The 55,134-nt window shown below is 59.0% G+C and carries 53 protein-coding genes, 1 other RNA gene, 1 pseudogene and 1 riboswitch; of the genes and pseudogenes, 16 read left to right on the top strand and 39 right to left on the bottom strand.

The window, feature by feature from the left end:
* Positions 1–144 precede the first annotated feature (144 nt).
* Entirely contained in the window at positions 145–1,854 is a 1,710-nt protein-coding gene (locus tag AB5Y85_RS18945) for a lysophospholipid acyltransferase family protein (protein WP_257687429.1), read from the top strand.
* A 114-nt stretch (positions 1,855–1,968) separates the two neighbouring features.
* Here AB5Y85_RS18945 and AB5Y85_RS18940 read toward each other — a convergent pair whose 3' ends face one another.
* The 4 genes from AB5Y85_RS18940 to AB5Y85_RS18925 form a co-directional block, all read right to left on the bottom strand.
* On the bottom strand, positions 1,969–2,277 hold the full coding sequence (locus AB5Y85_RS18940) for a SelT/SelW/SelH family protein (RefSeq protein WP_019445942.1): 309 nt from the start codon (positions 2,275–2,277) through the stop codon (positions 1,969–1,971).
* Between the two features lie 77 nt (positions 2,278–2,354).
* Positions 2,355–3,479: an adenosylhomocysteinase gene (locus AB5Y85_RS18935; RefSeq protein WP_257687428.1), complete on the bottom strand. Its 1,125-nt coding sequence runs from the start codon at positions 3,477–3,479 to the stop codon at positions 2,355–2,357.
* Positions 3,480–3,661: 182 nt separating this feature from the next.
* The gene (locus AB5Y85_RS18930; RefSeq protein ID WP_257687427.1) at positions 3,662–4,399 is read right to left on the bottom strand and encodes a hypothetical protein; all 738 of its coding nucleotides are present in this window, start codon (positions 4,397–4,399) and stop codon (positions 3,662–3,664) included.
* The gene (locus AB5Y85_RS18925) at positions 4,399–4,959 is read right to left on the bottom strand and encodes a YceI family protein (protein ID WP_005334411.1); all 561 of its coding nucleotides are present in this window, start codon (positions 4,957–4,959) and stop codon (positions 4,399–4,401) included. The genes AB5Y85_RS18930 and AB5Y85_RS18925 overlap by 1 nt, the downstream gene beginning before the upstream one ends.
* A 109-nt stretch (positions 4,960–5,068) precedes the next feature.
* Between AB5Y85_RS18925 and AB5Y85_RS18920 the strand changes: the two genes are divergently transcribed.
* Positions 5,069–5,968 (top strand): LysR family transcriptional regulator, encoded by a 900-nt coding sequence (locus tag AB5Y85_RS18920; RefSeq protein ID WP_101530455.1) that lies wholly within the window; start codon positions 5,069–5,071, stop codon positions 5,966–5,968.
* A gap of 58 nt (positions 5,969–6,026) precedes the next feature.
* Here the strand turns inward: AB5Y85_RS18920 and AB5Y85_RS18915 are convergent, their stop codons facing one another.
* Positions 6,027–6,455: a hypothetical protein gene (locus tag AB5Y85_RS18915; protein ID WP_101530456.1), complete on the bottom strand. Its 429-nt coding sequence runs from the start codon at positions 6,453–6,455 to the stop codon at positions 6,027–6,029.
* A gap of 67 nt (positions 6,456–6,522) precedes the next feature.
* Here AB5Y85_RS18915 and AB5Y85_RS18910 point away from each other — a divergent pair, with 67 nt between their 5' ends.
* Entirely contained in the window at positions 6,523–8,253 is a 1,731-nt protein-coding gene (locus tag AB5Y85_RS18910) for a formate--tetrahydrofolate ligase (RefSeq protein WP_101530457.1), read from the top strand.
* Between the two features lie 71 nt (positions 8,254–8,324).
* Here AB5Y85_RS18910 and AB5Y85_RS18905 read toward each other — a convergent pair whose 3' ends face one another.
* Together AB5Y85_RS18905 and folE are read right to left on the bottom strand one after the other, a co-directional pair.
* Positions 8,325–9,980 carry a methyl-accepting chemotaxis protein gene (locus AB5Y85_RS18905; RefSeq protein ID WP_064339754.1) on the bottom strand — a complete coding sequence of 552 codons (1,656 nt, stop codon included), beginning with the start codon at positions 9,978–9,980 and terminating at the stop codon, positions 8,325–8,327.
* Between the two features lie 410 nt (positions 9,981–10,390).
* Positions 10,391–11,047, bottom strand: coding sequence for a GTP cyclohydrolase I FolE (folE, locus tag AB5Y85_RS18900; RefSeq protein WP_058055823.1), 657 nt, complete (start codon positions 11,045–11,047; stop codon positions 10,391–10,393).
* Between the two features lie 308 nt (positions 11,048–11,355).
* Between folE and moeA the strand changes: the two genes are divergently transcribed.
* Together moeA and moeB are read left to right on the top strand one after the other, a co-directional pair.
* On the top strand, positions 11,356–12,582 hold the full coding sequence (gene moeA, locus AB5Y85_RS18895) for a molybdopterin molybdotransferase MoeA (RefSeq protein ID WP_101530459.1): 1,227 nt from the start codon (positions 11,356–11,358) through the stop codon (positions 12,580–12,582).
* On the top strand, positions 12,579–13,334 hold the full coding sequence (moeB, locus tag AB5Y85_RS18890) for a molybdopterin-synthase adenylyltransferase MoeB (protein WP_101530460.1): 756 nt from the start codon (positions 12,579–12,581) through the stop codon (positions 13,332–13,334). Before moeA ends, moeB begins: the two co-directional genes overlap by 4 nt.
* Positions 13,335–13,406: 72 nt before the next feature.
* Here moeB and AB5Y85_RS18885 read toward each other — a convergent pair whose 3' ends face one another.
* The 18 genes from AB5Y85_RS18885 to moaA form a co-directional block, all read right to left on the bottom strand.
* Positions 13,407–14,165 carry a hypothetical protein gene (locus AB5Y85_RS18885; RefSeq protein WP_227274000.1) on the bottom strand — a complete coding sequence of 253 codons (759 nt, stop codon included), beginning with the start codon at positions 14,163–14,165 and terminating at the stop codon, positions 13,407–13,409.
* The gene (locus AB5Y85_RS18880; RefSeq protein ID WP_257687426.1) at positions 14,158–15,201 is read right to left on the bottom strand and encodes a plasmid segregation protein ParM; all 1,044 of its coding nucleotides are present in this window, start codon (positions 15,199–15,201) and stop codon (positions 14,158–14,160) included. Before AB5Y85_RS18880 ends, AB5Y85_RS18885 begins: the two co-directional genes overlap by 8 nt.
* A gap of 105 nt (positions 15,202–15,306) precedes the next feature.
* Positions 15,307–16,083, bottom strand: a complete 777-nt coding sequence (locus AB5Y85_RS18875; RefSeq protein ID WP_257687425.1) for an alpha/beta fold hydrolase — start codon at positions 16,081–16,083, stop codon at positions 15,307–15,309.
* Between the two features lie 91 nt (positions 16,084–16,174).
* Entirely contained in the window at positions 16,175–17,275 is a 1,101-nt protein-coding gene (gene modC, locus AB5Y85_RS18870; protein WP_216951732.1) for a molybdenum ABC transporter ATP-binding protein, read from the bottom strand.
* Entirely contained in the window at positions 17,272–17,952 is a 681-nt protein-coding gene (gene modB, locus AB5Y85_RS18865) for a molybdate ABC transporter permease subunit (RefSeq protein WP_005334429.1), read from the bottom strand. Before modB ends, modC begins: the two co-directional genes overlap by 4 nt.
* A gap of 111 nt (positions 17,953–18,063) precedes the next feature.
* Positions 18,064–18,792 carry a molybdate ABC transporter substrate-binding protein gene (modA, locus tag AB5Y85_RS18860; protein ID WP_216951733.1) on the bottom strand — a complete coding sequence of 243 codons (729 nt, stop codon included), beginning with the start codon at positions 18,790–18,792 and terminating at the stop codon, positions 18,064–18,066.
* 87 nt (positions 18,793–18,879) lie between these two features.
* Complete coding sequence (gene moaE, locus AB5Y85_RS18855) at positions 18,880–19,353, bottom strand: molybdopterin synthase catalytic subunit MoaE (RefSeq protein ID WP_139407100.1); 474 nt, start codon at positions 19,351–19,353, stop codon at positions 18,880–18,882.
* Between the two features lie 100 nt (positions 19,354–19,453).
* A complete protein-coding gene (gene moaD, locus AB5Y85_RS18850; protein ID WP_005353453.1) occupies positions 19,454–19,699 on the bottom strand; it encodes a molybdopterin synthase sulfur carrier subunit in 246 nt (81 codons plus the stop codon).
* Complete coding sequence (moaC, locus tag AB5Y85_RS18845) at positions 19,696–20,220, bottom strand: cyclic pyranopterin monophosphate synthase MoaC (RefSeq protein ID WP_144715204.1); 525 nt, start codon at positions 20,218–20,220, stop codon at positions 19,696–19,698. Before moaC ends, moaD begins: the two co-directional genes overlap by 4 nt.
* Positions 20,221–20,229: 9 nt before the next feature.
* Positions 20,230–20,736, bottom strand: coding sequence for a molybdenum cofactor biosynthesis protein B (moaB, locus tag AB5Y85_RS18840; protein ID WP_005344126.1), 507 nt, complete (start codon positions 20,734–20,736; stop codon positions 20,230–20,232).
* Positions 20,737–20,978: 242 nt separating this feature from the next.
* Positions 20,979–21,569, bottom strand: a complete 591-nt coding sequence (locus tag AB5Y85_RS18835; RefSeq protein WP_005353459.1) for a cytochrome c3 family protein — start codon at positions 21,567–21,569, stop codon at positions 20,979–20,981.
* A gap of 11 nt (positions 21,570–21,580) precedes the next feature.
* Positions 21,581–22,036 carry a nitrate reductase cytochrome c-type subunit gene (locus AB5Y85_RS18830; protein ID WP_005334452.1) on the bottom strand — a complete coding sequence of 152 codons (456 nt, stop codon included), beginning with the start codon at positions 22,034–22,036 and terminating at the stop codon, positions 21,581–21,583.
* Positions 22,036–22,911, bottom strand: a complete 876-nt coding sequence (gene napH, locus AB5Y85_RS18825) for a quinol dehydrogenase ferredoxin subunit NapH (RefSeq protein ID WP_257687424.1) — start codon at positions 22,909–22,911, stop codon at positions 22,036–22,038. The genes AB5Y85_RS18830 and napH overlap by 1 nt, the downstream gene beginning before the upstream one ends.
* A complete protein-coding gene (gene napG, locus AB5Y85_RS18820; RefSeq protein ID WP_139410605.1) occupies positions 22,908–23,645 on the bottom strand; it encodes a ferredoxin-type protein NapG in 738 nt (245 codons plus the stop codon). The genes napH and napG overlap by 4 nt, the downstream gene beginning before the upstream one ends.
* A gap of 16 nt (positions 23,646–23,661) precedes the next feature.
* Positions 23,662–26,151: a nitrate reductase catalytic subunit NapA gene (gene napA, locus AB5Y85_RS18815; protein ID WP_064339741.1), complete on the bottom strand. Its 2,490-nt coding sequence runs from the start codon at positions 26,149–26,151 to the stop codon at positions 23,662–23,664.
* A gap of 101 nt (positions 26,152–26,252) precedes the next feature.
* Entirely contained in the window at positions 26,253–26,507 is a 255-nt protein-coding gene (locus AB5Y85_RS18810; protein ID WP_031227438.1) for a chaperone NapD, read from the bottom strand.
* A 29-nt stretch (positions 26,508–26,536) separates the two neighbouring features.
* Entirely contained in the window at positions 26,537–27,079 is a 543-nt protein-coding gene (napF, locus tag AB5Y85_RS18805) for a ferredoxin-type protein NapF (RefSeq protein ID WP_257687423.1), read from the bottom strand.
* A 239-nt stretch (positions 27,080–27,318) separates the two neighbouring features.
* The gene (gene moaA, locus AB5Y85_RS18800; RefSeq protein WP_257687422.1) at positions 27,319–28,314 is read right to left on the bottom strand and encodes a GTP 3',8-cyclase MoaA; all 996 of its coding nucleotides are present in this window, start codon (positions 28,312–28,314) and stop codon (positions 27,319–27,321) included.
* Positions 28,302–28,442: riboswitch (molybdenum cofactor riboswitch) on the bottom strand. Its footprint overlaps the gene before it by 13 nt.
* Before the next feature lie 78 nt (positions 28,443–28,520).
* On the opposite strand from moaA, the gene narQ reads away from it, so the two are divergent.
* From narQ to AB5Y85_RS18785, 3 genes are all read left to right on the top strand, one after another.
* A complete protein-coding gene (gene narQ, locus AB5Y85_RS18795) occupies positions 28,521–30,233 on the top strand; it encodes a nitrate/nitrite two-component system sensor histidine kinase NarQ (protein ID WP_005334468.1) in 1,713 nt (570 codons plus the stop codon).
* Positions 30,233–30,871 carry a two-component system response regulator NarL gene (narL, locus tag AB5Y85_RS18790; protein WP_005334471.1) on the top strand — a complete coding sequence of 213 codons (639 nt, stop codon included), beginning with the start codon at positions 30,233–30,235 and terminating at the stop codon, positions 30,869–30,871. The genes narQ and narL overlap by 1 nt, the downstream gene beginning before the upstream one ends.
* Before the next feature lie 103 nt (positions 30,872–30,974).
* Positions 30,975–31,550 carry an LON peptidase substrate-binding domain-containing protein gene (locus AB5Y85_RS18785; RefSeq protein ID WP_005334473.1) on the top strand — a complete coding sequence of 192 codons (576 nt, stop codon included), beginning with the start codon at positions 30,975–30,977 and terminating at the stop codon, positions 31,548–31,550.
* A 249-nt stretch (positions 31,551–31,799) separates the two neighbouring features.
* Here the strand turns inward: AB5Y85_RS18785 and AB5Y85_RS18780 are convergent, their stop codons facing one another.
* Positions 31,800–33,896, bottom strand: a complete 2,097-nt coding sequence (locus tag AB5Y85_RS18780) for an ATP-binding protein (RefSeq protein WP_257687421.1) — start codon at positions 33,894–33,896, stop codon at positions 31,800–31,802.
* 36 nt (positions 33,897–33,932) lie between these two features.
* Positions 33,933–35,117, bottom strand: coding sequence for an FIST signal transduction protein (locus AB5Y85_RS18775; protein WP_257687420.1), 1,185 nt, complete (start codon positions 35,115–35,117; stop codon positions 33,933–33,935).
* 113 nt (positions 35,118–35,230) lie between these two features.
* Between AB5Y85_RS18775 and yvcK the strand changes: the two genes are divergently transcribed.
* Positions 35,231–36,145, top strand: coding sequence for a uridine diphosphate-N-acetylglucosamine-binding protein YvcK (gene yvcK / locus AB5Y85_RS18770; RefSeq protein ID WP_257687419.1), 915 nt, complete (start codon positions 35,231–35,233; stop codon positions 36,143–36,145).
* Positions 36,146–36,184: 39 nt separating this feature from the next.
* Here yvcK and AB5Y85_RS18765 read toward each other — a convergent pair whose 3' ends face one another.
* The 3 genes from AB5Y85_RS18765 to lpcA form a co-directional block, all read right to left on the bottom strand.
* Entirely contained in the window at positions 36,185–36,520 is a 336-nt protein-coding gene (locus tag AB5Y85_RS18765; RefSeq protein WP_005353511.1) for an Hpt domain-containing protein, read from the bottom strand.
* A 291-nt stretch (positions 36,521–36,811) separates the two neighbouring features.
* Positions 36,812–37,621 carry a class II glutamine amidotransferase gene (locus tag AB5Y85_RS18760; RefSeq protein ID WP_257687418.1) on the bottom strand — a complete coding sequence of 270 codons (810 nt, stop codon included), beginning with the start codon at positions 37,619–37,621 and terminating at the stop codon, positions 36,812–36,814.
* 164 nt (positions 37,622–37,785) lie between these two features.
* Positions 37,786–38,364: a D-sedoheptulose 7-phosphate isomerase gene (lpcA, locus tag AB5Y85_RS18755; protein ID WP_005334485.1), complete on the bottom strand. Its 579-nt coding sequence runs from the start codon at positions 38,362–38,364 to the stop codon at positions 37,786–37,788.
* A gap of 254 nt (positions 38,365–38,618) precedes the next feature.
* Between lpcA and fadE the strand changes: the two genes are divergently transcribed.
* Positions 38,619–41,075 carry an acyl-CoA dehydrogenase FadE gene (fadE, locus tag AB5Y85_RS18750; RefSeq protein ID WP_257687417.1) on the top strand — a complete coding sequence of 819 codons (2,457 nt, stop codon included), beginning with the start codon at positions 38,619–38,621 and terminating at the stop codon, positions 41,073–41,075.
* 179 nt (positions 41,076–41,254) lie between these two features.
* On the top strand, positions 41,255–42,529 hold the full coding sequence (locus AB5Y85_RS18745) for an amidohydrolase (RefSeq protein ID WP_257687416.1): 1,275 nt from the start codon (positions 41,255–41,257) through the stop codon (positions 42,527–42,529).
* An 81-nt stretch (positions 42,530–42,610) separates the two neighbouring features.
* Here AB5Y85_RS18745 and AB5Y85_RS18740 read toward each other — a convergent pair whose 3' ends face one another.
* Together AB5Y85_RS18740 and AB5Y85_RS18735 are read right to left on the bottom strand one after the other, a co-directional pair.
* A complete protein-coding gene (locus AB5Y85_RS18740) occupies positions 42,611–42,958 on the bottom strand; it encodes an RnfH family protein (protein ID WP_257123361.1) in 348 nt (115 codons plus the stop codon).
* The gene (locus tag AB5Y85_RS18735) at positions 42,951–43,385 is read right to left on the bottom strand and encodes an SRPBCC family protein (RefSeq protein WP_005334496.1); all 435 of its coding nucleotides are present in this window, start codon (positions 43,383–43,385) and stop codon (positions 42,951–42,953) included. Before AB5Y85_RS18735 ends, AB5Y85_RS18740 begins: the two co-directional genes overlap by 8 nt.
* Before the next feature lie 169 nt (positions 43,386–43,554).
* On the opposite strand from AB5Y85_RS18735, the gene smpB reads away from it, so the two are divergent.
* From smpB to AB5Y85_RS18720, 3 genes and pseudogenes are all read left to right on the top strand, one after another.
* Positions 43,555–44,043, top strand: a complete 489-nt coding sequence (gene smpB, locus AB5Y85_RS18730) for an SsrA-binding protein SmpB (RefSeq protein ID WP_005334498.1) — start codon at positions 43,555–43,557, stop codon at positions 44,041–44,043.
* Positions 44,044–44,209: 166 nt separating this feature from the next.
* Positions 44,210–44,569: a transfer-messenger RNA gene (gene ssrA / locus AB5Y85_RS18725) on the top strand.
* A 171-nt stretch (positions 44,570–44,740) separates the two neighbouring features.
* Positions 44,741–46,039: pseudogene (locus tag AB5Y85_RS18720) on the top strand (integrase domain-containing protein).
* Between the two features lie 412 nt (positions 46,040–46,451).
* Here AB5Y85_RS18720 and kdgT read toward each other — a convergent pair.
* From kdgT to AB5Y85_RS18700, 4 genes are all read right to left on the bottom strand, one after another.
* The gene (gene kdgT / locus AB5Y85_RS18715; protein WP_047438492.1) at positions 46,452–47,447 is read right to left on the bottom strand and encodes a 2-keto-3-deoxygluconate transporter; all 996 of its coding nucleotides are present in this window, start codon (positions 47,445–47,447) and stop codon (positions 46,452–46,454) included.
* A gap of 63 nt (positions 47,448–47,510) precedes the next feature.
* Positions 47,511–47,984: a YhcH/YjgK/YiaL family protein gene (locus AB5Y85_RS18710; protein ID WP_047438490.1), complete on the bottom strand. Its 474-nt coding sequence runs from the start codon at positions 47,982–47,984 to the stop codon at positions 47,511–47,513.
* Positions 47,985–48,118: 134 nt separating this feature from the next.
* Positions 48,119–48,739 carry a bifunctional 4-hydroxy-2-oxoglutarate aldolase/2-dehydro-3-deoxy-phosphogluconate aldolase gene (locus AB5Y85_RS18705; RefSeq protein ID WP_047438488.1) on the bottom strand — a complete coding sequence of 207 codons (621 nt, stop codon included), beginning with the start codon at positions 48,737–48,739 and terminating at the stop codon, positions 48,119–48,121.
* Positions 48,723–49,682, bottom strand: coding sequence for a sugar kinase (locus tag AB5Y85_RS18700; protein ID WP_052200057.1), 960 nt, complete (start codon positions 49,680–49,682; stop codon positions 48,723–48,725). The genes AB5Y85_RS18705 and AB5Y85_RS18700 overlap by 17 nt, the downstream gene beginning before the upstream one ends.
* Before the next feature lie 249 nt (positions 49,683–49,931).
* Here AB5Y85_RS18700 and kdgR point away from each other — a divergent pair, with 249 nt between their 5' ends.
* On the top strand, positions 49,932–50,726 hold the full coding sequence (gene kdgR / locus AB5Y85_RS18695) for a DNA-binding transcriptional regulator KdgR (protein ID WP_257687415.1): 795 nt from the start codon (positions 49,932–49,934) through the stop codon (positions 50,724–50,726).
* A 70-nt stretch (positions 50,727–50,796) separates the two neighbouring features.
* Here the strand turns inward: kdgR and AB5Y85_RS18690 are convergent, their stop codons facing one another.
* From AB5Y85_RS18690 to kduI, 3 genes are all read right to left on the bottom strand, one after another.
* A complete protein-coding gene (locus tag AB5Y85_RS18690) occupies positions 50,797–51,378 on the bottom strand; it encodes a YgjV family protein (RefSeq protein ID WP_231560924.1) in 582 nt (193 codons plus the stop codon).
* Between the two features lie 9 nt (positions 51,379–51,387).
* Positions 51,388–52,149, bottom strand: a complete 762-nt coding sequence (gene kduD / locus AB5Y85_RS18685; RefSeq protein WP_047438483.1) for a 2-dehydro-3-deoxy-D-gluconate 5-dehydrogenase KduD — start codon at positions 52,147–52,149, stop codon at positions 51,388–51,390.
* A gap of 83 nt (positions 52,150–52,232) precedes the next feature.
* On the bottom strand, positions 52,233–53,069 hold the full coding sequence (kduI, locus tag AB5Y85_RS18680) for a 5-dehydro-4-deoxy-D-glucuronate isomerase (protein ID WP_042020308.1): 837 nt from the start codon (positions 53,067–53,069) through the stop codon (positions 52,233–52,235).
* Positions 53,070–53,673: 604 nt separating this feature from the next.
* On the opposite strand from kduI, the gene rimO reads away from it, so the two are divergent.
* Positions 53,674–55,101 (top strand): 30S ribosomal protein S12 methylthiotransferase RimO, encoded by a 1,428-nt coding sequence (gene rimO, locus AB5Y85_RS18675; protein WP_257687414.1) that lies wholly within the window; start codon positions 53,674–53,676, stop codon positions 55,099–55,101.
* Positions 55,102–55,134: the final 33 nt, after the last annotated feature.

Here is a 55,134-nt window from a genome sequence, read left to right as displayed (position 1 = left end):
GCCATCAACCATCAACAAAGGTAAACCGGGGAGGGTCACTCAGGAGCAACTGGCCGCCGCTGCCATCAAACTGTCATCCCGCTGACATGTCGCGGGAACAGTGTCACATCATGCTGGGAGCAACGGATCGCCGGAGCCCTCCAGATGTTCACTATCGATACCCTGCTGACCCAGCACTTCCCCCGCCTGCTTGGCTACCCCCTGCTCACCCCGCTGTTAAAGCGGCTGCTGGGCTGGCTGCTCAACGAGCAGGCCTTTGCCGACTTTGCCGCCCGCTACCCGCACCTGCGCGGCCTCGACTTTGTCGAGCAGGCGCTGACCCAGCTCGATTTCGACTATCGGGTCAGCGAGGCGCAGCTGGAGCATATTCCCGCCAGCGGCCGGGTCATTCTAGTCGCCAACCACCCCATCGGCTCGCTGGATGGACTGGCGCTGCTGCAACTGCTCGGCCGCATCCGCCCCGATGTGAAGATCGTCGCCAACCAGCTGCTGGCCCAGCTCGCGCCGCTGCGCCCTTTGCTATTGCCGGTGGACAATATGGAGGGCAAGACCGATCGACAGGCCATCCTCGCCATGAACGAACACCTCGCCCATGAAGGTGCGCTGGTGATCTTCCCCGCAGGCGAAGTCTCGCGGCTTGGCCTCAAGGGGGTGAAAGACGGCCCCTGGCAGGCAGGCTTTATCAAACTGGCCCAGCGCACCCGCACCCCGCTGGTACCCATCCATCTGGGGGGGCGCAACAGCCTCTGGTTCTATCTCGCCTCCTGGCTCAACAAGCCCGCCTCCGCCCTGTTGCTGGTGCGTCAGCTGTTTCGCCAGCAGGGGCAGACCCTGCCGGTGACCATAGGGGCGCGCATTCCGCTCGGCAGTTTTCAGGAGCTGCCCGCCAAGACGGCGGCGCGGCTGGTGCGCAACCACCTCTACCGGATTGGCCGTGGCAAGGCAGGGCGCCTGCAGACCGAGGCCCCCATCGCCCTGCCGGAGGATCGCCGCCAGCTCAAACAGGCCATCGAAAGCTGCGAGCAGCTCGGCACCACCCCGGATGGTCAGGGGATCTACCTCTACCGCCGCCACGAACTGAGCCACTCGGTGATCCTGCGCGAGCTGGGGCGACTGCGGGAGATCGCCTTTCGCGCAGTGGGGGAAGGGTCTGGCAAGCGGCGGGATCTCGATGGCTTTGACAACGACTATCACCACCTGATCCTCTGGGATCCGGCCCAGCTCGACATTATCGGCGCCTACCGGTTCGCCCCGGTGGCGGAGCTGCTGGCCAGCAAGGGGAAGGATGGTCTCTACAGCCACACCCTGTTCGGCTTTGAGGATAAGCTGCTGCCCCGGCTGGAGCAGGCCATCGAGCTTGGCCGCAGCTTTATCCAGCCCGCCTACTGGGGCAAGCGGGGGCTCGATTATCTCTGGTTCGGCATCGGTGCCTATCTGGCCCGCTATCCCCGCTACCGCTACCTGTTTGGCCCGGTGTCGCTCTCCGGCAGCCTGCCGCCGATGGCCAAGGATCTGCTGGTGAGCTTCTACCGCCAGCACTTTGCCCCCGAACTGGCGCTGGCCCCCTCCCGCCGTCCCTACCCCGAGACGCAACCTCTGTTCGAGGGGGTGGATTACGGCGCCGATCTCAAAGCACTCAAGGCCCGCCTCGACAATCTGGGCTGCGCCATCCCTACCCTCTACAAGCAGTATTCTGAGCTGTGCGAGCCGGGCGGGGTGCAGTTTATGGATTTTGGCATCGACCCCGACTTCAACCACTGCATCGACGGGCTGGTGTGGGTCGATGTGAGCCGCATCAAGTCCCACAAGCGGGCCCGCTATATCGGCAGTCATCTGGCCGAGCCGCGCTTATAACCCTGCTGGAGCCAGGCAAACAGCCAAAAGCAAAAAAGGAGATAGAGGCCATCGCCTCCCTCTCCTTTCGCTCTCATGCTCAGCACCTTTTCGAGACGCTCGGCCCATCTGGCGTTACTCGGCCGCCTTGCGATCCGAGTGGCCGAGATCCCGCTCAGGGGCGATGACGTCACGCACCCGCTGCTTGATCTCCTTGGCCTCGGGGAAGCCATCATCCACCACCCGATCCCACACCTGCACCCCACCCACCAGAATGCGGAACTCCCCCTTGCTGGCCGGCACCAGCGCCACCTCCCCCAGATCGCTGTCAAAGGTGGAGAGCAGCTCCTGCGCCAGCCAGGCGGCGCGCAGCATCCAGCGACAGAGGGTGCAGTAGCGGATTTCGATGCGGGGTTTGCTGATCAGGGTTTCAGATTCGGTCATGAGTGACTCCATAAAAAAGCGGCCAATGGCGGGAAATGGCGTACTGCCGCCCAATGGCCGATCCCGGTTTGGTCAAATCAGTGCTGATCAACCCCATGAAAATCGGCCAGCCAATGGCGGGCAATGGTACGCATCGCCGATTCTGGCAGCTCGAACAGGCCGGGAGCAAGAGGGCCTGCCGCCAGCATCCGGATCCCTTCCATGATCTCCGCCAGCACCAGATAGACATATTCGCCAATCACGGCGCCATGGACGAAGTTGACCGCCTCGCCCCGGTTGAGCAGGTAGATCTGGGTACCATCCGGCCGGTTGAGGGCCAGCACATGGGGGCACACCTCTTCGCTCGGCCACGGCAACTGGGCCAGCGAGAAGGCAAACTCGTCGTCGGCCGAGGTGACCGAGGCGACCATGGTGCCGGGACGCAGCGCCTGCAGATCCGCCAAATCCAGCGAGCCGTTGCCGGTAGAGCAGATCACCAGCTCGGCGCGGCTCAACGCCTCGGCCTTGGTGATCAAGCGAAAACCGTGAGAGAGCGCTTCGACCTGTCGCAGCACATCGGTCTCCACCAGCCCGAGATGGAGGTTGCGACAGCGCAGGTCGCGGGCGATGCTGCGCCCCACCTTGCCATAGCCAAACAGCACGGCTTCGCAGACGTTGAAAGTACGGTTGAGGTTGCGGGCCAGCGACTCCGCGGAGTAGACCACGCTCAAACCAATCTGGATATCCTCGGCCTGCTTGAGGGGACTTCGTGCCACCGACACCACCGGGGTCGCCAGCACCTCCTGCTCATAGCGCTGGTGGCCGTTCTCGGTCATCTCCACCACCCCGAGGAAACGGGGGCCGAAGTATTCACTCAAGATCACCTGGGTTTTGGCAAAGTAACCGCCAATATCGAGGATCAGCAACCGCTCGTGGGGGGCCACCAGCGGTGCAATCTGCTGGATGATACTGTCGGGATCATTGGTCCAGCGCCGGTTGAGGGGCAGCACCGGATAGTGCTGGGATACCCACTCCAGGGTCGGGCCATGTACCGATTTCGGTTTGGGTAAAATGGCGCCAATCCGCCCAATCCGGGAAAGCGCTTCGATAAAATGGGGGCGATCGGGAAGCAGGTGAGTGACCAGCAGAATGCAGAGACCGTCGATGCGTCCCTGTCCGGTGAAATGGCGAAAAAACAGATGCTCAGATCCTTGACTGCGCAACTGTGGCCTCCTTATGTGCCGCAAAGCAGGCAAACAGAACCCGGCGCGGCCGGGTTCTGTGTGTGTCCAAATAAAATGAAAAACCTTTTTATCTGAAACACATAGGTGGCTCAATCATTATCTGCCAAGAGTATGAGCGGGTATGCAAAAATGACTGTAATTGCCTGTTTTTCATGCAAAAATCAGTACAAAGAAGCAGCAGGCCACACCCACCACAGGCTGAGCCCGGTTCCCGCGGCAGCAAGCAATATCAGCCCACCCCAACGCACTGGCCACGGTTTGTCACACAACGCCCACTCCAACAGCGGCAGCAACCAGACCGGCAGCAACACCACCAGCGGCACCTCCACATATTGCCAGGCCAGCATCTGGACGAAGGCGAGGGCCAGCGCCAGACCGGCGGGTGCTACCTTGATGCCAACAAAGGTGGCGAGCAGGGCGCGAAAACCGGCGAAAGCAGCCAGAGCACCGGCCAGCTGGGCAATCAGCAAACTGCCATCGATGCCGATCACCAGCGCCAGCCAGATAAAGCCGAGGGCAAACCCGAGCCCCTCGCGGCTGTCACAGCGCAAGGTGCTCCAGCCAAACCAGAGGATGGCGGGCAGCAGCGCCAGCCAGATCCCGGGTTCGCTCGCCAATACCGAGGCCAATCCCTGCCACCACACCAGCGCACTGAACACCGCAAAGAGCAGCAGCGAGCCGCGTTGATCGCTCACCTGAGCCGCGATGGCGGGGACCAGCAGAGTTAGCGGCAGCCATTGCCACGCCTTTTCCGGCATGCCATAGAGGCCGCCGAGCCAGGATCCCACCAGCCAGAGCGCCAGCGCGCCCCACAGATACCCCAGTCGCGGCCAGCGCCACGATAGCAAAGCGGCTCCCAGAGGAGCCGCCAGGGTTTGCAGCAGAAGTTCCGCGCCCATTACTTGCGCACGCCTTCGACAAACAGGTTGATGTTCATCTCGTCGGGGATGCCGGGCAGCATGTAGCTCACGCCAAAGTCACTGCGCTTGATGGTGGTGGAGGCGTTGAAGCCACTGCGGTAACCGCCCCAGGGATCCTTGCCTTCGCCAATTTTGACCAGATCGAAGGCCACTTCCTTGGAGACGCCGTGCAGGGTCAGGGTCCCTTTCAGCACACCTTTATCCTTGGTGCCCTCGTAAGCGGAGCTGACGAAGGTCATCTTGGGATATTGTTTCACGTCGAGGAAGTCAGGGCTGCGCAGGTGCTTGTCGCGGGCTTCGTGATTGGAGTCGACGCTGGCGGCATCCACTTCAAAGCTCGCCTTGGCGGCCGCCGGGTTGGCGTCATCCATGCTGAAGGTACCGCTGAAGGTGTTGAAGCGACCCACCAGCTCGGAGAAGCCCAGGTGACCCACCTTGAACTGCACTGTGGTGTGCGCCGCATCCACATCGTAATCCGCCGCCATCAGGGGGGTAGCCATAAACAGGCAGGAGGCCAGCAGAGCCTTGGTCATTTTCATCCGTTCGTTCCTTCATCTTGGGGTTCACATCAGTGGTTAAAATGCTAACCTCGTTCTGAAGATGAATAATCAGTGATTTATTAAATTCATTATTTACTGAGGATGGAAAATGGATCAGATCGCCGCCATGCGCACCTTTATCAAGGTGGTGGAGTGCCAGAGCTTTACCAAGGCCGCCAACCAGCTCGGCATCTCGGTCGCCATGGCCTCCAAACTGATGCAGCAGCTGGAGGAGTCCCTCGCCACCCGGCTGCTGTCGCGCACCACTCGTCAGGTCAATCCCACCGAAGCAGGCCAGTTCTACTACCAGCGCTCCCTCGCCCTGCTGGCGGAGCTGGAAGAGACCCACAGCCAGCTGACCCACCACAACCAGCAGCCGAACGGCACCCTCAAGCTCTCGGTGCCGATGGACTTTGGCTATCTGCACCTCTCCCCCGCCCTGCCGCTGTTTCGCCAGCGCTTTCCCGATCTCAAGCTCGATATCGAGTACAGCGACCGGCGGGTCGCGCTGGTGGAAGAGGGGTTCGATCTAGCGCTGCGGATCGGCCACCTCAGCGACTCCTCGCTGGTGGCGCGCCAGCTGGCCACCATTCGGGTCGAGCTTTGCGCCAGCCCCGCCTATCTGACACGCAAGGGCAGACCGGAAAAACCCGAGGATCTCAAACAGCACGACTGTCTGATCTACACCCTGACCCAGCCGGAGTGGCACTTCAAACGGGGAAACGAGCAGCAGAGCATCCGGCCACAGGGACCGCTGCGGGCCAACAACGGGGTGGCGCTGACCCGCGCCGCTTGTGATGATCAGGGCATCATATTGCAGCCCACCTTTATCGTGGGGGAGGCCCTGCGGTCAGGACAGCTGGTCAGCCTGCTGCCAGAGTGGGACAAGGGAGATGTGGGACTTTATGCGGTCTATCCGCACCGCCGCTTCGTCTCGGCCAAGGTGCGCTGCTTTATCGAGTTCGTGCAGGAGCGCTATCTCGCCCCGCAACAGTGGGATAAGCCGTGATGATTGCCAGAGCAGAAGATACGGCCTGACTGTCCGGCCTGCTGGTCCGGCTTGAAACCTAACGCTGGTCGGGTGCGGTGGTGGATGCGGCAACAGGGGTGAGCTTGGCTAGCAGACGCTCCTGCTCGAGGCTTAACTGCCAGCGTGGCAAACGGGTGCGTATCACCGACAACTGCGGCTCACTGAGGGCATAGGGGAGCGCCACTTCAATCTCGGGGCAGTCAAACATGGCGGCCAGCTGCAGGATCAGAATGAGGTTTGCCTCGTCGGTCTTGTGCTTGTTGACCCGTTTGCGGATCTCGTGGCACAGCTGGGTTTCGGGGTCCTGGGTCATCGCCTGCCAGCCGAAACCGAACAACGGCACCAGCGCGCTGACAATCCCCAGCGCCGTCATCGGCTGCTTGGGGGGATGATAGAGTGCGTTGAGATCCAACCGAACAGGATTCTGACGAACCTCACCCCCACCAAATAAAATCGTTTTCGTCATTGGATTACCCGTTATATTCCACTAGACTGCGCCGCATATTTTACCCCGATATGCCAACGAGGTGCTGATGCTAAGCGATATCGAGATCTCCCGCCAGTCCCCCCGTCTCTCAATCCACGCGCTGGCCGAACGCCTCGCCATCCCCCAGCACCTGCTCAGCCCTCATGGCCACTACAAAGGCAAACTCAGCCTCGACCTGCTCACGTCTCAACACATACAGCGCGGCAAGCTGGTACTGGTGAGCGCCATCACCCCGACCCCGCTCGGTGAAGGGAAGACGGTGACCACCCTTGGCCTCTCCATGGGGCTCAACCATATCGGCCAGCCCAGCATCGCCACTATCCGCCAACCGAGCCTCGGGCCGGTATTCGGGGTCAAGGGGGGGGCCGCTGGTGGCGGCCACGCCCAGGTGGTGCCGATGGAGGAGATGAACCTCCACCTCACCGGCGATTTTCACGCCCTGACTGCAGCCCACAATCTGGCGGCGGCAGCCCTCGATGCCCGCCTGTTCCATGAGCGTAAACTCGGCGACCAGTTCAGCGCCAAAACCGGCCTGCCGCGGCTCGATATCGATGCTGACAACATTCTCTGGCCACGCACCCTCGACATGAATGACCGCGCCCTGCGCCACCTCACGATTGGACAGGGGGGTGCTGCCGATGGTGTGGAGCGCAGCGATCGCTTCGTCATCACCGCCGCCTCCGAGCTGATGGCCATTCTGGCGCTGGCGAGCGATCTGAAAGACCTGCGCCAGCGCATCGGCCGCATCCAGCTGGCCCGCGATATTCACGGCAAGCCCATTACCGCCGAACAGTTGGAAGTAGCGGGCGCCATGACGGTGCTACTCAAGGACGCGCTACAGCCGACCCTGATGCAGACCACCGAGCAGACGCCGGTGCTGGTGCACGCCGGCCCCTTTGCCAATATTGCCCACGGCAACTCCTCGGTGATCGCCGATCGCATCGCCCTTGGTCTGACCGACTATGTGGTGACCGAAGCGGGTTTTGGCTCCGACATGGGGCTTGAGAAGTTCTTCAACATCAAGAGCCGCCAATCCGGTATTACCCCCGCCTGCGTGGTGCTGGTGGCCACGGTGCGCGGCCTCAAGGCCAACAGCGGCCTGCTCGATATCCGCCCGGGCCAGCCGCTGCCAGCCAGCCTGCAAGGGGAAGATCTGCCGACCCTCAAGCAGGGCTGCGCCAACCTCGCCTGGCATATCCGGAACGCCCGCCGCTACGGGGTGCCGGTGGTGGTCGCCATCAACCGCTTCCCCACCGACAGCGAGGCCGAACTGGCGCTGCTGGCCCATGAAGCGCAGCAAGCCGGTGCCTGTGGCGCAGCCATCTCCAACGCCTTCACTCAGGGTGGTGTCGGTGCCAGCGAGCTGGCCCGCGCCGTGGTGGCCGCTTGCGAACAACCCGGCAAGGTGAAACTGCTCTACCCCGACGAGGCGAGCCTCGACGCCAAACTGACGACCCTGGTGGAGTGCGGTTACGGCGGCCGCGGAGTGCAGCTCTCCGACAAAGCCCGCCAGCAGCTGGCGCAACTCTCCGCCGAAGGGTGGGATCACTTGCCCATCTGCGTGGCCAAGACGCCGCTCTCCATCAGCCACGACCCAGCCCTCAAAGGGGTGCCGACCGATTTCGAGGTGCCCATCGACGAGGTGAAGCTCTGCGCCGGTGCCGGGTTCGTCTATGCGCTGGCGGGCCCCATCATGACCATGCCGGGGCTAGGCAGTCTGCCTGCCTATCGCCATATCGATATCGATGAGAACGGCGAGATAGTCGGCCTGAGCTGAGCCCTTCCACAACGCCAGAAACAACAAGGCCCCGCCAATTGCGGGGCCTTCTGTTATCCATGCATCAACTCTTAGAGGGTGAAGCGCTGGGTCATATGGTGCAGGGTGTTGGCCAGCTTGCTCAGCTCGACGCAAGCCTGGGCGATCTGATGAGCGCCCTGGGCATTCTCGTCAGCGGCATTGTGAATGTTGACAATGCTGCGGTTGAGCTCTTCGGTCACCGCATTCTGCTCTTCGGTGGCGGTGGCGATCAGGGTATTCATGTCGGTGATGCGCACCACGGCACCATTGATGGTCTCGATACTGGTACCGGCATCCCGCGCCAGACCGACGCTCTCCTGCATCTGGTGACGACTCAGCTGCATGGCGTTGCCCGCCTCGGCGGCGCGGCTCTGCAACAGCTCGATCATCTTGCTGATCTCGGCGGTGGAGTCCTGGGTACGCTGGGCCAATGAACGCACTTCATCCGCAACGACCGCAAAACCACGACCCTGCTCACCAGCACGGGCCGCTTCGATGGCGGCGTTAAGGGCCAGCAGGTTGGTCTGACCGGCGATATCGCGGATCACATCCAGCACCACGCTGATGTTGGCGCTGTCGGCCTCCAGCTGCTGCACCACTGTGCCTGCCTGTTCAATCTTGACCGACACCTCTTCGATGCTGGCAATGGAGCTGCGTACCACTTCGCTGCCGGCAGCGGAGGTGCGGGAGGCATCCTTGGCGGCGCTCATGGCATCCGTGGTGTTGCGGGCCACTTCGTTAACGGTGGATTGCATCTCGTTCATGGCGGTCGCCACCTGGGAGACTTCGTTCTGCTGGATGGCCATGCCGCTGGCGGACTGGCTGGAGATGGCGCTCACCTCCTCCACCGCACTGCTGAGCTGACTCACGGAGCCGGCGATCTCGCTCACCAGATCGGAGAGGGAGCCCTGCATCCGGTTGATGGCGGAGCCCAGCTGACCCAGTTCATCGCGGTTGAAGCGGCTGTCACGGATCCACTGCTGCAGTTCGCCCTGACCCAGATCGCCATTGGCAATACGCTGGGCCTGACGGGCCAGCATGATCAGCGGGTCGCGAATTTGGCGGGTCAATACCACGGAGAGCACCACCACAAGGATCAAACCGATCACCAGCGCGATGGTGACACTCAGATTGGCGGATTGATAAGAGTCGACAATGTCGCTGCGGGATTCAGACGCATAACCATGGTTAATCTGGATAAGGGAGGCCACTGACTTGCTCAGCGCGGTATAAAGGGGAACCCCCTCCTCAAGAAAGATGCGTTGGGCTTCGGCAAGCTGATCGCTGTCTTGCAGCTGTTTGACTCGCTGGTGCAGGGCGACGTAACGATCCCAGTCAGATTTCACCGTATCGAAGGTACGGCGCTCCGCCACATCCTCAGGCCAGATCGTCTTGTCATGGGCAATCAGCTGCTGCGCGATCGAGTTAAGCTGTTGACTGGCAATATTCCGATATTCAGCCCTTTTCAGCGGCTCGGCGGCCACCACGAAATAACCCAGCTCATAACGACGCAACTCACCGAGAGAATCCCCGATCGCGCTGGTGCGATTGACCGCTGGCAAGATGCTGTCGGTAAACCGGATGGCAACATCATTCATGTTGCCAAACTGGACAAGGGCAAAACCGCCGATAAAGGCGACCATCAAACCGAGCACGGCAAAGCCGGCGGTGAGTTTTTTGCCTATGGTCATGGTACTGGTATTCATGGGATATCCTGGTGGTCGTTAAATTCGTAGCACTCGTCCGGTTCACGCCCTCCTGGCATGAACTATCTGGCCACCTGTTCAGTGGCGCACCATCCAACCTTGATGAATATCTCTGAATTCCATGAGCGGCAGCGAGAGCCGAGAGGGGCGCTAGAGTAACCGGATTGTGATGGTTCGGAAAGAGTCTGTCCGGTTACTTTTTGTAAGGTGAAAACGAGGGATTTATCGTGCTCGATTAAATATACCGCTCAGATGAATAAATCGAAAAAATACATAACGTTTGCATAGTGCAAGCCGCACGGACCAAGCCGTTGCAGGCCGCCACTCTCATCCGGAACCAATGAAAAACGCCAGCAATGGCTGCTGGCGTCTCGTTTATTCAGCGTGGCGGTTACAAAACAACCGCCATCTTATCCGCGCAGGCCGCCCAGAAATTCGGCCCGGGTATCGGGCTGGGTCTTGAACACCCCACCGAGGGAGGTGGTGGTGGTATAGGAAGTCGAATCCATTACCCCGCGTGCCTTGACGCAGTAGTGGGTCGCCTTGATGCTGATGGCCACATCCTTGGTACCGAGCAGGGTCTGCAGCGCCAGCAGGATCTGCTGGGTCAGCCGCTCCTGCACCTGGGGACGGCGGGCAAAGAACTGCACGATGCGGTTGATCTTCGACAGGCCAATCACCTTGCCACGAGGGATATAGGCCACATGGGCCATGCCGTCGATGGTGACGAAGTGGTGTTCGCAGGTGCTGGTGAGGCTGATGTCCCGCACCATGATCATCTCGTCCACCTGCATCTTGTTCTCGATCACCGTCACCTTGGGGAAGGTGGAATAGTCGAGGCCTGAGAAGATCTCGTTGACGTACATCTTGGCGATGCGATGCGGCGTCTCGGCCAGACTGTCATCGGTCAGATCCAGCCCCAGCGTCTCCATGATGGAGCGCATATGGCCTTCGATCTTCTCCCGCTTCTGCTGGCTGTTCAGCTCGTTGATGACCAGGGGGGTTTCCAGTCCCTGGGCTTCGAGGGCAGCCCTGACCAGCAAGGCTTCCGGACTTAAGGTTGTCATTATCTTCTCTCCCACGCTCAGGGACTGTGAGGGCCGCTCAAGGAGCAACCCCTTATGTTATGGCGGCGTACAGGGCCGACGGTATCGCTGTAATGGTCGCCACTCGGGATGTAACGGCCATCTGTTATGGCGGCATAGTAAACGGCCATTGCCGCCAAGATTCAAGTCAACTTGTGCGTCACCTCATACTTTATGGCCATCTACCCCCGTTTCTGCGCCGATTACCCCGAGAATCCTTGAGATAACCTGCCCATCCCCGGGGATTTTTGTGATAATCCCGCCTTCAATCATAGAAAGAGGTCATGACGATGGGATTTGATACCAGCGGACTACTCCCCTTAAGCGATGCCCTGCAAGGGATGCTGGAACAACTCGCCTGCTGCTGCGACTGCGAGCAGCAGCCCCTGCCAGAGGCCCTTGGCCGGGTTCTTGCCAGCGACATCGCCTCTCCCCTCGCCGTGCCCCCCTTCGACAACTCCGCCATGGACGGTTACGCCGTGCGCCTTTCGGATCTCACTGCTGGCACCCCGCTCATCATGGCGGGCAAAGCGTTTGCCGGTCAGCCCTATCAGGGCGAGTGGCCCGCCGGCCACTGCGTGCGGATCATGACCGGCGCCCCGGTTCCCGCAAGCACCGATGCGGTGGTGATGCAGGAAGAAACGCAGGCCGACGGCGATCGGATCACTTTTCTTACGCAACCCGAACCGGGCCAGAATATCCGCCGCACCGGCAGCGATATCGGCAAGGGCGCCTGCGTGCTACCAGCCGGTACTCGCCTCACCCCAAGAGAGATGCCACTGCTGGCCTCCCTCGGCGTGGCAACCGTCGCGGTGCGCCGCCCGCTGAAAGTGGCCATCTTCAGCACTGGCGATGAGCTCAAGCCGGTCGGCACCCCGCTGGCCCACGGCGATATCTATGACTCCAACCGCTACGGCGTGCGGGCCATGCTGGCGCGCATGGGCTGCGACTGCCTCGACCTTGGCATCATCCCCGACGACCCGGCCCAGCTACGCGCTGCCTTTATCCGCGCCGACGAAGAGGCCGATGTACTCATCACCACCGGCGGCGTTTCGGTAGGGGAAGCGGACTTCACCAAACAGCTGCTGGACGAGCTCGGCGAGATTGGCTTCTGGAAGCTGGCCATCAAGCCGGGCAAGCCGTTTGCTTTTGGCCGTCTGCCCCGCGCCTGGTTCTTCGGCCTGCCGGGCAACCCCGTCTCCGCCATGGTCACCTTCGATCAGCTGGTGCAACCGGCGCTGGCCAAGCTGGCGGGCCAGCACTTCGAGCGGCCACTCCAGCTGCAAGCCATTGCGGCCGAGCCACTCAAAAAGAGCCCGGGCCGACTCGACTTCCAGCGCGGCATTCTGAGTCAGGGACCAAACGGCCTCGAGGTGCGCAGCACCGGCTCGCAGGACTCCGCCGTGTTCAGCTCCCTGTCGCAAGCCAACTGCTACATCGTTCTTGAACGGGAACGGGGCCGCGTCGCCGTGGGCGAGACGGTGACCGTGGAGCCATTCGGGGGATTGCTGCTGTGAGCGAGATCCTGAGCGACGCCGAACTACTGCGCTACAACCGCCAGATCATCCTCAAGTCCTTCGATTTCGAGGGGCAGGAGGCGCTCAAGCAGGCCAGGGTGCTGGTGATCGGCGCCGGTGGCCTTGGCTGTGCTGCCGGCCAGTACCTGGCGGTGGCCGGGGTTGGCCAGCTCACCCTGGTCGATTTCGACAAGGTGGAGCTCTCCAACCTGCAGCGTCAGGTGCTGCACAACGATGAGCGCATCGGTCACTACAAGGTGGACTCAGCAGCGCAGTCGCTTCGTGCCCTCAATCCCTGGCTCAACGTCGAGACCCACGCTACCGTGGCCGATGAGGCGCTGCTCGATGCCTTGCTGCCCCGGCATCAGCTGGTATTGGATTGCACTGACAACCTGGCCATTCGCAACCTGCTGAATCACAAGGCACGCCAACACAGGGTTCCGTTAGTCAGTGGCGCCGCCATTCGGCTGGAGGGGCAGCTCTGCAGCTTCACCTGGCAGGAAGGTGAACCCTGCTACGCCTGCCTCAGCGCCCTGTTTGGCGAGCAGGCACTCACCTGCGTCGAGGCGGGCGTGCTCGCCCCCGTGGTGGGATTGGTGGGCAGCCTGCAAGCGCTGGAAGCTATCAAGCTCTTGGCAGGTATGGGCAAAAGCTACAGCGGCCGCCTGCTGATGATTGACGGCCTGAGCGGCACCTTCCGCGAGATGAAGCTACCCAAGCGCCCCGACTGCCCGGTCTGCTCCCACCCTTGACCCAAACGGGATCAAAAAAGCCGAACCCTGTGGTTCGGCTTTTGTATTCCGATTTAGCAACGGTATCGGGGATCAGAAGATCCCCTTGGCTTTGACCTTTTTCATATTGGCCACCTGACTCGAGAGATCCTCGATCAAAGGTTCTGCCTCTGTGCCGACAACACTCTGTCGAGCGGGGGCACTGGCCAGTCGCTGGATCAATCTGTGCTGCTCGCGGATCAGCCGGGATTGCTCTTCCAGTTGGCGAGAAAGCAGCTGGATACTGCTGGCAAGGGGAGCCAGATCCTGCTCGGCCCCTGCTGATGGCAGCTTGCCAGCGATAGCTTCGGCCAGCTGGTCATGATCCAGTGCGGCAGGCAATCCTTGCCTGAGTTCATCCCACATCTCGGCGGGTTGTTGCTCGCCGAGCCGGCTGACAATCTCGTCCACCAGGGATGTGGTATCACTCTGTCCCAGCTGTGGGGCCAGTCTGGCCACTATCTCGTCGATCATCACATCTGCGGCAGGCTGCGCCTCGCCAGCGACCTCACCCAAATTGAAACCACAGCTGGCAAAGGCATGGCGCAACGTCGTCATGCTCACCTGCTCCGGCCCCAGCGCATTGGCAATCGCTTTGCAGAGGTTGGGCGCCAGCACGTACATGAACATGCCGGAGAGGTAGATATCCTTGTGAAAACGGCTCTTGGAGAAGTCAAACTCCTCGGTGCCCTCCTGGATCTTTCGCGCCCGTTGATACCAGTTCTGCAATACCCCGACCGCATAGCGATCAGACTCCAGCGCACCCGGATCCATGTAGATGGAGAAGGTCATGCGCTTGAGTTGACTACTCATCGTCAACCTCGGCCATCACAGGCGCTTCGCGATAGACTTCATCCTCTTCCGTGGTGTAGAGGCAGATTTCACGAGCCAGCGCGGACTGGGCATCGTCCAGCAGCTCGACACGGTCACCCAGGGTGGGATAGGCCGCCTTGATCGCGTCATAAATCAGGGATGCGCCGCCACCGACCAGATAGACACGGTTCGGGTTCTTGGCGAACTTCTTCGCTTCATGTGCAACCTGAGTGCCCAGCTCGTCGATCTTGTTTTGCATCTTCTCGAGGATCTTGGGGATCTGGCTCTCGTCGTTGACCACATCGCACACAAAGCTCATGTCGTGGCGACGCTTGATAAACTCGTTGGCCACCAGATAGCTGGAGTCGCTGTCTGCTGCCGCCAGCGCCTTGCGGGTCGCATCGGTCACCATGGAAACGCCGATCTCGTTGTTGCCGTAGACATCGGAGACATCGTCAAACTCGCCAACGATGATCCCCATGTCCAGGGTGGTGCCACCGCAGTCGATCACCAGGGTCTTGGTGAACTCGTTGCAGCCTGAGCCAATCAGACGGGAGAGTGCCGCTGGCAGGCTCTCCGGCATCACTTCCACACTGACGATGTTGAACAGCTCGCCCTTGTTAAGGGTGATGGCACGCATCAGGTTGCGGCGTTTCTTCTCGATCTTCTCTTCGTTACGCTGGCAATCGTCCGGGTTGTAAAACTCGGTGATGGGCAGGGTTACGGTGATGGCGACATCGCACGGCGTCACACCGGTCTGCAACAGGGCATGATGTACGGAGAGCAGGTTGAGATCGTCATACTGGTACTCCACATGAGTGGTGGCCAGAGACTTGTCGGAAGTCGCGTCGTAGGTGTACTTGGTGTTGCCTATCTCGTAGTTGTAGATCTTTTTGTCTTTACGCAATGCGGCGCTCTTCCAATCCTTGCGAAAGGAGTTGGGAGAGATGATGGTCTTGAGCACCTTGTTCTCAATCCAGCTCACCTTGACGTTGGTCGAGCCATCATCGATGGCCATTTTCATTACTTCAGACATGAGGAAACACCTGTTAATAGATCAGAAATGGGTCCGATTGCCTTGCCTTATGCCTTTGGCAAGGCGATCGAACCAATACATACACGGGGTAAAAGGGCGACAAGTTTAATGGGTTTCTAAAATCCGGTGAAGCAAATGATTAAATCCTGAAGGATCTTCCGCGGGCCAGGCGTGGTGGCCGTTGGGGGTGTGGATGGTGGCGTTGGGCAAGGCAGCAAACTGCTCTACCCGTTTGGCCAGCGGCAGGTAGTCATGACTGGTGGAGATGATGGCCACCGGCTGCCAGATGGAGCCAAGCCGGGCGCGTACCGACCAGCCGGGTAGTGCCTCCAGCAGCGCCTTGTAGGTTTTCTTTTTATTGCGCACGAAACGCAGCCGGAAGGTGTGGCGCACCTGCGCCAGATCCGGGCCCGGGAAGAGCTCGCGTCCCAGCCACCAGGCGAGCGGACGCATGCCAAACCAGCGCAGCCACTTGAGGCGCTGGGCATAACGCTCCTGCTCTTTGGGGCTCTCCAGCAGAAACTCGCTAAAACCGTTGACCAGCACCAGCCCCTGCACCTTGTGGGGCAGTTGCAGCGCCAGCTCCAGCGCTACCATGGCCCCCAGCGACAATCCCACGACCCAGGCGGGTTCAGGCTGTGCATCGAGCCAGTTCACCACATCGGCTGCCAGGGTCGCCACATCGAACGGCCCCTCCTGCATGCTCTGGCCGTGGCCGCGCAAGTCCAGCGCTACCACCCGGTACTGTTCGGAAAACCGTTCGATCTGCGCCTGCCAGTCGAGGCTGGAGGAGCCCAGCCCGTGCAGCAGCAACAGCAAGGGGCCCTCCCCCGCACTGCGCAGGGCAAGACCGTTGAATTTCATCACCTGATTGCGGCGCATCAGTGTATTGCCTCTCGACTCATCACCTGAACCATCTCTTGTTGTTATGTTGCCCGTGGCTATCCTGCCACGTTATCAGCACGGCGCCCAATCAGCCTTCGCTGACCAGACTCACCGCCTTGATATAAGCGTAGATCTGCTGCTCCGGCGCCAGCGCCAGCCGTCTGGCGGAGCGGCTGGTGATCCGGGCCAGCAGTATCTGCTCACCCAGCACCAACTGCAACAGGGTCTGGCCGGGGCGCACCTCGCGCACCGCCAGCAGACGGGTGACGAGACAGTTGGAGAGACTGGAGTGCTCGATGGGGGCGGTGGCAATCACCACATCCCGCCCCGCCACCTTGATTTGCAAGGGGCCGATCTCATCCGGCACATGGGTCATGGTGACCCGCAACTGCTGCTCACCAAGCTGCAGGGTCGCCATCTGCTCCTCTTCATCGTAGTGAGAGAGGGTCGCATCCAGCATCACCCCTGCATCGTCACGGCTGGCCAGCGAGAGATCGGTTCGGGCGAAGATCTCGCTCGGCCTGCCTTGCGCCTCGACCCTGCCACTTTCCAGCAACACCAGCTGATCGCAGAGCAGGCTCACCTCCTCCATGGCGTGACTGACGAAGATCATCGGGATGCCGCTCTCCTGCTGCAAGCCCTTGAGCACATGGGCCTGATGGATGCGGCTGCGCCGATCGAGCGCCGAGAAAGGTTCATCGAGCAGCAGCAGATCAGGCTCGGCCAGCAGCGCCCGCCCCAGCGCTACCCGCTGGCGTTGACCGCCAGAGAGGGCATGGGCAGGCAGCCCCAGCAGATCGGCAAAACCGAGCCGAGCCGCCAGCGCTTCGGGCTGCCAGCGTCCTCGCCCCTTGCGGGCCGCCAGTTGCAGATTGCCGAGCACCGTCAGATGGGGAAAGAGGCGCGCGTCCTGAAACACCAGCCCGATCCGGCGCGCTTCGGGCAGCAGTTGAGCATACTCCCGATCGCGCCACAGCAAGCGATCCCCGTTTTGGCGATCGAGCCCGGCGATGATGCGCAGCAGGGTGCTCTTGCCACAGCCTGAGGGGCCAAACAGGCCGAGGATCCCCCCCAGCTCGAGGGTCAGTGCACAATCGAGGGTAAAGGGGCCAAACTCGCGCCGGGCATGGAGGTTCAAGGCATGGCGGTGCGGCACGTTCACAGGCGGCATAGTAGCGGGCTGGTTCATCCAAACACTCTCCGCTGTCGGCGCTGCAACACCCCGTAGACCAGCACCAGCATCACCAGCGAGAAGGCCATCAGGCCGCCCGCCAGATAGTGGGCTTGTCGGTAATCCATCGCCTCCACATGATCAAACAGGGCGATGGAGAGCACCTGGGTTTCGCCAGGGATATTGCCGCCAATCATCAGCACCACGCCAAACTCCCCCAAGGTGTGGGCAAAGCCCAGCGCCGCCGCCATCACAAAGCTGGGTAGGGTCATCGGCAAGATGATGTGGAAGAAGCGCTCCAGCGGGCCAAGCCCCAGGGTAGCGGCAGCCTCCAGCTCCTTGTTGCCCATGTTGACGAAAGCGGAGGTGAGCGGCTGCACCACGAACGGCAGCGAATAGAGGATGGAGGCAAACAGCAGGCCGAGAAAGCTGAAGGCAAGAGGGGCACCAAAGGTGTCGCGCCACCAGGCGCCGAAGCCATATTCGGGGGAGAAGGCGAGCAGCAGATAAAAACCCAGTACCGTGGGAGGCAGCACCAACGGCAGTGCCACCAGCGCCTCCACCAGCGGCCGCAGGCGGTTCTGACTGCGCGACAGCCACCAGGCCAGCGGCGGTGCCAGCAACAGCAAAATCGCTGTGGTGCAGGCCGCAAGCTTCAGGGTGAGCCAGACCGCCAGCAGATCCCCTTCACTCATTGCCGACCTCCCGATTGATAAATGCCCCCAACAGCATGGTATCTATCCTTATTGCAAAGAGTGGCCGACCCGAAGGCCGACCACTCAGGGTATCACATCAGGCCCATCCCCTTATTGGGGCAGGGCATAACCAGCTGCCTTGATCTGCGCCTGACCCGGCCCCTTGAGCCAGGCGACCAGTGCCTCGACCGCACTCCCTTTCTTCAATACCAGCCCCTGCTGTTCGATGGGGGGATAGAAGTCAGCCGGTACGGCCCAGGCTTCACCGGTCTTGTCCGCTTCCACCAGATTGGCCCAGGCGACAAAGCCCAGTTCGGCATTGCCGGTGTCGACAAATTGCCAGGTCTGGCCGATGTTGGCGCCGGTCAGCAGCCGGTACTGCTTGGGATCGATTTTGAGATGGGTGAGGGTCGCCATGGCGGCAGCACCATAGGGAGCTGTGCGGGCATTGGCGATGGCGAGGTTGCCCTTCCAATTGCGCAGGGTCGCCTCGTCAGGGGCTGGCCCCCCCTTCTTCCACACCCCCAGCTGGCCGATGGCGTAGGTGAAGCGATCGCTCCCCTTGCCCTCTTTTTCCAGCTTCTCGGGGGTCGCCGCATCGGCGGAGAGGAAGAGATCGAACGGTGCGCCGTGACTGATCTGGGTGTAGAGCACCCCGGTGGCGGCAGACGAGATGGCCAGGGTGTGGCCGGTCTTGGCGGTGAACGCCTTACCGATACGCTCGATGGTTCCCTTGAAGTTGGCGGCCACGGCCACTTTCACTTCATCGGCCTGCACGACACCGGTATGCAAGGTGGCGGCGCAGACACCGGCGATGACAACAGATAACAACGGTTTCATTCCCTTTCTCCTGATGGGGCCCGCACATCCGCGCCCCTTGGCGGGGCCGTGGTTCCCGTTGAACCTGCGCCCCTCGTGATGAACAGGTCAGGCTTGCCAGCGGGCAGCGGCGGCGTTGTCGCTCTCCTTGGCCTCGACCCAGCGTTGCACACCCTCGGCGGTCAGCTCTTTTTTCCAGAACGGCGCCCGGGTTTTCAAGAAATCCATGATGAAGTGACAGGCGTCAAAGGCGGCGTCGCGGTGGGCACTGCTCACCGCCACCAGCACGATCTGATCGCCAAGCCACAACTCGCCGATACGATGAATGAGGGTACACTCCTGCAGCGGCCAGCGGCGACGGGCCTCCTGCACGATATCGGCCAGCGCCTTCTCGGTCATGCCGGGGTAGTGCTCGAGGGCCAACCCCTTCACCTCCTCCCCCTGATTGAAGTCGCGAACCTTGCCAACGAAGGTGACGATGGCGCCACTGTCGGGGCGGGTGGCGAGACGGGCATATTCGTCCGCCAGCGAGAAATCCTCCCGCTGGACCATAATGCGATCGGTCATGGTTGCCTCGCTCATCCTTAACCTCCGGTCGTTACTGGAGGGGCAGGGAAGAAGGCCACCTCATCGCCACCACACAGCTCAGTGGTGCGATCCACGGTCATTATTTCACTCATCATCAACCTCCGGTAACCGGCGGGAAGAAGGCAACCTCATCGCCATCGTTGATAGGCGTGTCGAGGGGCACCAAGGTCTGATTGACCGCGACCAAGAGCTTGCCTGCTTCCAGCGCCAGCGCCCACTTGTCGCCACGCTCACAGAGCGCCGCGCGCAGTTGTTCGGCGGTGGCGTAGTCGCACGGCAGGCTCAGCTCATCGCAGGCCACCAGCTCTCTTACTTGCGCAAAAAACAGTACCTTGATCATGCTTGCTCCCCGCTATTTGACCCCAGCTGAAAATGGCCGGACTTGCCGCCCTTTTTCTCTACCAGCCGCACCTGTTCGATCACCATGTCCTTTTGTACCGCCTTGCACATGTCGTAGATGGTCAGCGCCGCTACCGACGCTGCGGTCAGTGCCTCCATCTCGACACCAGTCTTGCCGGAGAGTTTGCAGAGGGTGCGGATATGCACCTTTTGCTGCTCGGGCAGCGGCACTATCTCCACCTCAACTCGGGTCAGGGCCAGCGGATGGCAGAGGGGGATGAGATCGGAGGTCTTCTTGGCGGCCATGATACCGGCGATGCGGGCGGTGGCGAACACGTCCCCCTTGTGGTGCTGGCCGCTCAGGATCAGCGCCAGGGTCTCGGGGGCCATGGCAACAAACGCTTCGGCACGGGCTTCACGCTCGGTCACCTGCTTGTCGGTCACATCCACCATATGGGCTTCGCCGCTCTGGTTCAGATGCGTCAGGTTGGGCTGGGTCTGCTTGGGATCGGTCTGGTTCATCGTTTGCTCTCAGAGGTGGGAGACAAAGTTGCACGGCTTGGTGCGGGCATCGAGCTGATCGCGGATCAGTTGCTCCCAACCCAGCTGGCAAGCGCCGGTGGAGCCGGGCAGACAGCAGATCAGGGTGCGATTGGCGAGTCCCGCCAGCGCACGGCTCTGCATGGCGGAGCCTTTAATCTCGGCAAAAGAGAGTTGACGGAACATCTCGCCAAAACCCTGTACGGTGCGCTCGAACAGCACACCGACCGCTTCCGGTACCCGGTTCTGTTCATTGAAGCCGGTACCGCCGTTAATCAGTACCACCTGCACCCCCTCATCGGCGATCCACTCGCTCACCCGCGCGCGGATGCGAAACAGGTTGTCCGGGCAGAGCGCCCGATCGGCCAGCTGATGGCCCGCGTCGGTAAGGGCCGAGACCAGATAATCGCCCGAGCTGTCATCGGCGGCGGTGCGGCTGTCGGAGACCGTCAGCACGGCGATCTTGAGGGGAATAAATGCGTTGTGTTTCTGTCCCATCGGGCAGCTCCTTGTGGCTATGGGCCGTCAACGAGGCAGGAAGAGAAGGGGTATGAGAGGCCAGCTGTCAGAGCACAAAAACGGACGCAGACAGGGGTGACCAACTTGCTCAAGCGTGTGACGGCGGGCTGATTCTATCAAAGGTTTCACGAGATATGGGATTTAAAAGACACACAAATCTGATGCTTGTCCCATATATGAACAAAACGCAGGCCGGGTAAACCCGGCCTGTCGTCGCAGGATCAGAACCCTTTCACCCCGGTCATGTCGGGCAGCTGGTGAGCGATCCCCTTGTGACAGTCGATGCAGGTACTTTCACCACTTGCCAGATTGGTAGAGTGCATCTTGGCGGCACGCTGCCCCTGCAGGGAGAAGTCCATGTACTCGAAGTTGTGGCAGTTGCGGCACTCGCGCGAATCGGTCTCTTTCATTCGTTGCCACTCCCGCTCCGCCATCTCGCGTCGGTGCGACTCGAACTTCTCGCGGGTATCCACCTTGCCGGTGATCATGCCCCACAGCTCCTTGGAAGCCTGCACTTTGCGGATGATCTTGTAGGTCCACTCGTGGGGTACGTGGCAATCCGGGCAGCTGGCCCGCACGCCGGAGCGGTTGGCGTAGTGGATGGTGTCGCGGTACTCCTCGAACACGTTGTCCTTCATCTCGTGACAGCTGGTGCAGAAGGCCTCGGTGTTGGATGCTTCCATGGCAGTGTTGAAGCCACCCCAGAAAATCACGCCACCGAAGAAGCCCATCAGCAGGATGACCCAGAGAGCCGCCTTCGACGGTGACTTGAAGGTGGTCCACAGACGCTGGATAAAGCCGGGTAATTTCATCTATGGATTCCTCAGTTTAGCGCTTCAACCGGTTTAAAGGTATTTTCCACCAGCGGCTTGGCATCCGCTTGCGGCACATGGCACTGCAGGCAGAAGTAGCGACGCGGCGACACTTCACCCAGGGTCAGGCCGTCGCGGGTCTCGAAGTGAGTCGGACTGATCTTGGGGGCCTTCATGGCGCTGGCATTCTTGAAGCTGTGGCAAGCCAGGCACTTGTTGACCTTGGTGTCCACCTCATAGTTGCGAATGTCGTGGGGGATCAGCGGCGGCTGATGCATGTACTGGCGATCGTAGGGCGCGCCATCCTTGCGGAAGTTTTTCAGGGGCGCGGCGGTGGCATCGGTCACCAGATCGGTGGCGCCACGCTCGGACTTGAGGCCACCGGTACTGTTGGTGATCTCGGGGGCCGCTGCCATCAAGGATCCCGCCATCAGGCAGGCCAGCATTGCTCCAATCAGCTTTTTCATTATTTGTTCTCCGACGTTTTTTCTGCCTTGACGGCAAAACCTACAGTGATTTCAAAAACTTGTTCCGCGCAGACATCGATGCAGCGGCCACAGTTGGTACACTCCTGAGCCGCAATCAAGGGCCCGTGACCGCGCTTGGCACCATGAACAGGTCCGCGCAGGATGGGACGTTCCGGGCAGACCGCATAACAATCCATGCAGTTGTTGCACCGCTCGCGCCCCTTGGCAGAAATCTTGATAAATCCGACCCGGTTGACCAGGGCATAGAAGGCCCCCACCGGACAGAGATGACCGCACCAGCCCCGCTCAACCACGAAAAGATCGAACAGGAACAGCGCCGCCAGCAGGGCCCAGCCAGCCCCCATGCCAAACAGCAGACCGCGCATGGCGAGCGACACCGGATTGACCAACTCCCACGCCATCACCCCGACCACCGCTGGCACCACCAGCACCATGGCCAGCAGCCAGTAGCGGGTCGCACGGCTGAACTGGCCATTGCCCTTGAGGCCAAGGCGCCCCCTGAGCCAGGCTGCTGCATCCGTGATAAGGTTGACCGGACAGACCCAGGAGCAGAACACCCGCCCCCCCACCAGCCAGTAACCGGCCAGCACAATGGCAGCCCCCAGCCAGAGGGTGGTGATGGGCCAGTGGCCCGCCGCCAGCGACTGCAACAGCGTAAGGGGATCGGTCAGCGGCATTGTTTCCAGCAACAGCGAGCTGGAGAGGTTGCCCTTGAGGATCCAGATGCCCGCCAGCGGCCCCAGCAAAAACAGCCCGAGCACGCTGAACTGACTCAGCCGACGAAGCATCAGGAAGCGGTGGGAACGCCACCACCCCAGCTTGATGCGAGCCTCTTCCCCCGGATAACGACTCATAACCCCTCCGGTTTGCGGGTGGGCAGGGTGAGCCTGTCGCCGATGAGCGACTTGTTCCCCGCCTTGGCCTTCTCTTCCCAGCCGAGCCGGTAGTGATGACCCAGCTCACCTTTGGCAAGCTGGCGTGGCACCACCTTGATGGCCGCTTCCTCCAGCACGCAGGCATGCTCACACTTGCCACAGCCGGTACAGATATCGCTGTGTACCGTGGGCAGGAACATGGCGTGCTTGCCGGTACGCTGGTTATGCTGCAGCTCAAGAGTGATCGCCTTGTCAATCAGCGGGCAGACCCGATAACAGACATCGCAACGCAAACCCAGATAGTTGAGGCAGGTCTCGTGATCGATGAGCACTGCTACCCCCATCCGGGCCTGATCGATGTCGGTCATCTGCTGATCCAGCGCCCCGCTCGGACAGGCCACCACGCAAGGGATGTCATCACACATCTCGCAGGGCACGGCACGCGCCTTGAAATAGGGGGTGCCAGTGGTCACAGGGTCAAACAGCCGGGCGAGCTTGAGAGTGTCGTAGGGGCACGCCTCGACGCAGAGCCCGCAACGCACGCAGGCGCCGAGAAACTCTGCTTCATCGAGGGCGGCGGGCGGACGCAGCGCCTGGGCAGGCACAGCTTGTGCCTGCTGGCGGGCCACGCCACCGAGCCCCACGCCAAGCAGGCCCACACCGCAGGCCCCCTTGGCCATGTCGGCCAGAAACTGGCGACGACTACGACTCATCTCGCACTCCCCCGCCTTAAGCCTTCATCACCTTGACGGCGCACTTCTTGTAATCGGTCTCTTTCGAGAGCGGATCGGTGGCGTCCAGGGTCAGCTTGTTGACCAGCTGGCTCGCATCAAAGAAGGGCATGAAGACCAGTCCTTTCGGCGGACGGTTGCGACCACGGGTCTCGACCCGGGTCTTCACCTCGCCACGGCGGGAGGAGACGATCACCTCTTCACCACGACGCACGCCGCGAGCCTTGGCATCGTCCGGGTGCATGAAGAGCACCGCATCCGGGAAGGCGCGATAGAGCTCGGGCACCCGACGGGTCATGGTGCCGGTGTGCCAGTGCTCCAGCACGCGGCCGGTGGAGAGCCACAGATCGTACTCTTTATCGGGCGACTCGGCGGCGGGCTCGAACGGCAGGGCGAAGATGACCGCCTTACCATCGGGCTTGCCATAGAAGCGCACTCCCTCGCCCGCTTTCACATATGGGTCGAACCCTTCGCGATAGCGCCACAGGGTCTCTTTGCCATCTACCACAGGCCAGCGCAGACCACGGGCTTCGTGGTACTGATCGAACGGCGCCAGATCGTGACCGTGGCCACGACCGAAGGTGGCGTACTCCTCGAACAACCCCTTCTGGACGTAGAACCCGAAGTGCTCGGCTTCGTCGTTCAGCAGACCTTTGCTCTGCTCTTTCGGGAACTGGTTGACCTGACCGTTGGCATAGAGCACATCGAACAGGGTTTTGCCCTTCACTTCCGGCATCTTGGCAATCAGCTCAGCCGGCCACACTTCCTCGACTTTGAAGCGCTTGGAGAACTCCATCAGCTGCCACAAGTCGGACTTGGCCCCTTCCGGCGCTTTCACCTGCTGGTGCCAGAACTGGGTGCGGCGCTCGGCGTTGCCGTAGGCCCCCTCTTTCTCCACCCACATGGCGGTGGGCAGAATGAGGTCAGCGGCCTGGGCAGTGACGGTCGGGTACGGGTCGGAGACCACGATGAAGTTGCGCGGATCGCGATAGCCAGGCAGGCGATCGGTATTCATATTGGGGCCGGCCTGCATGTTGTTGTTGCACATCACCCAGTAAGCGTTGAGCTTGCCATCTTTGAGCATGCGGTCTTGCAGCACGGCGTGGAAACCCACCTTGTCGGGAATGGTCCCCTCCGGCAGTTTCCAGATCTGCTCGGCAATGGCGCGGTGCTTGGGCTCGGTCACCACCATGTCGGCAGGCAGACGGTGGGCAAAGGTACCCACTTCACGCGCGGTGCCACAGGCAGAGGGCTGGCCGGTCAGTGAGAAAGGACCATTACCCGGCTCGGAGATCTTGCCGGTCAGCAGGTGGATGTTGTAGCAGAGGTTGTTGGCCCAGACGCCACGGGTATGCTGGTTGAAACCCATGGTCCAGTAGGAGACCACCTTCTTGCTCGGGTCGGCATAGAGCTTGGCCAGCTTTTCCAGCTTCTCTTTGGAGACGCCGGAGAGCTTGGAGACAGACTCCACATCGTAATCCGCCACGAACTTGGCAAACTCCTCGAAGGTCATCGGAGTGGCATCGCCGCTGTCCGGGTTCTTCGCTTTCTGCTGCAGCGGATCGGTCGGGCGCAGGCCGTAACCGATGTCGGTGACCCCCTTCTTGAACACTGTGTGCTTGTTGACGAAGTCCCAGTTCACCTTGTCATTCTGGATGATGTAGTTGGCGACATAGTTGAGGATCGCCAGATCGGTCTGCGGGGTGAACACCATGCCATTGTCCGCCAGCTCGAAGCTGCGGTGCTCGAAGGTCGAGAGCACGTGCACCTGCACATCCGGGTTGGAGAGACGGCGATCGGACATCCGCGACCAGAGGATGGGGTGCATCTCGGCCATGTTGGAGCCCCACAGCACGAACGCATCGGCCTGCTCGATATCGTCGTAACAGCCCATCGGCTCATCCATACCGAAAGTACGCATGAAGCCAACGACCGCAGAGGCCATGCAATGGCGGGCATTGGGGTCAATGTTGTTGGAGCGGAAACCGGCCTTCATCAGCTTGGCGGCAGCATAGCCTTCCCAGACGGTCCACTGGCCGGAGCCGAACATGCCGACGGCGGTCGGCCCCTTCTCTTTCAGGGTCGCCTTGAACTTCTCGGCCATGATGTCGAACGCCTGATCCCAGCTGATGGGGGCGAAGTCGCCATCCTTGTCGAACTGGCCGTTCTTCATCCGCAGCATCGGCTGGGTCAGGCGATCCTGGCCGTACATGATCTTGGAGAGGAAGTAGCCCTTGATGCAGTTGAGGCCACGGTTGACCGGCGCATCGGGGTCGCCCTGAGTCGCCACGACCCGACCATCCTGAGAGCCCACCAGCACGGAGCAGCCGGTACCGCAGAAGCGGCAGGGAGCCTTATCCCAATGGATGGCTGTCTTGTCGGTACTGGTGATGAGATTGGCTGCCAGCGTGGGGGCACTGACACCGGCCACGGCTGCGGCAGCTGCCACCGCGTTGGCCTTCATAAAGTCGCGTCGACTCAGCTTCATGGCATATCCTCACATTGCTTATCGCGTAATAGTTGTCGAATCTGTCGAACGGGAGCCAGCCATCAGCGGCAGAGGGCACGCCCGGCATCCCATCACTCTTTTCAGTGACCGCCCAGTTCATCGAACTGGTGGTAAATCAGGGCGGCTGAGAGCACACCCGGCATCGCCTGTATCGCATCAATGGCCGCCATGATCGGCCGCTGGCTCGGACCTTCCAGGGTCACGACCAGCTTGCCCTCGTCACTGACGGCGTGGATCTCGGCCCCTTCCAGGGCGCCAATCTGCTCGGCGAGCTGATGGCGCAAAGGGGGCTGGGTCAGCACCACCAGACTCGATACATGGAACTCCTGATCCATTGTGGCTTCTGTGTCACACGGCTTCTGACTCATTCTGACTCCTGCTTGAGGGTGTGCTGGCTCGCACCACCGGATGGGGCGGCTCGCCCGTCGACCTTGATGCTGCCAACCGGACAATCCTGCACACAGGCGCCGCAGCCATTACAGCGATCCGGCTCGACCGTCGGGGTGGGCACACGCCCTAGCACCGGAATAAAACGAATGGCATTGGGCTCACAGCTGTCCTGACAGCGCTGGCAGAACACCTGACCATTGGCCAGACAGTTGGCCTCGATATGGGCCTTGTAGTGCCAGGGGGACTCGCTGGTCGGGCGAAACACAGGCGCCTTGCAGACCGTGACGCACTCGGCGCAGAAGGTGCATTCGCCACGCTGGAAATCGACCACCGGAAAACCACCCTCGCCATTCACCAGGATCTGCTCCGGACAGGCGGCCAGACAATCCCCGCAGCGGGTGCAGTCGGCGACAAATGCCGACCAGTTGACTGACCAGGGCAACTGCACCGGCGGTTCGGCAGTTCTCAGCCGCCCCCGGAACAGGCCGCGGCGGGCAAGATCGATCTCATCCGGCATGTTGACTCCTGTTCTGGTGAAAAAGGGGACAGTGCGAGTCCATGATTGGCATTCTTGATACCAATTATAAGAGTGGGTGTATATTGCGGCCCTGACAAGGTAAGGGATATACCACCAGGGAGATAAACAGGGGGGATTCTTGCGCCAGATCAAAGCCTTGCAGCGCAATAAAAAAGGAGGTATCGGTTAAAATACCTCCATGTGAGGATTGCTATTTAATCGTTGGCGATTTTTTGCGGTTATCCGCCGATCGAGGCGAGATGAGGAGTGATGCCGGCATTGCCCTCATGGAGACGATGGGTGGCACTCTTGCCCGCCAGTGCCGCGCGAATGCGCTGTTGCAGCTCATCAGATTGCCCATCTGCGCCGAGCAGATCCCGCAAGTCGATGCCGTTGTCGCCAAACAGGCACAGATGCAGCTTACCCAGCGAGGAGACCCGCAGCCGGTTGCAACCGGCACAGAAATCCTTGCTGTAGGGCATGATGAGCCCCACTCCGCCCTGCGAATCGGGGTGCATAAAGACCTGCGCCGGACCGTCATCCGTGCCCCGCAACTGCTGCACCCAGCCGCTCTCCAGCAAGCGCTGTTTGATCTGGTCGCCGCTGACATGGTGGTCACGAAACAGGGTATCCATCTCGCCGGTCTGCATCAGCTCGATAAAGCGCAGCTCGATGGGCTTGTGTCTGATCCAGCCCAGAAAGGCATCGAGCTGGTAGTCGTTGAGCCCCTTGAGCAGCACAGCATTGATCTTCACCGATTTGAAACCTGCGGCCAGTGCCGCTTCGATCCCCTCCATCACCTCGGCCAGCTTGTTCTCACCGGTGATCTGATGAAACTGGCGCGGGTCGAGACTGTCGACACTGACATTCAGCGCATTGAGTCCGGCATCAAACCACTCCTGAGCCCGCTCCTTGAGGCGATAGCCGTTGGTGGTCATGGCGACCTTCTCGATACCCGGGGTGGAGGCAATCACCTTGACGATCTCGGTGAAATCGCGGCGCAGGGAGGGCTCGCCCCCCGTGATGCGCACCTTGCGGGTGCCCATGGCGGCAAAACCGCTGACCACGCGGCGGATCTCGTCAATCGAGAGAAAGGATTGACGCCCCGTTTTGTGACCTTCGGGGGGACGATAACCGTCAGGCAGGCAATAGGTGCAACGGAAATTGCACACATCGGTCACTGACAGACGCAAATAGTAAAAACGACGGGAAAAACCATCTTCAAGTGGCAACATAAACACCTTTCCAAATACGGGAGGCCAGGGCATTTCTTTCCTGACCCTTACAGCTCGAACGTCGGCTGACGGCTGGTTTCCCCCTATCGCTAGGACTTAGGCAAAACCGCTCGGAGTTCATCTAGTTTTTCGATGCTAACACAAGTTGGAGTACACTCCCACGCATCTTGCGGGGTCCTTATCACTATTCAGAGGTGCGCATCAGTATGGGAAAACGGTTCAGGGTCCATTCGGTCAGCAGTGCCATTGGCCGCGCCATGGTGTTGATCCTCTTTATGGCCAGCCTGATCGCGCTGGTCGCCATGGTCACCCTCTTCTACTCGGTACCCGATGCCAAGGCGATCAACCTCTCCGGTTCGCTGCGGATGCAAGCCTACCGGATGGCCTACGAAATCGAGCGGGGCGACAGCGTGCTGGGGCGCCTCTCCCAGTTTGAAGAGACCCTGCACGCCGAAGAGCTGCAGGAGACCCAGCGCTGGATCACTCCTGCCTCCCTGCGTCGCACCTATGGCGAGGTGCTCGGCCAGTGGCAGGTGATGCGCCAGCACATCGAGGATCGCACCCCCAGACGGTACACCGATAACACCGAGCAGTTTGTGGCGGCCATCGACAATTTCGTCAATCAGATGCAGTACCACGTGGAATTCAAGGTACGGATGCTGGCACTGGCAGAGGGGCTCGGCCTGCTGGCCATCATCACCATCGCCTGGTTCACGGTGCGCTTCACCCGCCAGCAGGTGGTCGCCCCCCTCAACCAGCTAGTCTACTGCGCCCGCCAGATCCAGCGGCAGGATTTCGATCTTAAGCTGCCCGCCCACGGCGAAAACGAGCTGGGGGAGCTGTCGCGCGCCTTCGTCACCATGGCCGACGAGCTGGGCAAGCTCTATCGGGAGCTGGAAAACAAGGTGGAAGAGAAAACCGCCAAGCTGCAACAGGCCAACGACACCCTCTCGTTTCTCTACTCGACCGCCCAGAAGCTGCACGCCGCCCCGCTCAGCACCCGTACCCTCATCAAACTGCTGGACCGCGCCGCCGCCCACCAGCATATCGACCATATCCGGCTGACCCGCTTCGAGCACAATGCCATGCCGGTCTATATCTCGGGGCGTACCGGCTGGCCCGGCGATCTCGATGCGGTCGCCAGCTTCTATCTGCAGATGGATGAGCAGGAGTTCGGCCGCCTCGACATCATCAGCCAACACCCCATCGATGAGCGGTTGATTAAAAACTTCACCATGCTGCTGGCTCAAGTGCTGCACAAAGACCAGACCCTGCTGCAGCAGCAGCGACTGCTGCTGATGGAGGAGCGGGCGGTGATCGCCCGCGAGCTGCACGACTCGCTGGCGCAGGCCCTCTCCTATCTCAAGATCCAGTCCACCCTGCTCAAGCGCTCTTACGCCAAGGGGCAACATGACAAGGCGCAGGAGGCGATGCAGCAGATCGACGAGGGGCTTAGCAATGCCTATACCCAGTTGCGCGAACTGCTCGGTACCTTCCGTCTCACCATTGGCGATGCCAATCTGGGGGAAGCGATCCGCGTCATGCTTGATCAACTGCAACCTCAGACCCAAGCCGAAATCCGGTTCCATTACGGACTGGCCGACAACGACCTGGAGGCGGGCCAGCATATCCACATTTTGCAGTTGATCCGTGAGGCAGTGCTCAATGCCATCAAACATGCCAACGCGCAAGTGATTGATGTTAGCTGTGAGACCCTCGCCAGTGGTAACATTGAGGTTCAGATTTCAGATGACGGTGTCGGGATCGGACTCGCCAGCTCGGCGATCAACCATTACGGGTTGAGCATCATGAACGAGCGCGCCAGCAAACTGCACGGTCTGCTGACCATCAACGAGCAGCAACCACAAGGCACCTGCGTGCATCTGACCTTTCCCACCAGTCTAGCGAGAGACGCCTGATGGACGAGATGAAATACACAGTTCTGGTCGTAGATGACCATCCCCTCATGCGCAAAGGGATTGTGCAGTTGCTGGCTCTGGAAGAGAACATGGAGGTGACCGGTGAAGCCTCCAACGGCACAGATGCCGTGGCGCTGGCCAAAGAGTCCGAGCCTGACCTGATCCTGCTCGACCTCAATATGAAGGGGCTCTCCGGCCTCGATACCCTCAAGGCGCTGCGGGCCGAAGAGATCACCTCCCGGGTGGTGATCCTCACCGTCTCCGATGCCCGTCAGGATGTGGTGGCTTTGCTCAAGGCCGGTGCCGACGGCTACCTGCTCAAGGATACCGAGCCTGATCTGCTGCTTGCCCAGCTGGCCGACGTGATGACTGGCAAGCAGATCCTGAGCGAACCGCTGCGCCCCTATCTCGAAAACATCTACGAGCTGGATCACCTGCAGCAGAAGCTGGAAAGCTTAACGCGTCGCGAAATGCAAATCCTGCGCGAAATTGCAAAAGGCCTCTCCAACAAACAGGTCGCCTCGGTGCTCCATATCTCCGAGGGAACGGTCAAGGTTCACGTGAAGAGCCTGCTGAAGAAACTCGAGGCGCAAAGCCGCGTGGAAGCGGCTGTCATGTATCTGGAGCAGCGCAACTAAGCGCCCTCAACCGCCCGAAAAGCCACCCTCCGGTGGCTTTTTTCATTCTCTGGCACAGTCGCTGCATTGTCATATTCAGCAACTACTCAATGGAGGATGGAACATGAAACTACAACCTTTGGCACTGTTCCCCTTGCCTTCCCACATACTGCCGGGCGGCAAGCTTCCTCTGCGTCTGTTCGAGCCACGCCACCTGCAGATGCTCAAGGAGTCATTCATCAACGATCAGGGCTTTGGCATCGTGATGGAAGAGTCGACCACCTCGGGACAATCCGGCCGCATTCTGCCGGTGGGCACCCGGGTCAAGGTGACCGACTTCTACACCCTCAATGATGGCCTGCTGGGGGTGACGGTGCTGGGACTGGAGCGCTTCTGTATCCACGAGATGGAAACAGACGAGATGGGCCTGCGCCGGGCCAAGGTGGAGATGCTGCCCAACTGGCCGAGCACCCACTCAGATTTCAACGACAAGCTGCTGGTCAATCGCCTGCGGGAAGTGTTCGAGCAGTATCCGGAGCTTGATGAGCTCTATCCGGACAAGCGCTTTGAAGATGCCGCCTGGCTCTGCCAGCGCTGGCTCGAGATATTGCCGATGCCGATTTATGAAAAGCAGATGCTGATTGCCAAACAAAACAGCGAAGCGGCCCGTAAATTCCTGCATCGCCTGATTTCACAATGACAAAAACAGCGTTGCAAAATGCAATTATTCCAACAATGAAAATGTGAAATTCGCATTTTGCGAGTAAGTAGGAACGCAAAACACCATAACAAGAGAGAGCCGCTGCGCTAAACGGCCAAAATTGAACACAAAAGAGTCCCAAAAAAGTTGGCACAGATTTTTCATATAGATTGATACAACCCGATTTATCCCGTGCTCTCTTCAGTATTTGCTGAAGAACTGGTCAACCCACAAAGTTGACCATTTTTTTTATCCGCGCGTCGGCAACCGCTGACCAAAGTGACGCTGCAAACACTCTCTCAACCGTGACAAGGTGATAGGCTTGGCGAGAAAGTCATCCATCCCCTGCGCCAGACAGCACGCCTTGTCCTCCGCCATCGCATTGGCCGTCAGGGCAACGATTGGCATAGTGCATCCCAACTCACGCAAGCGTCGGGTCGCTTCCAGCCCGTCCATCAGGGGCATCCGCATATCCATCAGGATCAGATCCGGGAGCTGCTCATCTACCTGCGCCAACGCCTCCAGACCATTGGCAGCCAGCCGTACCTTGCCCACCAGTTTTTGCAGCATCAGCGACACCACCAACTGGTTCACCGGGCTGTCCTCCACCACCAGCACATCCAGTGGCAGCAGTGCCGAAGCCCCCTCCTCCCGCTGCGGCTGGCTATGGCAAGGCAATGCCATGCCAGGCAGTTCGAACCAGAAACAGCTTCCCTTGCCCGGCTCGCTCTTCAGGTGGATCTCTCCCCCCATAAGCGTCACCAGACGCTTGCTGATGGCAAGACCGAGGCCGGTACCGGAAAAACGCCGGGTGGCCGAGTTGTCGACCTGGGAGAAGGGTTCAAACAGCAGCGCCTGATCCGCATCAGCGATACCGATCCCGGTGTCGGAGACCGAGATCAGCAGCTTCTCATCCTGCCAACCCAGGTGCAGTGTCACCTGCCCCTGCTCGGTAAACTTGAGGGCGTTGTCCAGCAGATTGCCCATCACCTGTGACAAACGCATCGGATCCCCCTGCAACTCCCGGGGGACCGACTCATCGACCCGATAAACCAGCGCGATCCCCTTGGCGGTCGCGCGAGCTTGCAGCGGCTCGACCAGAGATTGGCAAAGCTGGACGGGTTGCAGGGTCTCGCAGTGAAACACCAGGGTTTGCGACTCGATTTTCGAAAAATCGAGCACGTCGTCGATGATGGTTTGCAGCAATCTGGCCGAGTGGGTGGCATGGCGCAGCAGGCTCTGTTGCTCCGGCGCCAGCTCGGCATGCTGCACCAGATCGAGCATCCCCAACACCGCATTCATGGGTGAACGGATCTCGTGGGTCATCATGGCGAGAAACTGGGACTTGGCACGGTTGGCCGCTTCGGCCTCATCCCGTGCCCGCGCCAGCTCCTCCTCACGGCGGATCTGGTTGCTGATATCCCGGGCAGTGCCACGATAACCGATAAACAGACCATCATGGTCAAAACAGGGCTCGGCGCTCACTTCCATCCAGCAGGGGCCGTGTTGCAGCGCGACCTGCATCCGCACCCCTCGCACCGGCCGGCGCAGCGCCAAAAGCTGCAGGTATTTCTGGGCATCGCAGCTCTGCTTGTTGCAGACGTAGTCATAGAGGGTCGGCCGGGTCGCCTGCGGGGTCATCTCATCCAGATAACCCGGCTCTGAGGCGTAACTAAGGCGATGCTCGGCATCTGTCTCCCAGAACCAATCTGAAGCCATGGCGGCGAAGCTGCGAAAACGGCGTTCGCTGGCCTGCAGCGCTTCGGTTTTTACCGCGACCTGCTCCTGCAAGCGGGCCCGATAGGTGATGTTGACCAGCGCCTGGGCGATAAGCGGACGGCAACGCTCCATGGCGGCCTTGCTGGTGAGATCGAAGGTGCCCGCCCGGGCGTGGCGGCAGATGAGGGTAGCGGTAAAACCGGGGGCCTGTAGCCCGGTCAGCATCACGCTGGCCCAGCCCGGCTCGCTTGCCAGCGGCGCCAGCTCAGGCAGCTGGGCGGGATCGTAAATCACCAGAGTTTCACCCGAGATGGCGCGGGCAAATGCCGGGGTCATACGCCAGCTGTGGGCTGATAGCATCGGCTCGGTACTAAGGTGGGTACTCCCCTGCTCCCCTTCCCAGGCCACTACATCCGCGTGTTCAAAGCCAATAAAGGGTTTGAGCACCTGAATAAGGCTCTCCAGCACCTGCTCCAGCGTCTTGGCATCGGCGAGGGTGGCAACCCCGCCCAGCAGGGTCTGGGACTCGTGACGATATTTGGCCTCGCGCTCGCGGCAACGCATAAGATCGACCAGCGTGGTCTGCAATTTGTCGCCGAGGGCTTCCAGTTCACTGTTGCCAATCATCTTGTTGCCTGCTCTGCTCTGTTATGTTCTGCCGACTCAACGGGTCAGGAAAATCACGCTCGATACCATCAGGTTGCCGTGAGCCAGCTCGCCATTGGGCAGCCGCCCCTGCTCGCCGAAGGTAAAGGGGGTGATAAAGGGGATCTTGCCGAGGCGAGCCTGGCTCTGCTCGACAAATTGGCACAACATATCACCTAGCGCCAAACGACAACCAGCACAAAAGATGATGAGAGCGCCGATAGGCTGCAATTCCACGTCGACCCCATACCCTAGCTCAACGCGCATGGCATTGAGGCTGCGCTGCAACAACCCTTCCTGACTGCTGTACATCAACAGCAGACGCTCCCCTTGCTCCACATCGGTAAAGAGCCGCAGCCCGCCCTGTTCGGTCACAGCTTCAGGATGGGAAAGTTTGTAGTAAGGAATGCCATCCAGCGCTCCCACCTGACGGGCCAGCGGGGTGAGCGTGGTCTCCCGCAAAATCGCCCCCACCGGCCAGGGCTGCTCGCGCCCGCACCAGCGGGCATAGACCTCGGCGGCAGGCCGATGATCGATAGTGAGGACCTCCCGCCCGTTGCAGGTGGTGATCTCGCCGCTGAATTCGGCAGGCACATAGCCCGAATGAAACTGAAAGGCCAGCTGGCAATCGGGATAGAGCACCGCCAGACCGACGCCATCCTGACTCACCGCCTCATCCCAGCAGAGCTGCCAGTCACCGCTGACACTGCTATCAGCCGCGGATCCACCGACCACCGGCACCGAGGCACCGAGTTCGGCCTCGATACCGGCCAGCAGCCCCTCTTCCTTGCCGGGACTGGCGTGAAACAGGATCAGCTGGGGCAGCTCACCTGGCCGACCACAGTCGCTCATGGCTCGGCGCAGCAACTGCCGCACATCCACCCCGTCACCGCTGGCACCGGCTACCCCGAATGCCCCTTTCTCATCGTACAGAGCAGCAACGGCCAGCCCATATCCGTCTCGGGCGTGGTGTCCCATCTCGGTCATGACGCCACCGCAAGAGCTGCAACCCAACAGACGGGTCGTCGGGAACTGGCGTTTGAGCGCGTCGCGCAGTATCGCCCCCTCATGGGCTTGGGTAAAATAGAGTAACAGCAGGGAGGGGGCCTGATCGGCATGGTGGCGCAGCTGCGCGCAGATATCTTGGGCCGCCAGCGATGAATTCTGGGCGAGGGAGTGAACGGTCAGAAATTTCAACACCATCTCCTTGTTTTATCGAATGGCAGCCTCAAGCAAAAATCATACCTTTATCAAACAATTATCTCGCTTCGCTTGCTAACATAGCGGTCAACTGAGACCAATGACAGGACGCCCATATGTGGCAAAAAAACATCAATGACTTCGATCGGGTCGTTGCCATCGGTGGTGGCCACGGCATGGGACGAGTGCTTTCGTCCCTCTCGTTTCTCGGTCAACGGCTCACCGGCATCGTCACCACCACAGATGATGGCGGCTCGACCGGACGCCTGCGCAAGAGTCAGGAGTGCATCGCCTGGGGCGATCTGCGCAACTGCTTGAACCAGCTGGTGACCGATCCCAGCATCGGCAGCCTGTTGTTCGAGTACCGCTTTACCGGCAAAGGCGAGCTGGCGGGCCACAACCTTGGCAACCTGATGCTGCTGGCGCTCGATAATCTCTGTGTCCGTCCTCTTGATGCTATCAAGCTGATCAGTGACATGCTCAAAATCGAGTCACAATTGCTACCCATGTCTGAATTTCCCACCGATCTCTGCGCCCATATGGAGTGTGGCACCCAGATCCTGGGAGAGGTATCCATCGATCAACTGGCAACCCCTCCCCTCTCCCTCGGCCTGATGCCGGAAGTGCAAGCGACCCGGGAAGCGGTGCTGGCACTTCAGCAGGCGGACATGATCATTCTGGGGCCGGGCAGTTTTCTCACCTCCATCATGCCGCCACTGCTGCTGGCCGAGATCGCCCAGGCCATCAACGAGAGCAGCGCCATGCTGGTTTTCGTCTGCAATCTGGTGGCAGAAAACGGCCCTGCCAGCCAGCTGGATCTGATGAGTCAGTGTCGCTGGCTGGAGTCCCGGGTCGGTCAGGGTCGGCTGGATGCCATCCTGACCCCACAGGGCGCGGGTGATGCGGGGGACTGGCAAGGGCGTGTGATCGAAGCCGAGCTGGGCGAGCTTGAGCTGCCCCATCGGCACGATCGGTTGAAGCTGAAACTGGCGCTGGACCGGATCATCCAGCAACTGCTCAACCAGCGTTAGGCAACGGTCACGGCGCCCCGGCATCCTTGCATGGCGCCGTTACTGATAATCGGCAAGAAACGCGAGCACTTGAGGCAAGGAGGCCTCCAGCAGTTGCAACTGGCGCTCTGCCTCGGCCACATCGGCCTGCTTGCTGGCCATCTCCAGCGCCATCACCTGCTGATAGCTCGGCATGGCGCCGTAGCTGCCACAGGATGATTTCATGCTGTGCGCCACCCGAGCCAGCGCCTCCCACTCCCCCTGCTCATAGAGGGGCCTGAGCTGACTCAGCTGCTCGCCCACCTCTTCAATAAAGACTGCGATGACCACGGGCAGCATATCCGGACCGATATCCTCTGCCAGCTGCTGCAACACCTTGCGATCCACCCACTCCATGCGAGGCTCCTCCAGAACGGTATTCAAACAGACCATACTATAGATAGTTTTCGATGTCGTGGCTCACGGCCAGGCAGTGATGAAGCACCCGATTGGATGGCTCAGGGAATAAAGTGGCAAAAAATGTGATCAATATCGAAATAGCGATGCTGAAATGCACGTCAAGACAACAATCTGATTGCCACAAATTAACAATTGATCAACACTCAATGCCGTCAGAGTGATGATGCTCAGCAACACCTCTCATCCCTTTTGCCTTTTATGGCTGCTGCGAAGAACCAGGGTAGGTATCTACCCTGGTATTTTTTTATCTTGCTCAAGCGCGACCTGATTGGTCGCCACCCGCTCCCCCATGCGAAACAGATTGAATTCGCCGGGCGCCATTTTTACCCAATTCTCATTGCCGGTCAGCGGACGGGTGGTGATCAGGGTCACCACATCGTTGGGGGTGGTCTCCCTTTGAAAGTCGATCACCACCTCCTCATCCAGCAGGCTCGCCTCGCCAAAGGGCGCGCAGCGGGTCAGCCAGTGCAGGTTGTTGCTGCAGTAGCTCATCACATACTCCCCGTCCGAGAGCAGCATGTTGAACACCCCCAACCCCCTGAGCTCATCACACAGGGTGGCGAGATAGCGAAACATGGCGGGAAAGTTGGCTGGACGCTTGGGATATTTTTGCTCCAGCCGATCGAGCAACCAGCAGAAGGCGTGCTCGCTGTCGGTATCCCCCACCGGCCGGTGGCGGCCGGTTGGCAGCTTCTTGTAGCCGGTGAGCTGACCGTTGTGGGCGAAGGTCCAGTAACGACCCCACAGCTCACGGGTAAAGGGGTGGGTATTTTCCAGTGACACGCAGCCACGGTTGGCCTGCCGGATGTGGCTGACCACGGCGCAGCTCTTGATGGGCAGCGCCTGTACCAGTCTGGCGATGGGAGATTGGGCGCTGGGCTCGGGATCCTTGAAGGTGCGAAAGCCCTTCCCCTCGTAGAAGGTGATCCCCCAGCCATCCTTGTGGGGCCCGGTCTTGCCGCCGCGCAGCATCAACCCGGTAAAGCTGAAGCAGATATCGGTCGGCACATTGGCACTCATGCCGAGCAGTTCGCACATATCCGGCAGACTCCTTTCATGATTTGGCTTGTGTCATGTTCGACCAGCACGCTGGTTCGACAGACAGCAGGGGAAGGCGCAATCCCTTCCCCTGTGACTGGCAATAACCGATCGATGGCGAACCATGCTACCGACGCAGCCCTTATCTGGTAGTTATGGCCTGATCACTTGGCCATCTCTTTTTCGACCAGCTGGATCAGGATGTGGATCACCTTGATGTGCACTTCCTGAATACGGTCGGCATAGCCAAAGTGCGGCACGCGGATCTCGACATCCGCCAGACCTGCCATCTTGCCGCCATCCTTGCCGGTCAGGGCGATCACTTTCATCCCTTTGGCGCGGGCCGCCTCGATGGCTTTCAGGATATTGCCGGAGTTGCCGCTGGTGGAGATGCCAAGCAGCACGTCGCCACGACGGCCGACCGCTTCCACATAGCGGGAGAAGACATAGTCATAGCCAAAATCGTTGGAGACGCAGGAGAGGTGGCTCGGATCTGAGATGGCGATACCGGCATAACCCGGGCGGTTCTCGCGGTAACGACCGGTCAGCTCCTCGGCAAAGTGCATGGCGTCACAGTGGGAGCCACCGTTGCCACAAGAGAGCACCTTGCCCTCTTCTTTGAAAGAGTCAGCCAGCAGTTTGGCGGCCGCTTCGATGTTTTTCAGGTTCTGCTCATCAGCCAGGAAGGCCTGCAGCACGCTGGCAGCTTCGGTCAGTTCATTGCGGATCAATTCTTGGTACATGATGTCTCTTCCACTGTTTTAGTGTGCGTGTAAATCGCGGCTATTCTCGCACAAGCGAATCGCACAGTCGCCCCCCTGCGAGCCACAGTGCTGGCGGCGCGTGAGCGTTATGGGGATCACAGAGAGAAGGTAATGAAGATGTAAACAGCTTGATAACTTTGTGCGTATGAATTACAACAGGGGCCATATCCAACAGGTCAGACCTCTGGATCAGTTACGCCACGTTGGCAACTTAACCACGCAAGGAGCAAGCAATGACGACGACCCTCACTCTGCTCGGGGTGATCCTGGTTATCGGAGCCCTGGCCTATCGCCGGGCATCCCTGTTCATCTCCACCCTGGTCACCGGCGCCGCCCTGGTGCTTGGCGCCATCTATGGTCATGTGCCCTTGCTGGTATGGGCGCTGTTCGCGGTGATCGCCATCCCGCTCAATCTGGTGGAATTTCGCCGCAATCAAATAACCAAGCCGCTGTTCAAGATCTACAAATCGATCATGCCGGAGATGTCCCGCACCGAGAAAGAGGCTATCGAAGCGGGCACCACCTGGTGGGAAGCCGATCTGTTCGCGGGCAACCCGGACTGGAAAAAACTGCACGCCATCCCGGTCAGCGCCCTCTCTGCCGAAGAGCAGGCCTTTATGGATGGCCCGGTCGAGGAAGTGTGCCGCATGGTGAGCGACTGGGAAGTGACCCACGAGCGCGCGGATCTCTCCCCCGAGGTGTGGCAATACCTGAAGGACAACAAGTTCTTCGCCATGATCATCAAGAAGAAATATGGCGGTCTGGAGTTCTCGGCCTACGCCCAGTCCTGTGTCCTGCAAAAGCTGTGCGGTGCCAGCGCCGTGCTCGCCTCCACCGTCGGCGTGCCCAACTCACTGGGCCCGGGCGAACTGCTGCAACACTATGGCACTGACGAGCAGAAAGATTACTACCTGCCCCGCCTGGCGGTAGGCAAAGAGATCCCCTGCTTCGCCCTGACCAGCCCGGAAGCGGGTTCTGATGCCGGTTCCATCCCCGACTTCGGTATCGTCTGCAAGGGCGAGTGGGAAGGCAAAGAGGTGCTCGGTATGCGCCTCACCTGGAACAAACGCTACATCACGCTCGCCCCCATTGCTACCGTGCTGGGTCTGGCCTTCAAACTGCGTGACCCCGAGCACCTGCTGGGTGAAGAGGAAGAGCTCGGCATCACCTGCGCGCTAATCCCGACTCACATCAAGGGTGTCGGCATTGGCCGTCGCCACTTCCCGCTCAACGTGCCGTTCCAGAACGGTCCGACCCAGGGCAAGGATGTGTTCGTCCCGCTCGATTTCATCATCGGTGGCCCGGCCATGGCCGGTCAGGGCTGGCGCATGCTGGTCGAGTGTCTGTCGGTCGGTCGCGGCATCACCTTGCCCTCCAACAGCACTGGCGGCGTCAAGATGCTGGCCCTGGCGAGCGGCGCCTACAGCCGCATCCGTCGCCAGTTCAAGCTGCCCATCGGCAAGATGGAAGGGATTGAAGAGCCGCTGGCCCGCATCGGCGGCAACGCCTACATCATGGGCGCCGCAGCCAACCTGACCGTGACAGGTATCGACCTTGGCGAGAAGCCCTCGGTCATCTCCGCCATCGTCAAATACCACCTCACCGACCGAGCCCAGAAGTGCATCATCGATGCCATGGACATCCACGGCGGCAAGGCCATCTGCATGGGCCCCAACAACTATCTGGCCCGTGGCTATCAGGGTGCCCCCATCGCCGTTACGGTGGAAGGGGCCAACATCCTGACCCGCAGCATGATCATCTACGGTCAGGGCGCCATCCGTTGCCACCCGTATGTACTGCCGGAGATGCTGGCCGCCAGCCATCCCGACAAGGAGCAGGCGCTGAAGGATTTCGACAAGGCAGTATTCAGCCACGTCGGCTTTGCCATCAGCAACCTGGTACGAAGCTTCTGGCTCGGTATCACCGGCGCCCGCTTTGCCGCGGCCCCTTACAAGGATCAGACCAAGGGCTACTACCAGCAGCTCTCCCGCCTCTCGGCCAACCTGGCGTTCCTGTCAGACATGGCGATGGGCACCCTGGGGGGCGAGCTCAAGCGCAAGGAGCGGGTCTCCGCCCGTCTTGGCGACGTGCTGAGCCAGCTCTATCTCGCCTCCAGCGCCCTCAAGCGCTATCAGGACGAGGGACGCCAGCAGGCCGACCTGCCGCTGCTGCACTGGGCACTGCAAGATGCCATGTTCAAGGCACAAGAGGCGATCGACGAGCTGCTGCGCAACTTCCCGAACCGCTGGATTGGCCTTGCCCTGCGCGCCGTGGTGCTGCCGCTGGGTCGTGACCTGAACCGTCCGTGCGACAAGCTGGACCAGCAAGTGGCCCGTCTGCTGCAAACCCCGAGCGAGACCCGCAGCCGCCTGGCCAAGGGCCAATACCTGACTCGCGAAGAGGGCAACCCCTTCGGTCTGCTGGAGCAGGCGCTCGATGACGTGCTGGCCGCCGAGCTGCTGTTCGAGAAAGTCTGCAAGAGCGATGGTATCAAGCGTCCCTTCATGGCACTGGACAAGCTGGCCGACATGGGCCTGGCCGCTGGCGTACTGACCCAGAGCGAAGCCGAGCTGCTGCGCCGCGCCGAAGTAAGTCGCCTGCGCACCATCAACGTCGATGATTTTGACCCCATCGATCTGGTGGCCAACAAGAAGCTGTTTGAAGCCTCCGCTTACCATCACGCAGCCTGATAACCAACTATCGACAACGCCTCCCTTGTGGAGGCGTTTTTTATGGGCGTTCACCACTATTCACGGCCCGAACAGCCACCACTCGCACGCACAGCCCCCCCGACCAGCTGCAGCCCCCGTGTGGTCAGCCGGGAAAAAAGGCACAATAGCCGACAAATCGAATCACCAAGGAAGCCAAGATGACCCTTGAGCACCTGATCCTGTGGCGCCGCGACCTGCACCGCCTGCCGGAAGCCGCCTGGAAAGAGTTTCGCACCACCAGCCTGATTGCCCACCACCTGAGCGAGCTCGGTTATCGCATTGTGCTTGGCGACAAACTGCTGGCCAGCAATCTGATGATGGGGCGTGATGTGGATGTGGCGGCCGAGAAGGCTCGCGCCCGTCGTCAGGGAGCCCATCCCGACTGGCTGGAGCGGATCGGCGATGTCACTGGCCTGATGGGAGAGCTGGATACCGGCCGTCCCGGTCCGACCCTGGCCTTTCGCTTCGATATCGACGCGGTGGAGGTGGAAGAGTCCGACGCTGAACAACACCAACCGCAGCAGGAGGGTTTTGCCTCCCACAACAAGGGGTGGATGCACGCCTGCGCTCACGATGGCCACACCGCCATCGGCATGGGGCTGGCCAGCAGCCTGATGGCGATGAAAGAGCAGCTGTGCGGCCGTATCAAGCTCTTCTTCCAGCCGGCCGAAGAGGGGTGCCGCGGTGGCAAGGCGCTGGCTGCCGGTGGTGCACTCGATGACGTGGATGCCCTGCTTTCGCTCCATATCGGTATTCACGCTGGCAGCGGCGAGCTGGTGATCAACCCCACCGAGTTTCTCTGCTCCACCAAGTTCGACGTCCACTTTATGGGCACCGCCGCCCATGCAGGGCTCGAGCCCAACGCTGGCAACAATGCGCTGGCAGCCGCCTGCATGGCCACCACCGCCATGCTCGGCATTCCCCGCCACCGCGACGGCATGACCCGCATCAACGTTGGCCAGCTTCACGCTGGCAGCGGCCGCAACGTCATCCCCGATCATGCCGAGCTGCGCGGTGAGACCCGCGGCGCCGACAGCGCGCTCAACGACTACATGTTCAGTCAGGTACAGCGCATCGTCGAAGGTACCGCCCTCGCCCACGGTGTCACCTATCGCATCATCAAGCAGGGTGAGGCCATTGCGCTCGACAACAGCCCGGCCCTGCAGGCCGAGCTGGCGGCGCTGGCCCGCAAGCAGGGGCTCGCCACTATCCAGACTCGCCGCTTTGGCGCCAGCGAAGATGCCGGTTTTCTGATGGAGCGGGTGCAAAAGCAGGGGGGCGAAGCGGCTTACCTCATCCTGGGGGCCGATCTGGCGGCGCCGCACCATCACAACGAATTCGATTTCGATGAGAGGGTGATGCAAAGCGGGGTCGAGCTGCTGGCAGCTTGGACACGCGCACGGCTGGGTGTGGTAGAAGCAACCCTCTCTTGATATCCCCTCGGCCAGCTCACCGGCTAACGGGATCAAAAAAAGGCGCCTCGGCGCCTTTTTTCTGCAAGAAAAACCTGAGCGCTACTCGCGGAGCTTGCGATGCACATCGGGGCGGCCACCGGTCACGCTATCGGCTCTCCCCTCCTCTTTGGCCTTCTCGGCCCGCTTTTTGCGCATCTCGCGGGGATCGGCGATGAGCGGACGGTAGATCTCGATACGATCGCCGTCGTGCAGCGGCTCGCTCCCTTTCACCGGTCGGCTGTAGATGCCGAACTTGTTGACCGCCAGATCGATCTCGGGGTGCTTTTGCACGATGCCGGACTGCTCGATGGCCGCCAGCACGCTAGTCTCGGGCGCCACCCGCAGGGCAATCACCGTCTGCTGCTGCGGCAAGGCATAGACAACCTCGATATTGAGCTGGTCAGACACCGTAGACCTCCTTCGCCCGGTTGGAGAAGGCGGAGACCATGGAGCTCACCAGATCGCGGAATACCTGACCAAAGGCAACCTCGATAAGCTTGGAGGTAAACTCGAAATCGAGATCAAACTCCACCTTGCAGGCATCCACATCGAGCGGAGTAAAGGTCCACCAGCCCGCCAGCTTGCGGAACGGGCCATCCACCAGCTCCATCCTGATCTGGCGGTTCACATCCAGCTGATTGCGGGTAGTAAAGGTCTTGGCAATCCCCGCCTTGGCCACATCGACCGACGCCATCATGTAGTCATCGCCAGCCTCGTGGACACGGCTGCCGACACAGCCGGGCAAAAACTGCGGATAGGCATCCACATCGTTAACCAACTTGAACATCTGTTCTGCACTGAACATCACCAGGGCACTGCGCGTAATTCGGGGCATGGCTTTTCCTCATCCAATCGGCGCGATTTTATCACCATGTTTGGGGTTGTGGAGGTAAAACCTCAGCCAAACCGCTCAGAAAGCCACCACTTGACCTGCTGCGCGTTTTACAGCCGCCCCTGCCTACGTATAATACGAGCCTCCTAGTCATTGCCGGAAATCGCCCGTCATGAGCAAAAAAAACAGTAAAAACAAAGCCGGGTCCAGCACCATTGCACTCAACAGAACCGCGCGCCACGAATACTTCATCGAAGAGAAGATCGAAGCGGGTCTGTCCCTGCAAGGGTGGGAAGTCAAATCCCTGCGGGCGGGCAAGGCCAACATCAGCGAAGCCTATGTCATCTTCCGCGATGGCGAGGCCTATCTGTTCGGCTCCAGCTTCCTGCCACTGCAAGCGGCCTCCAGCCATGTGGTATGTGACCCGACCCGCACCCGCAAACTGCTGCTGAGCCGTCGTGAACTCGACAAGCTCGAAAGCCTGATTGCCCGTCAGGGCTACACCATAGTTCCCCTCGCCCTCTACTGGAAACAGTGCTGGGTCAAGGTCGAGATCGGCCTGGTGAAGGGCAAGAAAGAGCACGACAAGCGCGAAGATACCAAGGCCCGCGAATGGGATCGGGAGAAAGCCCGCATCATGAAGAACAAGCATCGCGGCTAACCTGCGACTGGCAGGATCAGAACGCCAGTTCACCTTCCCCCGGCGCGGCTGGCTCTTCAGGCTCAGCTGCGTACAATAAATCGGCAAACAGACTGGCTGCCAGAGGGAATGGGTATCAACGCCTTGCTATGACAGCATTTTTGCGTACAATCGCAATTAACAACTTGGGGCTGATTCTGGATTCGACAAGATTCACGAAACCCAAGGTGCATGCCGAGGTGCGGTAGGCCTCGTTAATAAACCGCAAAAAAATAGTCGCAAACGACGAAAACTACGCACTAGCAGCTTAATAACCTGCATAGAGCCCTTCTACCCTAGCTTGCCTGTGTCCTAGGGAATTGGAAGGTCATCCTTCACAGGATCGTGTGGAAGTCCTGCTCGGGGCGGAAGCATTAAAACCAATCGAGCTAGTCAATTCGTGGCGTGTCTCTCCGCAGCGGGTTGGCGAATGCAAAGAGTGACTAAGCATGTAGTGCCAAGGATGTAGTAATTTTGGACGGGGGTTCAAATCCCCCCAGCTCCACCAAATATTGTTCCGAGAAGGAACGAAGAAGTACAGAAACCCGCAAGATTCAACGTCTTGCGGTTTTTTTGTTGTCCGACAAAGTCGAAGTGGTCGCCTAAAACCAGCTTCACGAGTACTATAATTAGTACCACAAGGTTAGTGGTACTCAATTCGATGGTACTAAGGAGCGTTATGGTCACGGTGGAGAAAAAGAGGCGCGAAACAGGTAACTGCAGATTAACCGACCCAAAAGTTAAAAACGCCAAGCCATCCGAAGACGCTAAGGCGAAAGGCCAGATGACCACCTTGCGCGATGGTGATGGGTTAGAACTGAGGATCAGTGCGGCGGGTTCAAAGCTCTGGGCCTTCAAGTACTCAAAGCCTTCTGACAATAAGCGCACAAACATGAGCTTTGGCACTTACCCAGAGGTATCCCTTGGCCAAGCCCGTGAACTACTGCGAAAGGCTCGCGCCCTGCTGGCCCAAGGCATTGATCCCAAGCTCCACAAAGAAGAACAGGCCGCCATGGTCAAAGCCATGGAAGAAGCCAGCACCAACACCTTTGAACACATGGCATCTAAGTGGCTGGATCTCAAACGCCATGATGTAACTGAAGCCTATGCCGCAGATTCGTGGCGCTCTCTTGAGCTGTATGTGTTGCCCTTCATCGGTTCTATGCCCATCGACCAGATCCGTGCTCCCAAAGTCATCTAGATGCTGCGCCCTCTGGAGGCAGCTGGCAAACATGAGACTGTACGCCGCCTTTGTCAGCGGATTAACGAAGTCCTCGACTATAGCGTTAACCACGGCCTGCTCGATGCCAATCCCTGCTCAGCGATATGCAAGGTTTTCAAGAAGCCAGCCAAAAAGCACATGCCGCCTCTCAAACCGGACGAGTTACCGCTTTTGATGGCTGACATTGCCAATGGTCGGTTAGACCCGACCACGCGCTGCCAAATTGAATGGAGCCTGCATACCTTGGTGCGCCCGGGCGAATCAGCCGGTACCCGTTGGGATGAGATCGACCTTGACGCCAAAGTCTGGAATATCCCTGCTGAGCGGATGAAGATGGATCGCCCCCACCGGGTTCCTCTGACCCCGCAAGCTATCTCTCTGCTGGAGCGCATGAAGCCGATCAGCGGCCACCGTCCTTTTGTGTTCCCTGGCCGCCGCGATCCGCTTGGTCACATCAACGACCAAAGTGCCAATGCGGCCTTAAAACGGCTTGGTTATGGCGGGCGACTAGTGGCTCATGGTTTGCGCTCGCTGGGGAGTACCACGCTCAACGAACAGGGCTTCAACCCTGACGCCATTGAGGCCGCACTATCCCACACCGATGAGAACGAAATCCGTCGCGCCTACAACCGCTCTGACTACTTTGAGCAGCGGGTGATCATGATGGGCTGGTGGAGTGACCACATAGAGAATGCCAGCCAAGGAAGCCTGTCTCTGGCGAACGGCACTAAGGCGCTCAAGCTGGTCAAAGAATAAACCGAATCCCACCGGGTCTATCTCGACGGAGAGAAAAGCGGGAAAGCCTTGCCCGTCTGACTCTGCCCTCCACTTAAGCTGATAGTGTGAGATCTGCGCATGACGAGAAGAACAACAAAACTCCAACCCTTACCGAAAAGGTTTAATCTGTCAGATTATGAACTATCCAATCATGAAACTAATCGCTCACTGATTGCTAATTTATTGTTCAAAATCTCATTCCTACGCGATGACATTGCAGCGGCTAACATATCCTCCGACATGAGCTCTCCGATGACTATTCAGGCTAAATAACTGATCCCAATAGTGCTACACCTTCGCTATATCTCGAAAATAAATAAAGCCCCGGACATGATGTATGTCAGAGGCTTTATTATATAAGTAATAAACTTGCTACAGTTAAATGGTCATGTTAGGCACTGCGTGATGTAGCTTGCACCGAGTCAACCATAATATTTTCTTTAATCGCGAACCTCTTACTGTAAATAGCAGTAAGGATAGGTACTAACACAGCCGTTACGATCACACAGGTTGCAACCAGCGCGGTTGCAGATTGAGCCACAGGTGCAAACGCAGGGTTCATCTGGGCGATGATCATCGGGTTAGCGACGGCAGCTCCGGCGGTGGAAGAGGCAGCGACTCCAGCTGTGCCATTACCACCAGCCAACCACTTGTCAGCAAAAATGAGCGGAATACCGGTGACCACGATCACTGCCAATCCCAGCAGAATACCAAGCAGGCCGGTATCGATAATGACTGAGAAGTTGATGGTATTGCCCAATGCAAACCCGAAGAAGGGGATTAGGGTGCCAGTAGCCTTGCTGAAAAACTCCTTCAAATCAGGGTCCAAGTTGCCGAGGGCAAAGCCTATTAGGAAAGGCAGAATCGCACCGACAAAGTGGTGACCTTGGAATGATGCCAACCCTGTTGCACCCAGAATAACCATGGTCATCAACGGACCTGACTCTACAGACATCAGCACAAACGCGCCAGACTCTTCCTTGGTGCCGTACTGGTTCATCAGGCTGGCATAAAGACCGCCGTTAGTCATATCCATAGCCGAGACGAGAGCCAAGGTTGAAAGACCTGCGAGTAAGCCAGCTTCAATCCCGTGCTCAGGCAACAGGTGGGATGCCAGTATGGCGACCAACCAGGCCACCGCAATTTTGGTGACAACCAGTACACCGGATTTACGGATCACGGTGCCGGTGGCTTTGAGATTGATGGAAGCGCCGATACAGAAGAACCAAACAGCCAAAATTGGCACTGTTCCTGTGATGATCCCTTTGGTGAAGCCACCATAGTACTCTGCGGTACCGGGAGCAAATGTATTCAAAGTTGCACCCAGAAGCAGCGGGATCAGCATGATCCCCCCCGGAATTTTATCCAACGTCTGTTTGATTTTCATATAGACCTCAATAATGAAAAAAGAAATAACATAAAAAGTTTCAATTCTGTATTTTTAATAGTTTTATTGATTGGCCAACCACGTTTTGCTGACCTTGAACACGGCTTTTTTTATCTTTTTCGATGTATTTACTTGGCAAGTCGGACGATGAACTTCACCCGGATAAAAAATGGCAAAATCACCCGTTCCAAGTAGTATCCGATTGGTAATTTCATCTTGGTCAATGAAGATCAAGTCAGGCTTGGTTTCCTGATATGAATGTGGAGAGGTAATGGCTGCACTGGTAGCAATTACCTCTTGACCACACAACAGTATTTGTATATCGATAAACTGATCATGAAATTCACTTTTCAAGCAGTTTTCAGGAGCAGTGGTTGGGCTTGAAATAAGATAAAAAACGTCATTCTCGATTATGTCGAATTTTCCAGCCTGCTGGCTCAGCAAATGCTGATGGGAGCACTCTTCTCTTTGTAAAAGCTGCAATAATGGAGTGGGTAACATCGCCATTGCGAGTTGATTTATATTACCGATGATCATGAGCCGAATTTCCTTGTCGCGTTGTCCGTCTTGATCGTCGTTACAGGCAGGCGAGCCCGTCTATCGAGCGAGTCAGATCGGAGTTATCGTTACGTATTTGTGGTATGGGCCCGGCCACCAGGCCCGAATGAGGTTTAAAGTGCCGCCATGGCATCCCGTGCAAGCGAGCCAATCTTGTCCCACTCCCGCCGCTCGATGAGCTCAGCTGGGACCATCCAGGTACCGCCGCAGGCAAACACTGCCCCTTGGGCCAGATAATCCTTCACATTACTCGGGCTGATACCGCCGGTAGGCATAAAAGTAACGGGATAGACGGCGCTTAGTGCCTTGAGCATGGCCAGCCCGCCGGAAGCCTCTGCCGGGAAGAACTTGAGTGTATGCAGGCCAAGCTCCATTGCTTGCTCAACCAAGCTGGGATTATTGACTCCAGGGATGATAGGCACGCCTCGCGCCTGGCAATACTGAACGATCCGTGGATTGAGTCCTGGGCTGACGATGAAATCCACCCCTGCTTCTATAGCCTGATCCACTTGGGCTGTAGTGAGCACGGTCCCCGCCCCGATGGTCATGTTGGGGAAGGCTGCTCGCAGTTGACGGATGGCATCGGCCGCAGCGGGTGTGCGGAAGGTGATTTCCGCACTCGGCATGCCGTTGTCCATCAAAGCCTGACCAAGGGCCACTGCATCATCAGCATTCTTGATAGCGATGACGGGGATGATCTTCAGGCTGGACAGTTGTTCAAGCAATACTGACATGGGATTCCTCACTGGCATTGGTGGTGGCTGGCATCGCCAGCAAAGGGATGATGGCGCCGCGATGCTGAATAACAGTGCTCGCCAGTCGATGGGCATAGTGTGCTGAGTCGTTTACCGAGGCGTTGGCCAGTCGTTTGGCAAGGTAACCTGCGCTGAACGAGTCACCAGCCGCCGTAGTGTCTATCACCTGCGTCTGTGCCAGTGACACGGCGGGTACTTCATTGCACCGTTCGTCCTGCACGATGAGGCAGGAATCTGCACCGCGTTTGACAACTATTTCACTGACTCCGAGGGTCTGAGTCCGCGCCAGCGTCTGCTCAACCTGGCTATCTCCCCACAAGGCGTATTCGTCATCGAGTGTCAGGAAAGCAAGGTCAGTCAGCGTCAGCATGGCGTGATAGGCCTGCTGTGCCGCTTCGCGGCTTTCCCAAAGGCGTGGCCGATAGTTGTTGTCAAAGGCGATCTTCACCCCGGCAGCGCGACACTCGGCAAGACGTTGCAGCAGGGTTTCCCTGTCCGCTTGGGACAGGATGGCTAGGCTGATACCACTCAAATAGATGTAGTCGAACTCGTGCAATTGCTGGCAGATATGCTCCGCTTCATCGCCTTGCAACCAGTAACGGGCAGCCGCATCGCTGCGCCAGTAATGGAAGGTCCGCTCGCCGTGCTCGTCAGTTTCAATGAGGTAGAGACCAGGCAATTTGTGAGCAAAACGCTGCACCAGATCGGTATGGACACCTTCCTGTTGCCACTGCTGCAACATGGTATTGCTGATGGCATCGGTTCCCATTGCGGTCACATAGTGTACGGCCAGCTCAGTGTTGGATCGTGCCAGATAGACAGCCGTGTTGAGCGTATCTCCACCGAAATGGCGGACGATGTTCACCTTGCTCTCCGATAGCTCGATCATGCATTCGCCAATGACGGCAACCTTGATAGCCATATGTCCTCCCACTTTTATGATGGGTCCATTCTATTTAATGAAACGAAACTATCAAATGAATTGAAACACCATTTCATTAAATTGTGACGGAACGCAAAGGTTCTTCAGCCTGAGGAGGATGCCCGGCGTGAGAAGCGTTTTAAATGGTTCTGTTTGATACCGTAATCAGGTAAGGTAGCTGCGACCTTGGCTATGATTGCGCGCTTGTTTCAAATATAATGAAACGATAGATTTTATAAGGGGATATAGATGTCAGCGGTAGATAACTCACCGGATTCGGTCTCGTCAGTACTGAAAGTGTTCGGTATCTTGCAGGCCTTGAGTGAACAAAAAGATATCGGAGTGACTGAGCTGTCCCAGCGGATCATGATGTCAAAAAGCACTGTTTATCGTTTTTTGCAGACAATGAAGACGCTTGGTTATGTCAATCAGGAAGGGGAGACTGACAAGTACACCCTTAGTCTGAAGCTTTTCGAACTGGGTGGAAGAGCGCTGGAGCACCAGGATTTGATCCAAATCGCTGATGTCCAGATGTACCGGTTGGGTAAGTTGACCAAAGAAACGCTGCACCTAGGGGCACTCGATGAAAACAGTGTCGTCTATCTGCACAAGATCGACTCCGAATACAATCTGCGTATGTACTCCCGTATCGGTCGCCGCTGCCCACTCTACAGCACCGCACTTGGCAAGGTAATGATGGCTTGGCTACCAGAAGAAGAGGTGCGGAGCATGTTGGCCGGAGTAACGTTTGAGCGCTTAACCGAGCATACCCTGGCTAATGTTGATGCCCTGTTGGCGGAGCTGGCACAGGTGCGCGAGCAAGGCTATGCGGAAGACAATGAAGAAAATGAGAACGGGCTGCGTTGCTTCGGTGTGCCTATCTACAACCGGATGGGGCGCATCATCACCGGGCTCTCTTTGTCACTACCGATAGTCCGTTTTGAAGAAAGCAAACGTGCCGAACTTGTTAGTTTGCTACATGAAGCTGCTGCCCGCATTTCGGCGGAGCTTGGCTATCACGACTATCCCTTTACCTCAAACTGAGAGTGTAAGCGCCTTACTTAGCCTCATCATATGAGTGGATACCAGTCAGGCATCCACTCAATGCTCCCGGTTATCGAACCCGACCGAGCGGCGCTACACCTTGGTGTCGGTAGAGGGAAACCATGGTGTAGCCATTGATGACGAAGAACATCCCCTCTAACAGACTCCCGCCAATCGAACCAGCCCAGAGGTTGTGTACAACCCAACAGAGACTGCTGACCAGCATGCACCCTCGCAGTGGTAGTCCATCCAATCTGAACAGGGCATAGGTACTCAACGTGGTCCCCGTCAGGGTGAGCAATTGCATGGGGTGTTCCAGCTGAGGAAGCACCAGCACCCAAACCAACACAATAACGCTCCACATGACACTTAACGTTCGGTGGTACCCGGAAACCCACGTGCGGACTGCACACAGCAGGCAGTTTATGGCGGCGACCGTCGCACCGAGCATCATAAAATGCAGAGCCAAAAGTACCCCATTAAGGGTCAGGTGCCGCCGCAATTTCTGATCCTGGTGTTGCAAAAAAGCGGTGGCACCGATAGCGCAAGCCAGCAACCCAAGGAGCTGGGCCAGCCAAGGTGCATCAAGATGCATAGGGTAAATTCCGTAACAGGATTGAACAAAAAAGGCGCCATTGGCGCCTTGTTGCATCTTAAGAGATCAGCGGGCCAACCAGCCACCATCCACAGCGATTGTGTAGCCATTGATGTAGTCGGAAGCCGCAGAGGCAAGGAAGACTGCCGGGCCCATCATGTCATCGGGTACACCCCAACGTCCGGCCGGGATCCGTTCCAGAATGGCAGCATTGCGATCCTCATCTGCACGCAGAGCTGTCGTATTGTTGGTGGCCATGTAACCGGGAGCAATGGCGTTAACGTTGATACCTTGGCTTGCCCATTCATTGGCCAGCAGGCGGGTGATCCCCATCACGCCGCTCTTGGAGGCTGTGTAGGAAGGCACTCTGATCCCACCCTGATACGAGAGCATGGAGGCAATATTGATGATCTTGCCACCCAGGCCCTGAGCGATAAACTGCTTCGCGACTGCCTGGGACATGAAGAAGACACTCTTGATGTTGATGTTCATCACATCATCCCAGTCCTTCTCGTTGAAGTTGATGGCGTCTTCGCGGCGAATGATGCCAGCGTTGTTGACTAGGATGTCGACCCGACCAAACCGGGAGACGGCCTGATCCACCAGTCCTGGTAAGGTATCCACCTTGCTGACATCGGCCTTGAGGCTAAGGAACTGGCGGCCAATGGCCTCGACCTTGGCAATGGTATCGGTAGGCTCGACAATGTTGACACCAACGATGTCACAGCCTGCCTGAGCCAGGCCCAACGCCATACCCTGACCCAGACCGGTATCGCAACCGGTCACGATGGCAATCTTACCCTTCAAATCGAATGCATTGAGAATCATCTTATTTCCTCTGCTGCCACCCAGCGTGACAGTCTTGATGGTGGTGATGCGGCCATCTGAAGCGGGCCCGGACATAAAGGGAATTAACGCAGATCCTCGATGGCAACATGATCCATGTCACCGAACACCTGATTCTCGCCGACCATGCCCCAGATAAAGGTATAAGCCTGGGTACCTACCCCGGAGTGAATGGACCAACTTGGCGAGATCACTGCCTGCTCGTTGTGGATCAGCAAATGGCGAGTCTCGTCAGGCTTGCCCATCATGTGGAATACAGCCGCATCCTCTTTCATGTTGAAGTAGAAGTAGACCTCCATACGACGCTCATGAGTGTGGCAAGGCATGGTGTTCCACAAACTACCTTCCTCCAGCTGGGTCATGCCCATTACCAATTGACAGGTCGGCAGTACATCCGGCACTAGGTATTTGTAGATGGTGCGACGGTTGCTGGTAGACGCGTCACCGATAGTGCTGGGGGAAGCCTGCTCCTTGGTGACTTTGCGGGTCGGGAAATGCATGTGGGCCGGAGCACTGTTGTAGTAAAACTTGGCCGGTTGCGAGGCATCGACGCTGGCAAAACTTAGCTCCCTAGCGCCCTGTCCCACGTAAAGCGCTTCGGCATTACCGACTTCAAAGGTGGTTCCATCCACAGTAACCACACCGGGGCCACCGATGTTGATAAGCCCAAGCTCGCGACGTTCGAGGAAATAGCTGACACCAAAGGTCTTACCTAGCTCGTCTGAGAAGCCAAGCGGACCGTTAACCGGCATCATGCCACCGAACACGATGCGATCGATGTGGCTGTAGGTCATGGTCAGCTTGTTCGGGGTGAAGATCTCCTCAACCAGAAACTCACGGCGCAGGCCCTGAGTATCAAGTTGCTTGGCATGGTCGCTATGGATGCTTTGACGAATTTGCATAATGAACCTCAATTCAGGGCCTTTACGGCATCAATGACTGCGTACTTACGCTTTACTTTATGGAACGCACGATACCAATAAATGGAAGCGCCATCAATTTAAAAATGAAACGTTGTTTTAATTTTGTGATTTTGAGCTAATTCCGGGAAACTGACACTTCGGGTGTTTGTCAGGCCACAAAGGCAAGTCGGTAAGTAGTAGCGATATGGGGATGGAAATAGCTGCTGAGAGCACATGAGTCATCCCTGAGCTGAGTTCTCTTTGTAAAGTGAACCCTTCTTCGTGCCATCCGGGTGATTCTTGGGTACCAAGATGATGGCGAGTGAGTTTTGTACAAGCCCCACTTTGGAGTTGGAGGATAGACTCATTTGTTTATGGTTGACGCGTATAATGCAGCCCAGAACAAGGCAACATTGTGGTGAGTTTTCAGTCTGGCTCATCAGGCACTCGCCTACCTCTCCCCAACTCCCCCCGTAAAAATATTAGAAATAGCCATGAGTCTCTGGAAAAGTAGATTAAAAAACACCCAGTCATGTTCTTCCTCTTTCCTGCTCATCAGGTATAATCCGCCATCTTTTTTTGCATCAGTGACCAGCGACCCCCTATGACCGTCAACCGTTTTGACCCCAGCTCAGAGAGCCTGACGCCTGCAACTACGCGGGTTCAGCCATCGGACGACCACCCTGTCCAACAAGCGACTTCCAGCATTATTAGGTCTCACCACCCAAGGATTGGTTTTGTGAGCTTGGGATGCCCCAAAAACCTGGTCGATTCAGAACGCATCCTGACCCAGCTGCGTACCGAAGGGTACGATGTGGTGCCCAGCTATGACGATGCCGAGCTGGTCGTCGTCAACACCTGTGGCTTTATCGACAGTGCCGTGCAGGAGTCGCTCGAAGCGATCGGCGAAGCGCTGGCCGAGAACGGCAAGGTGATCGTCACCGGCTGCCTTGGCGCCAAAGAGAATCAGATCCGCGAGATCCACCCCAAGGTGCTCGAGATCACCGGCCCCCACGCCTATGAAGAGGTACTGGGTCACGTCCACAAATATGTGGAGAAGCCGCAGCACAACCCCTTCACCAGTCTGGTACCAGCCCACGGCGTCAAGCTGACCCCGCGTCACTACGCCTATCTGAAGATTTCCGAGGGCTGCAACCACCGCTGCACCTTCTGCATCATCCCCTCCATGCGCGGGGATCTGGTGAGCCGCCCCATCGGCGACGTGCTGGCCGAAGCCAAGCGCCTGAAAGAGGCTGGCGTGAAGGAGCTGCTGGTGATCTCCCAGGACACCTCCGCCTACGGCGTCGATGTGAAGCACCGCACCGGTTTCTACGACGGCATGCCGGTCAAGACCAGCATGGTCGCCCTGTGCGAAGAGCTGGCCAAGCTCGACATCTGGGTGCGCCTGCACTACGTCTACCCCTACCCGCACGTGGATGACGTTATCCCGCTGATGCGTGATGGTAAGGTACTGCCCTACCTCGATATTCCGTTGCAGCACGCCAGCCCGCGCATCCTCAAACTGATGAAGCGCCCGGGTACCGTCGAGCGCACCTTGGAGCGGATCCAGAAGTGGCGCGAGATCTGCCCGCAGATCACCCTGCGCTCCACCTTTATCGTCGGCTTCCCGGGCGAGACCGAGGAAGATTTCCAGATGTTGCTGGACTTTATCGACAAGGCAGAGCTGGATCGCGTCGGCTGCTTCAAATACAGCCCGGTCGAAGGGGCGCTGGCCAACGAGCTGCCGGATCCGGTACCGGAAGAGGTGCAGGAAGAGCGCTTCCAGCGCTTTATGGAGCTGCAACAGCAGGTCTCCATCCGCAAGCTGGCCCGCAAAGTGGGTCAGGAGATGACCGTTATCATCGACGAGGTGGACGAAGAGGGCGCCACTGGCCGCTCCTTCGCCGATGCGCCGGAGATCGACGGTCTGGTCTACCTCAACGGCGAAACCGGCCTCAAGCCGGGGGACATGGTCAAGGTACGGATCGACGAATCCGACGAATATGACCTGTGGGCCAGCCTGATCAGCTAATTGAGGCTCTACCGGCCAAATGAAAAAAGCGCC

Source organism: Aeromonas sp. R3-1, assembly GCF_040908345.1.
Taxonomy (GTDB): domain Bacteria; phylum Pseudomonadota; class Gammaproteobacteria; order Enterobacterales; family Aeromonadaceae; genus Aeromonas; species Aeromonas veronii.
The sequence above is the reverse complement of the archived record's forward strand: the minus strand, read 5'-3'. Positions and strand labels throughout refer to the sequence as shown.

What these genes read in the sequence shown, in the direction of transcription:
- AB5Y85_RS18945 (WP_257687429.1), top strand. Translation starts at nt 145, where the DNA reads ATGTTCACTATCGATACCCTGCTGACCCAGCACTTCCCCCGCCTGCTT.
- AB5Y85_RS18940 (WP_019445942.1), bottom strand. Translation starts at nt 2,277, where the DNA reads ATGACCGAATCTGAAACCCTGATCAGCAAACCCCGCATCGAAATCCGC.
- AB5Y85_RS18930 (WP_257687427.1), bottom strand. Translation starts at nt 4,399, where the DNA reads ATGGGCGCGGAACTTCTGCTGCAAACCCTGGCGGCTCCTCTGGGAGCC.
- AB5Y85_RS18925 (WP_005334411.1), bottom strand. Translation starts at nt 4,959, where the DNA reads ATGAAAATGACCAAGGCTCTGCTGGCCTCCTGCCTGTTTATGGCTACC.
- AB5Y85_RS18920 (WP_101530455.1), top strand. Translation starts at nt 5,069, where the DNA reads ATGGATCAGATCGCCGCCATGCGCACCTTTATCAAGGTGGTGGAGTGC.
- AB5Y85_RS18915 (WP_101530456.1), bottom strand. Translation starts at nt 6,455, where the DNA reads ATGACGAAAACGATTTTATTTGGTGGGGGTGAGGTTCGTCAGAATCCT.
- AB5Y85_RS18910 (WP_101530457.1), top strand. Translation starts at nt 6,523, where the DNA reads ATGCTAAGCGATATCGAGATCTCCCGCCAGTCCCCCCGTCTCTCAATC.
- AB5Y85_RS18905 (WP_064339754.1), bottom strand. Translation starts at nt 9,980, where the DNA reads ATGAATACCAGTACCATGACCATAGGCAAAAAACTCACCGCCGGCTTT.
- folE (WP_058055823.1), bottom strand. Translation starts at nt 11,047, where the DNA reads ATGACAACCTTAAGTCCGGAAGCCTTGCTGGTCAGGGCTGCCCTCGAA.
- moeA (WP_101530459.1), top strand. Translation starts at nt 11,356, where the DNA reads ATGGGATTTGATACCAGCGGACTACTCCCCTTAAGCGATGCCCTGCAA.
- AB5Y85_RS18885 (WP_227274000.1), bottom strand. Translation starts at nt 14,165, where the DNA reads ATGAGTAGTCAACTCAAGCGCATGACCTTCTCCATCTACATGGATCCG.
- AB5Y85_RS18880 (WP_257687426.1), bottom strand. Translation starts at nt 15,201, where the DNA reads ATGTCTGAAGTAATGAAAATGGCCATCGATGATGGCTCGACCAACGTC.
- AB5Y85_RS18875 (WP_257687425.1), bottom strand. Translation starts at nt 16,083, where the DNA reads ATGCGCCGCAATCAGGTGATGAAATTCAACGGTCTTGCCCTGCGCAGT.
- modC (WP_216951732.1), bottom strand. Translation starts at nt 17,275, where the DNA reads ATGAACCAGCCCGCTACTATGCCGCCTGTGAACGTGCCGCACCGCCAT.
- modB (WP_005334429.1), bottom strand. Translation starts at nt 17,952, where the DNA reads ATGAGTGAAGGGGATCTGCTGGCGGTCTGGCTCACCCTGAAGCTTGCG.
- modA (WP_216951733.1), bottom strand. Translation starts at nt 18,792, where the DNA reads ATGAAACCGTTGTTATCTGTTGTCATCGCCGGTGTCTGCGCCGCCACC.
- moaE (WP_139407100.1), bottom strand. Translation starts at nt 19,353, where the DNA reads ATGAGCGAGGCAACCATGACCGATCGCATTATGGTCCAGCGGGAGGAT.
- moaD (WP_005353453.1), bottom strand. Translation starts at nt 19,699, where the DNA reads ATGATCAAGGTACTGTTTTTTGCGCAAGTAAGAGAGCTGGTGGCCTGC.
- moaC (WP_144715204.1), bottom strand. Translation starts at nt 20,220, where the DNA reads ATGAACCAGACCGATCCCAAGCAGACCCAGCCCAACCTGACGCATCTG.
- moaB (WP_005344126.1), bottom strand. Translation starts at nt 20,736, where the DNA reads ATGGGACAGAAACACAACGCATTTATTCCCCTCAAGATCGCCGTGCTG.
- AB5Y85_RS18835 (WP_005353459.1), bottom strand. Translation starts at nt 21,569, where the DNA reads ATGAAATTACCCGGCTTTATCCAGCGTCTGTGGACCACCTTCAAGTCA.
- AB5Y85_RS18830 (WP_005334452.1), bottom strand. Translation starts at nt 22,036, where the DNA reads ATGAAAAAGCTGATTGGAGCAATGCTGGCCTGCCTGATGGCGGGATCC.
- napH (WP_257687424.1), bottom strand. Translation starts at nt 22,911, where the DNA reads ATGAGTCGTTATCCGGGGGAAGAGGCTCGCATCAAGCTGGGGTGGTGG.
- napG (WP_139410605.1), bottom strand. Translation starts at nt 23,645, where the DNA reads ATGAGTCGTAGTCGTCGCCAGTTTCTGGCCGACATGGCCAAGGGGGCC.
- napA (WP_064339741.1), bottom strand. Translation starts at nt 26,151, where the DNA reads ATGAAGCTGAGTCGACGCGACTTTATGAAGGCCAACGCGGTGGCAGCT.
- AB5Y85_RS18810 (WP_031227438.1), bottom strand. Translation starts at nt 26,507, where the DNA reads ATGGATCAGGAGTTCCATGTATCGAGTCTGGTGGTGCTGACCCAGCCC.
- napF (WP_257687423.1), bottom strand. Translation starts at nt 27,079, where the DNA reads ATGCCGGATGAGATCGATCTTGCCCGCCGCGGCCTGTTCCGGGGGCGG.
- moaA (WP_257687422.1), bottom strand. Translation starts at nt 28,314, where the DNA reads ATGTTGCCACTTGAAGATGGTTTTTCCCGTCGTTTTTACTATTTGCGT.
- narQ (WP_005334468.1), top strand. Translation starts at nt 28,521, where the DNA reads ATGGGAAAACGGTTCAGGGTCCATTCGGTCAGCAGTGCCATTGGCCGC.
- narL (WP_005334471.1), top strand. Translation starts at nt 30,233, where the DNA reads ATGGACGAGATGAAATACACAGTTCTGGTCGTAGATGACCATCCCCTC.
- AB5Y85_RS18785 (WP_005334473.1), top strand. Translation starts at nt 30,975, where the DNA reads ATGAAACTACAACCTTTGGCACTGTTCCCCTTGCCTTCCCACATACTG.
- AB5Y85_RS18780 (WP_257687421.1), bottom strand. Translation starts at nt 33,896, where the DNA reads ATGATTGGCAACAGTGAACTGGAAGCCCTCGGCGACAAATTGCAGACC.
- AB5Y85_RS18775 (WP_257687420.1), bottom strand. Translation starts at nt 35,117, where the DNA reads ATGGTGTTGAAATTTCTGACCGTTCACTCCCTCGCCCAGAATTCATCG.
- yvcK (WP_257687419.1), top strand. Translation starts at nt 35,231, where the DNA reads ATGTGGCAAAAAAACATCAATGACTTCGATCGGGTCGTTGCCATCGGT.
- AB5Y85_RS18765 (WP_005353511.1), bottom strand. Translation starts at nt 36,520, where the DNA reads ATGGAGTGGGTGGATCGCAAGGTGTTGCAGCAGCTGGCAGAGGATATC.
- AB5Y85_RS18760 (WP_257687418.1), bottom strand. Translation starts at nt 37,621, where the DNA reads ATGTGCGAACTGCTCGGCATGAGTGCCAATGTGCCGACCGATATCTGC.
- lpcA (WP_005334485.1), bottom strand. Translation starts at nt 38,364, where the DNA reads ATGTACCAAGAATTGATCCGCAATGAACTGACCGAAGCTGCCAGCGTG.
- fadE (WP_257687417.1), top strand. Translation starts at nt 38,619, where the DNA reads ATGACGACGACCCTCACTCTGCTCGGGGTGATCCTGGTTATCGGAGCC.
- AB5Y85_RS18745 (WP_257687416.1), top strand. Translation starts at nt 41,255, where the DNA reads ATGACCCTTGAGCACCTGATCCTGTGGCGCCGCGACCTGCACCGCCTG.
- AB5Y85_RS18735 (WP_005334496.1), bottom strand. Translation starts at nt 43,385, where the DNA reads ATGCCCCGAATTACGCGCAGTGCCCTGGTGATGTTCAGTGCAGAACAG.
- smpB (WP_005334498.1), top strand. Translation starts at nt 43,555, where the DNA reads ATGAGCAAAAAAAACAGTAAAAACAAAGCCGGGTCCAGCACCATTGCA.
- kdgT (WP_047438492.1), bottom strand. Translation starts at nt 47,447, where the DNA reads ATGAAAATCAAACAGACGTTGGATAAAATTCCGGGGGGGATCATGCTG.
- AB5Y85_RS18710 (WP_047438490.1), bottom strand. Translation starts at nt 47,984, where the DNA reads ATGATCATCGGTAATATAAATCAACTCGCAATGGCGATGTTACCCACT.
- AB5Y85_RS18705 (WP_047438488.1), bottom strand. Translation starts at nt 48,739, where the DNA reads ATGTCAGTATTGCTTGAACAACTGTCCAGCCTGAAGATCATCCCCGTC.
- AB5Y85_RS18700 (WP_052200057.1), bottom strand. Translation starts at nt 49,682, where the DNA reads ATGGCTATCAAGGTTGCCGTCATTGGCGAATGCATGATCGAGCTATCG.
- kdgR (WP_257687415.1), top strand. Translation starts at nt 49,932, where the DNA reads ATGTCAGCGGTAGATAACTCACCGGATTCGGTCTCGTCAGTACTGAAA.
- AB5Y85_RS18690 (WP_231560924.1), bottom strand. Translation starts at nt 51,378, where the DNA reads ATGCAACAAGGCGCCAATGGCGCCTTTTTTGTTCAATCCTGTTACGGA.
- kduD (WP_047438483.1), bottom strand. Translation starts at nt 52,149, where the DNA reads ATGATTCTCAATGCATTCGATTTGAAGGGTAAGATTGCCATCGTGACC.
- kduI (WP_042020308.1), bottom strand. Translation starts at nt 53,069, where the DNA reads ATGCAAATTCGTCAAAGCATCCATAGCGACCATGCCAAGCAACTTGAT.
- rimO (WP_257687414.1), top strand. Translation starts at nt 53,674, where the DNA reads ATGACCGTCAACCGTTTTGACCCCAGCTCAGAGAGCCTGACGCCTGCA.